This is a genomic window from Corallococcus sp. bb12-1, from assembly GCF_026626765.1.
Lineage (GTDB): Bacteria > Myxococcota > Myxococcia > Myxococcales > Myxococcaceae > Corallococcus > Corallococcus terminator.
Map to the genome: position 1 here is coordinate 1 of NZ_JAPNJZ010000017.1, position 56239 is coordinate 56239.

At 70.7% G+C, this 56239-nt stretch carries 48 protein-coding genes (1 of these 48 cut by a window edge); 27 read left to right on the forward strand and 21 right to left on the reverse strand.

Going from position 1 to position 56239, the window contains the following annotated elements:
* The 3 genes from OV208_RS20355 to OV208_RS20365 form a co-directional block, all read left to right on the forward strand.
* Window positions 1-190 (forward strand): hypothetical protein (locus tag OV208_RS20355; protein ID WP_267575514.1); only part of this gene is annotated, 190 nt, incomplete at its 5' end.
* The gene (locus OV208_RS20360) at window positions 190-1731 is read left to right on the forward strand and encodes an efflux RND transporter periplasmic adaptor subunit (protein WP_267575515.1); all 1542 of its coding nucleotides are present in this window, start codon (window positions 190-192) and stop codon (window positions 1729-1731) included. The genes OV208_RS20355 and OV208_RS20360, both read left to right, overlap by 1 nt.
* A gap of 7 nt (window positions 1732-1738) precedes the next feature.
* A complete protein-coding gene (locus OV208_RS20365; RefSeq protein WP_267575516.1) occupies window positions 1739-4894 on the forward strand; it encodes an efflux RND transporter permease subunit in 3156 nt (1051 codons plus the stop codon).
* Window positions 4895-4930: 36 nt separating this feature from the next.
* On the opposite strand, the gene OV208_RS20370 is transcribed toward OV208_RS20365, so the two are convergent.
* Window positions 4931-5308: a DUF1304 domain-containing protein gene (locus OV208_RS20370; RefSeq protein ID WP_267575517.1), complete on the reverse strand. Its 378-nt coding sequence runs from the start codon at window positions 5306-5308 to the stop codon at window positions 4931-4933.
* A gap of 91 nt (window positions 5309-5399) precedes the next feature.
* On the opposite strand from OV208_RS20370, the gene OV208_RS20375 reads away from it, so the two are divergent.
* Complete coding sequence (locus OV208_RS20375; protein ID WP_267575518.1) at window positions 5400-5993, forward strand: TetR/AcrR family transcriptional regulator; 594 nt, start codon at window positions 5400-5402, stop codon at window positions 5991-5993.
* A gap of 92 nt (window positions 5994-6085) precedes the next feature.
* On the forward strand, window positions 6086-7471 hold the full coding sequence (dbpA, locus tag OV208_RS20380; RefSeq protein WP_120543534.1) for an ATP-dependent RNA helicase DbpA: 1386 nt from the start codon (window positions 6086-6088) through the stop codon (window positions 7469-7471).
* A gap of 82 nt (window positions 7472-7553) precedes the next feature.
* Here dbpA and OV208_RS20385 read toward each other — a convergent pair whose 3' ends face one another.
* From OV208_RS20385 to OV208_RS20395, 3 genes are all read right to left on the reverse strand, one after another.
* The gene (locus OV208_RS20385) at window positions 7554-8279 is read right to left on the reverse strand and encodes an abortive infection system antitoxin AbiGi family protein (protein WP_267575519.1); all 726 of its coding nucleotides are present in this window, start codon (window positions 8277-8279) and stop codon (window positions 7554-7556) included.
* A 104-nt stretch (window positions 8280-8383) separates the two neighbouring features.
* Window positions 8384-9679, reverse strand: coding sequence for an APC family permease (locus OV208_RS20390; RefSeq protein WP_267575520.1), 1296 nt, complete (start codon window positions 9677-9679; stop codon window positions 8384-8386).
* A 57-nt stretch (window positions 9680-9736) separates the two neighbouring features.
* Window positions 9737-10270 (reverse strand): hypothetical protein, encoded by a 534-nt coding sequence (locus OV208_RS20395; protein ID WP_267575521.1) that lies wholly within the window; start codon window positions 10268-10270, stop codon window positions 9737-9739.
* 127 nt (window positions 10271-10397) lie between these two features.
* Between OV208_RS20395 and OV208_RS20400 the strand changes: the two genes are divergently transcribed.
* Window positions 10398-11531: a hypothetical protein gene (locus OV208_RS20400; RefSeq protein WP_267575522.1), complete on the forward strand. Its 1134-nt coding sequence runs from the start codon at window positions 10398-10400 to the stop codon at window positions 11529-11531.
* Here OV208_RS20400 and OV208_RS20405 read toward each other — a convergent pair.
* Both OV208_RS20405 and OV208_RS20410 read right to left on the reverse strand, forming a co-directional pair.
* Entirely contained in the window at window positions 11515-12570 is a 1056-nt protein-coding gene (locus tag OV208_RS20405) for a GNAT family N-acetyltransferase (RefSeq protein ID WP_267575523.1), read from the reverse strand. The two genes, OV208_RS20400 and OV208_RS20405, sit on opposite strands and share 17 nt — an antisense overlap.
* Before the next feature lie 232 nt (window positions 12571-12802).
* Window positions 12803-13822 carry an endonuclease/exonuclease/phosphatase family protein gene (locus OV208_RS20410; protein ID WP_267575524.1) on the reverse strand — a complete coding sequence of 340 codons (1020 nt, stop codon included), beginning with the start codon at window positions 13820-13822 and terminating at the stop codon, window positions 12803-12805.
* Between the two features lie 406 nt (window positions 13823-14228).
* On the opposite strand from OV208_RS20410, the gene OV208_RS20415 reads away from it, so the two are divergent.
* Both OV208_RS20415 and OV208_RS20420 read left to right on the forward strand, forming a co-directional pair.
* Complete coding sequence (locus tag OV208_RS20415; protein ID WP_267575525.1) at window positions 14229-15770, forward strand: DUF4173 domain-containing protein; 1542 nt, start codon at window positions 14229-14231, stop codon at window positions 15768-15770.
* 25 nt (window positions 15771-15795) lie between these two features.
* On the forward strand, window positions 15796-16680 hold the full coding sequence (locus OV208_RS20420) for an EamA family transporter (RefSeq protein ID WP_267575526.1): 885 nt from the start codon (window positions 15796-15798) through the stop codon (window positions 16678-16680).
* Window positions 16681-16804: 124 nt separating this feature from the next.
* Here the strand turns inward: OV208_RS20420 and OV208_RS20425 are convergent, their stop codons facing one another.
* Window positions 16805-17401, reverse strand: coding sequence for a TetR/AcrR family transcriptional regulator (locus OV208_RS20425; protein ID WP_267575527.1), 597 nt, complete (start codon window positions 17399-17401; stop codon window positions 16805-16807).
* Between the two features lie 67 nt (window positions 17402-17468).
* On the opposite strand from OV208_RS20425, the gene OV208_RS20430 reads away from it, so the two are divergent.
* The gene (locus tag OV208_RS20430; protein ID WP_267575528.1) at window positions 17469-17897 is read left to right on the forward strand and encodes a VOC family protein; all 429 of its coding nucleotides are present in this window, start codon (window positions 17469-17471) and stop codon (window positions 17895-17897) included.
* A 9-nt stretch (window positions 17898-17906) separates the two neighbouring features.
* Here OV208_RS20430 and OV208_RS20435 read toward each other — a convergent pair whose 3' ends face one another.
* Window positions 17907-18368 (reverse strand): hypothetical protein, encoded by a 462-nt coding sequence (locus OV208_RS20435; RefSeq protein WP_267575529.1) that lies wholly within the window; start codon window positions 18366-18368, stop codon window positions 17907-17909.
* A gap of 114 nt (window positions 18369-18482) precedes the next feature.
* Window positions 18483-18923 (reverse strand): hypothetical protein, encoded by a 441-nt coding sequence (locus OV208_RS20440; protein ID WP_267575530.1) that lies wholly within the window; start codon window positions 18921-18923, stop codon window positions 18483-18485.
* A gap of 81 nt (window positions 18924-19004) precedes the next feature.
* Between OV208_RS20440 and OV208_RS20445 the strand changes: the two genes are divergently transcribed.
* Together OV208_RS20445 and OV208_RS20450 are read left to right on the forward strand one after the other, a co-directional pair.
* Window positions 19005-19835, forward strand: a complete 831-nt coding sequence (locus tag OV208_RS20445; RefSeq protein WP_267575531.1) for a hypothetical protein — start codon at window positions 19005-19007, stop codon at window positions 19833-19835.
* Between the two features lie 30 nt (window positions 19836-19865).
* Window positions 19866-20366 (forward strand): MauE/DoxX family redox-associated membrane protein, encoded by a 501-nt coding sequence (locus OV208_RS20450; RefSeq protein ID WP_267575532.1) that lies wholly within the window; start codon window positions 19866-19868, stop codon window positions 20364-20366.
* Between the two features lie 29 nt (window positions 20367-20395).
* Here the strand turns inward: OV208_RS20450 and OV208_RS20455 are convergent, their stop codons facing one another.
* Window positions 20396-21010: a CAP domain-containing protein gene (locus OV208_RS20455; protein ID WP_267575533.1), complete on the reverse strand. Its 615-nt coding sequence runs from the start codon at window positions 21008-21010 to the stop codon at window positions 20396-20398.
* A 184-nt stretch (window positions 21011-21194) separates the two neighbouring features.
* Here OV208_RS20455 and OV208_RS20460 point away from each other — a divergent pair, with 184 nt between their 5' ends.
* The 4 genes from OV208_RS20460 to OV208_RS20475 all read left to right on the forward strand — a co-directional run bounded on the left by OV208_RS20460 (window position 21195) and on the right by OV208_RS20475 (window position 24809).
* On the forward strand, window positions 21195-21659 hold the full coding sequence (locus tag OV208_RS20460; protein WP_267575534.1) for a putative toxin-antitoxin system toxin component, PIN family: 465 nt from the start codon (window positions 21195-21197) through the stop codon (window positions 21657-21659).
* Between the two features lie 290 nt (window positions 21660-21949).
* The gene (locus tag OV208_RS20465; protein WP_267575535.1) at window positions 21950-23182 is read left to right on the forward strand and encodes a LysM peptidoglycan-binding domain-containing protein; all 1233 of its coding nucleotides are present in this window, start codon (window positions 21950-21952) and stop codon (window positions 23180-23182) included.
* A 15-nt stretch (window positions 23183-23197) separates the two neighbouring features.
* Window positions 23198-23911, forward strand: a complete 714-nt coding sequence (gene deoD, locus OV208_RS20470) for a purine-nucleoside phosphorylase (protein ID WP_120540327.1) — start codon at window positions 23198-23200, stop codon at window positions 23909-23911.
* Between the two features lie 10 nt (window positions 23912-23921).
* Window positions 23922-24809: an alpha-ketoglutarate-dependent dioxygenase AlkB gene (locus OV208_RS20475; RefSeq protein WP_267575536.1), complete on the forward strand. Its 888-nt coding sequence runs from the start codon at window positions 23922-23924 to the stop codon at window positions 24807-24809.
* Window positions 24810-24894: 85 nt separating this feature from the next.
* On the opposite strand, the gene OV208_RS20480 is transcribed toward OV208_RS20475, so the two are convergent.
* Complete coding sequence (locus tag OV208_RS20480) at window positions 24895-27471, reverse strand: RIO1 family regulatory kinase/ATPase (protein WP_267575537.1); 2577 nt, start codon at window positions 27469-27471, stop codon at window positions 24895-24897.
* Window positions 27472-27766: 295 nt separating this feature from the next.
* On the opposite strand from OV208_RS20480, the gene OV208_RS20485 reads away from it, so the two are divergent.
* Entirely contained in the window at window positions 27767-28498 is a 732-nt protein-coding gene (locus tag OV208_RS20485) for a L,D-transpeptidase family protein (protein WP_267575538.1), read from the forward strand.
* 71 nt (window positions 28499-28569) lie between these two features.
* Window positions 28570-30069 (forward strand): amidase, encoded by a 1500-nt coding sequence (locus tag OV208_RS20490; protein ID WP_267575539.1) that lies wholly within the window; start codon window positions 28570-28572, stop codon window positions 30067-30069.
* A 13-nt stretch (window positions 30070-30082) separates the two neighbouring features.
* Here the strand turns inward: OV208_RS20490 and OV208_RS20495 are convergent, their stop codons facing one another.
* Window positions 30083-31402, reverse strand: coding sequence for a TonB C-terminal domain-containing protein (locus OV208_RS20495; protein WP_267575540.1), 1320 nt, complete (start codon window positions 31400-31402; stop codon window positions 30083-30085).
* Window positions 31403-31606: 204 nt separating this feature from the next.
* On the opposite strand from OV208_RS20495, the gene OV208_RS20500 reads away from it, so the two are divergent.
* The 4 genes from OV208_RS20500 (at window position 31607) to OV208_RS20515 (ending at window position 39428) form a co-directional block, all read left to right on the forward strand.
* On the forward strand, window positions 31607-34699 hold the full coding sequence (locus OV208_RS20500) for a tetratricopeptide repeat protein (protein WP_267575541.1): 3093 nt from the start codon (window positions 31607-31609) through the stop codon (window positions 34697-34699).
* 102 nt (window positions 34700-34801) lie between these two features.
* Window positions 34802-35668 carry an NAD-dependent protein deacetylase gene (locus OV208_RS20505; RefSeq protein ID WP_267575542.1) on the forward strand — a complete coding sequence of 289 codons (867 nt, stop codon included), beginning with the start codon at window positions 34802-34804 and terminating at the stop codon, window positions 35666-35668.
* Between the two features lie 147 nt (window positions 35669-35815).
* A complete protein-coding gene (locus OV208_RS20510) occupies window positions 35816-37855 on the forward strand; it encodes a protein kinase domain-containing protein (protein ID WP_267575543.1) in 2040 nt (679 codons plus the stop codon).
* 10 nt (window positions 37856-37865) lie between these two features.
* Window positions 37866-39428: an adenylate/guanylate cyclase domain-containing protein gene (locus OV208_RS20515; RefSeq protein ID WP_267575544.1), complete on the forward strand. Its 1563-nt coding sequence runs from the start codon at window positions 37866-37868 to the stop codon at window positions 39426-39428.
* 3 nt (window positions 39429-39431) lie between these two features.
* Here the strand turns inward: OV208_RS20515 and OV208_RS20520 are convergent, their stop codons facing one another.
* The 4 genes from OV208_RS20520 to OV208_RS20535 form a co-directional block, all read right to left on the reverse strand.
* A complete protein-coding gene (locus OV208_RS20520) occupies window positions 39432-40112 on the reverse strand; it encodes a Crp/Fnr family transcriptional regulator (protein WP_120540318.1) in 681 nt (226 codons plus the stop codon).
* A gap of 501 nt (window positions 40113-40613) precedes the next feature.
* Window positions 40614-42026 (reverse strand): MFS transporter, encoded by a 1413-nt coding sequence (locus OV208_RS20525; RefSeq protein ID WP_267575545.1) that lies wholly within the window; start codon window positions 42024-42026, stop codon window positions 40614-40616.
* Window positions 42023-42463 (reverse strand): acyl carrier protein, encoded by a 441-nt coding sequence (locus tag OV208_RS20530; protein ID WP_267575546.1) that lies wholly within the window; start codon window positions 42461-42463, stop codon window positions 42023-42025. The genes OV208_RS20525 and OV208_RS20530 overlap by 4 nt, the downstream gene beginning before the upstream one ends.
* Window positions 42464-42504: 41 nt before the next feature.
* Window positions 42505-47937 (reverse strand): non-ribosomal peptide synthetase, encoded by a 5433-nt coding sequence (locus OV208_RS20535; protein WP_267575547.1) that lies wholly within the window; start codon window positions 47935-47937, stop codon window positions 42505-42507.
* Between the two features lie 353 nt (window positions 47938-48290).
* Between OV208_RS20535 and OV208_RS20540 the strand changes: the two genes are divergently transcribed.
* The 3 genes from OV208_RS20540 (at window position 48291) to OV208_RS20550 (ending at window position 50188) form a co-directional block, all read left to right on the forward strand.
* The gene (locus OV208_RS20540) at window positions 48291-49157 is read left to right on the forward strand and encodes a hypothetical protein (protein WP_267575548.1); all 867 of its coding nucleotides are present in this window, start codon (window positions 48291-48293) and stop codon (window positions 49155-49157) included.
* A gap of 105 nt (window positions 49158-49262) precedes the next feature.
* Complete coding sequence (locus tag OV208_RS20545; protein ID WP_267575549.1) at window positions 49263-49982, forward strand: DUF1775 domain-containing protein; 720 nt, start codon at window positions 49263-49265, stop codon at window positions 49980-49982.
* A 2-nt stretch (window positions 49983-49984) separates the two neighbouring features.
* On the forward strand, window positions 49985-50188 hold the full coding sequence (locus OV208_RS20550) for a hypothetical protein (RefSeq protein ID WP_267575550.1): 204 nt from the start codon (window positions 49985-49987) through the stop codon (window positions 50186-50188).
* Between the two features lie 50 nt (window positions 50189-50238).
* On the opposite strand, the gene OV208_RS20555 is transcribed toward OV208_RS20550, so the two are convergent.
* Window positions 50239-50898, reverse strand: a complete 660-nt coding sequence (locus OV208_RS20555) for an SCO family protein (RefSeq protein ID WP_267575551.1) — start codon at window positions 50896-50898, stop codon at window positions 50239-50241.
* A complete protein-coding gene (locus OV208_RS20560) occupies window positions 50895-51608 on the reverse strand; it encodes a hypothetical protein (RefSeq protein ID WP_267575552.1) in 714 nt (237 codons plus the stop codon). The genes OV208_RS20555 and OV208_RS20560 overlap by 4 nt, the downstream gene beginning before the upstream one ends.
* Window positions 51609-51771: 163 nt before the next feature.
* On the opposite strand from OV208_RS20560, the gene OV208_RS20565 reads away from it, so the two are divergent.
* From OV208_RS20565 to OV208_RS20575, 3 genes are all read left to right on the forward strand, one after another.
* The gene (locus OV208_RS20565; RefSeq protein WP_267575553.1) at window positions 51772-52197 is read left to right on the forward strand and encodes a FixH family protein; all 426 of its coding nucleotides are present in this window, start codon (window positions 51772-51774) and stop codon (window positions 52195-52197) included.
* A gap of 153 nt (window positions 52198-52350) precedes the next feature.
* Window positions 52351-52989, forward strand: coding sequence for a hypothetical protein (locus OV208_RS20570; protein WP_267575554.1), 639 nt, complete (start codon window positions 52351-52353; stop codon window positions 52987-52989).
* Between the two features lie 4 nt (window positions 52990-52993).
* A complete protein-coding gene (locus tag OV208_RS20575; protein ID WP_267575555.1) occupies window positions 52994-53488 on the forward strand; it encodes an SMI1/KNR4 family protein in 495 nt (164 codons plus the stop codon).
* 27 nt (window positions 53489-53515) lie between these two features.
* Here the strand turns inward: OV208_RS20575 and OV208_RS20580 are convergent, their stop codons facing one another.
* The 3 genes from OV208_RS20580 to xdhB form a co-directional block, all read right to left on the reverse strand.
* Complete coding sequence (locus OV208_RS20580; RefSeq protein WP_420715036.1) at window positions 53516-54664, reverse strand: MbnH family di-heme enzyme; 1149 nt, start codon at window positions 54662-54664, stop codon at window positions 53516-53518.
* Window positions 54665-54675: 11 nt separating this feature from the next.
* Window positions 54676-55536 carry an MbnP family copper-binding protein gene (locus OV208_RS20585; RefSeq protein ID WP_267575556.1) on the reverse strand — a complete coding sequence of 287 codons (861 nt, stop codon included), beginning with the start codon at window positions 55534-55536 and terminating at the stop codon, window positions 54676-54678.
* A gap of 84 nt (window positions 55537-55620) precedes the next feature.
* A protein-coding gene (xdhB, locus tag OV208_RS20590; protein WP_267575557.1) for a xanthine dehydrogenase molybdopterin binding subunit crosses the window boundary here: on the reverse strand, window positions 55621-56239 show its end. 3215 nt of this gene lie beyond the right edge of the window; 619 of the gene's 3834 nt are visible here — the last part of the coding sequence; its start codon lies off the right edge, out of view — the gene reads right to left on this strand; the stop codon is at window positions 55621-55623.

Genomic DNA, 56239 nt, shown 5'->3' on the forward strand with positions numbered 1-56239 from the left:
GGCAAAGCCCACCGGCGAAGCCTCGAAGCCCACGTGTGAGCACGGGGTGCAGAAGGCGCTCTGCTCCCGCTGCAACCCGAAGCTGTCCGCCGTCTACAAGTCCAAGGGGGATTGGTGCGCGGAGCACGAGCGGGCCGAATCCCAGTGCGTCATCTGCAATCCGAAGCTCGCCGAAAAAGGGGTGAAGTGATGGCTGCCCGCACCGCTCGGGTCGCGCCAGCCCTCTTGCTCGTCATCTTCGGGGCGGGCTGCGCGAAGGAGCCCCGTTCCGCGCCCGCGGAGGTGGCGTCCACGACCGGTGCGGGCGCCCCTTCGGCCTCGGCACAGCCTGCCCAGGTGAAGCTGTGTCAGCACGGGGTTCCGGCGGAGCTTTGCACCCGATGCAATCCGGAGTTCGAGGAGGTCTTCAAGGCGCAGGGCGACTGGTGCGCGGAGCACGGCGTGCCGGAGTCCCAGTGCCTTCAGTGCAACCCGAAGCGCACCTTCACGGCGCAGGCGCCGCAGGACTGGTGCGCGGAGCACTCGGTCCCCGAATCCAGGTGCACCCGGTGCAATCCCGCGCTGGTGACGAAGTTCATCGAGGCGGGGGACTACTGCCGCGAGCACGGCTTCCCCCTGTCCGTCTGTCCCATCCACCACCCGGAGCTCGCGAAGGCGGCGGGGGCGAGCACCGCCGCGCTGCCTCGCGTGCGCCTGGCCTCCGCGCAGACGGAGTCCGACACGGGGCTTCGCACCCAACGGGTCGAACGAAAGAAGCTGGCGCGGACGCTGGAGGTGGTGGGGCAGTTGGACTTCAACCAGAACCGTCGCGCCCAGCTTTCAGCGCGGGGCGAAGCGCTCATCCTGGAGACGCGGGGCGATGTTGGCGACGAGGTGAAGGCCGGGCAGCCGCTGCTGATGCTCGCCTCCGCGTCGGTGGGGGAAGGCCAGGCCCAGTTGGTGGCGGCGGCGGCTCGCGTGGTCGCCGCCCGGTCGGTCGTCGAGCGTGAGCGGCACCTGGTCTCCAGGGGCATCTCCGCCCAGCAGGCGCTGGAGGCCGCCGAGGCGGAGCTGGCCGCCGCGCAGGGGGCCTCCGAGAGCGCCCGCGCGACGCTGGGTGCGGCGGGGGCGGCGCCTTCAGGCACGGGAGGACGCTATGCCCTGACGTCCCCCTTCGCGGGCACCATCGTGGCGCGCAACGCCACCATCGGGCGCAGCGCGGTCCCCGGTGAAGTCCTGTTCGAGGTGGCGGACCTCTCCACCCTGTGGGCCTGGCTGGAGGTGCCGGAGGCGGAAGCGGGCTCCGTGCGTCCCGGACAGAAGGTCATCCTCTTCTTCGAGGGGCAGCGGGGGCCACCGCGTGAGGCCACGCTCAGCCGTGTCGCCAGCTCGGTGGATCCGCGCACGCGCACGGTGCGCGTGCGCGTGGAGCTGCCCAACCCGGATGGAAGCCTCAAGGCGGGGGCCTTCCTGCGGGCGCGGATCCAGGTGTCCGACGAGAAGGAGATGCTCCTGGTGCCCCAGGTCGCCGTGCAGCGCGCGGACGGCAAGAGCCTCGTCTTCGTCAAGACGGGCGCCGGCATCTTCGAGCCCACCCAGGTGGAGCTGGGCGACGTCTTCTCCGACTCCGTGGAGGTGGTGAAGGGCCTCGCTTCCGGAGCGGAAGTCGTCACCACGGGGGCCTTCCTCCTCAAAACGGAAGTGCTGAAGGACTCCATCGGGGCGGGCTGCTGCGAAGAAGGAGGCGGGTGAGCCGGCCATGCTGACCCAGACCATCGACTGGTCCCTCAAGCACCGCGGCGTGGTGCTCGCGGCCACGCTCGCGCTCATTGTCTCGGGCCTCCTCGCCTTCCGCGACCTGCCCATCGACGCGCTCCCCGACACCACGCCCACCCAGGTCCAGGTGAACGTGGTCGCGCCTGCCCTGACCCCTGTCGAGGTGGAGCGACAACTGACCCTTCCCATCGAGCAGGTCCTCGCGGGCCTGCCGGGACTGGAGGAGCTGCGTTCGGTCTCCAAGTTCGGCCTGGGACAGGTGACGCTCCAATTCAAGGAGGGCACCCAGGTCTGGTTCGCCCGGCAGGTCATCAGCGAGCGGTTGGGAGCGCTGCAACTGCCCGCCGGGGTGGCGAGGCCGACGCTGGGCCCGGTCGCCACGGGCCTGGGGGAAGTCTTCCACTACCTGGTGAAGAGCAGGACGCAGAGCCTGGAGGAACTCGGAGCGCTTCATGACTGGGTCATCGCTCCCCAACTGCGCAGCGTGTCCGGCGTGGCGGAGATCAACACCTGGGGCGGTGCCGAGCGGCAGTGGCACGTCATCGTCGACCCGAGGCGCCTGCAGAAGTTCGACCTGACGCTCGGGGATGTCTACCGCGCCCTGGAGACGAACAACGCCAACGTGGGGGGCGGGGTGATGGAGCAGGGCGGCGCCGCGAGCCTCGTCCTGGGCGTGGGCGTCCTGGAGGACGGCACGCAGGTGGGCGACGTCGTCATCGCCGCCCGGCAGGGCGTTCCGGTGCTCGTGCGGGACGTGGCGCGGGTGGAGGTGGGCCGCGAAATCCGGCGCGGCGCCACCACCGCGGACGGGCAGGGGGAGGTGCTGCTGGGCCTGGGCTTCATGCTGATGGGAGAGAACTCCCACACCGTGACCGCGGCCCTGGCGAGTCGCCTGGAGGAGGTGAAGAAGAGCCTCCCCCGAGACGTGACGGTGGAGCCCGTCTATGAGCGGACCGAACTCGTGGACCTGGTGATCCGCACCGTGGAGAAGAACCTCTTCGAGGGCGCGCTCCTGGTCATCGCGATCCTCTTCCTCTTCCTGGGCAACGTGCGCGCCGGGCTCATCGTCGCCGCGGCCATTCCGCTGTCCATGCTCTTCGCGTTCAACGGCATGCTGCGCTTCGGCATCGCGGGCACACTGATGAGTCTGGGCGCCATCGACTTCGGCCTCGTCGTCGACTCCTCCGTCATCCTGGTGGAGAACGCGGAGAGGCGACTGGCGGAGGCGAAGGGCGGACGCAGCATCCTGGAGGTGGTGCGGGATGCGGCCGTGGAGGTGAGAAAGCCCACGCTCTTCGGCGAACTCATCATCATGGTGGTGTACCTGCCCATCCTCACGCTGGAGGGGGTGGAGGGGAGGCTGTTCCGGCCCATGGCGCTGACCGTCATCCTGGCCCTGCTGGGCAGCGCCCTCATCTCCATGACGCTGATGCCGGTGCTGGCGTCCTTCGCGTTGCGCAAGGGGGCTGCGCACCACAAGGAGCCCTGGCTGGTCCGCGTGCTCAAGCGGGGCTACCGGCCGCTCCTCGAACGGGCCCTCGGGCATCCCCGGACCGTGCTCGGTGTCGCGGTGCTCCTGGTGGTGGGGGCGGGGCTTGGGGCCACGCGGTTGGGACGCGAGTTCGTCCCCCGGTTGTCGGAGGGCACCGTCGTCATCAACACCGTGCGCCTGGCGGAGGTGTCGCTGTCGGAGTCGGTCCGCTACGGAACGCAGTTGGAGAAGGTGCTGCTCGCGAAGTTCCCCCACGAGGTGAAGCGCGTGTGGACGCGCACGGGTTCACCCGAGGTGGCCACGGAGACGATGGGCATTGAGCTGGCCGACGTCTTCATCACCTTGAAGCCCCGCGAGGAATGGAAGCGGGCGGCGACACAGGACGGGCTCGTCGCGGAGATGAAGGCGGAGCTTTCGGACATGCCCGGCATGCGCATGGCGTTCCTCCAGCCCATCGAGATGCGCGTCAACGAGATGGTGGCCGGCGTGCGCAGCGACGTGGGCATCAAGCTGTTCGGCGACGACCTGGACATCCTCAAGGCCAAGGCGAAGGAGATGGAAGCGCTGGTGCGTGCCATTCCAGGGGCGACCGACGTCACCGTGGAGCAGGTCACGGGACAGCCCGTTCTGGAGGTGGTGGTGGACCGCGCGGCCATTGCCCGCCATGGCATCCCCGCGCGCGATGTCCTGGATGTCGTGGAGGCGGTGGGCACCCGGAAGGCGGGCGAGGTGCGTGAAGGGGAGCGGCGGTTCGACCTCGCCGTGCGCCTCGCGGAGGACTACCGCGAGCGGCCCGCGAAGCTCGCGACGGTGCTGGTCGCTGCGCCCGATGGGTCGCGGATTCCGCTGGGGCGCCTGACGATGATTCGCGAGGTGTCCGGCCCCACCACCCTCCAACGTGAGTGGGGCAAGCGACGCATCGTGGTGCAGGCGAACGTGCGCGGGCGGGACCTGGGAGGCTTCGTCGCCGAGGTGCGCCGGACACTGGAGGCGAAGGTGGCGTTTCCCCCCGGCTACTTCCTCCGGTATGGCGGGCAGTTCGAGAACCTGGAGCGCGCCCAGGCCCGGCTCCTCGTCGTGGTGCCGGTGGCGCTCGCGCTCATCTTCGGGCTGCTCTATCTCACCTATCGCCGCGTGCTGGACTCGGTGCGCATCTTCATGGGCGTCCCCTTCGCGCTGGTGGGCGGGGTGCTGGCCCTGCTGGTGCGAGGCCTCCCGTTCTCCATCTCCGCCGCGGTGGGCTTCATCGCGCTGTCGGGTGTGTCCGTGCTGGGCGACATGGTGCTGGTGTCCCGGGTGCGTCAGTTGCTCAACCGGGGGCGTCCATTGCAGGAGGCCCTCCGCGAGGCGGCGCTCTCGCGGCTGCGGCCCGTGCTGATGACGTCCTCGGTGGCCGCCATCGGCTTCCTGCCCATGGCGCTCAACACGGGCGTGGGGGCCGAGGTGCAACGGCCTCTGGCTACGGTGGTGATTGGAGGAATCCTGTCGTCCACCTTGCTGACGCTCGTGGTGCTGCCTGTCCTCTACTCCGTCTTCGGTGCTGGCGCGGATGCCACCCGTGAAGGCGGGCCGAAGGTGGACGACGAAGAGGACGGTGGGTTCGAGGACGGCGCCCGGAGCGGGACGAAGGGGGACGCTCGGTCCTGATGCAGCCCGCGAGGCTCGGGCTGCCCGACGCGCGGCTCAGACGGCGACGAGCGCGATGGCCAGCAGCGGCAGCAGGCCCTGGACGAGGCTGGCCGTGAAGAAGCGGCGGTTGCTCGTCACCAGCACCAGCGCGGCCAGCAACATGCACGCGCAGCCGAACATCACGGCCGCCACGCCCGACGCCACCGACGCGGTGTGCACCAGCGCCACACCGACGAAGACGCCCAGCGCGAGGAACAGGTTGTAGAAACCCTGGTTGAGCATGATGGGCTTCGCCACGTCCGCGTCCGACTGCGACTTCAGTCCGAAGCGCTTCCACACCTTCGGCCGCGAGAAGAGGACGCTCTCCATCACGAAGAACAACACGTGGATGAGCGCTGCGATGACCGCGAAGACCTGTGCCAGTGGCGACATGATGACTCCCCCTCCGGGGTGGGCTATTCTGTACCAGTCAGTTCCGAACCCATATTGAATCGGTCGGTTCAGAATTGTCAAGGAGGGTGACGTGGCGCGGACGCGGGCGTTCGATGAGACGGTGGCGGTGCGGGCGGCGCTGGGGGTGTTCTGGTCGCGGGGCTACGAGGCGACGTCGCTTTCGGACCTGGAGTCCGCGACGGGGCTGAACCGCTCCAGCCTGTACCAGGCGTTCGACAGCAAGCGCGCGCTGTTCACTCGCGCCGTCGCGCTGTACCTCCAGGAGGTCATCGCGCCCCGGCTGGTGGTCTTCGCCACGGGCACGCCGGGCCTGGAGCAGGTGACGACCTATTTCGAATCGCTCGCGACGACGATGGGCACCGCCCCGCCGACGCTGACGCGGCGGGGGTGCCTGCTGGTGAATACGGCGACGGAGCTGGCCCCGCACGACGCGGAGGCCCACCAGGCGGTGGAGGACTACCGGGCCCTGCTGATCGGGCACCTGACGCGGGCCCTGGAGGGCGCGGCGCGGGCGGGTCTGATGCCCCGGAAGACGGTGGCCCGCCGCGTGGAGCTGCTCGTGGGGGCTGTGATTGGCGTGCTCGTCACGGCGCGCGTGGACCCGGCCGCCGCGGCGAGGCTGGCCCGGGCGGCGGCGAGCGAGGTGGCGGGCTGGGCGGGGTAGGGCGGGGCCGGGCTTGTCCGGCCCCTGAAGACTGCTACAAGGGCGCGCGTTACCCCCCGAGGCGCCCCGTGCCTCCGTCCCCCGAGGCCCTGATGGATTTCTCCGCGCTCGCGCTGTCGCCCCCGCTGCTCCAGGTGTTGGAGGAGCTGGAGTTCCGCACCGCCACCCCCATCCAGGCCCAGACCATCCCGGTGTTGTTGCAGGGCAAGGACCTCGTCGGGCAGGCCCGCACGGGCAGTGGGAAGACGGCGGCGTTCGCGCTGCCCATCCTGCAGAAGGTGAAGCTCACCCAGGACCGGAGGCTCCAGGCGTTGGTGCTCTGCCCGACGCGCGAGCTGTGCGCGCAGGTGGCCGGAGAGATCCGACGGCTGGCGCGGCGGATGCCCGGCGTGCAGGTGCTGCCGCTGGCGGGTGGGTCGCCCATCAAGCCCCAGGTGGAGGCGCTGGAGAAGGGCGTGCACATCGCGGTGGGGACGCCGGGGCGCATCCTGGACCTGTTGGACCGCGAGGTGCTGGACCTGCGGCACCTGGCGACGGTGGTGCTGGATGAGGCGGACCGGATGCTGGACATGGGCTTCCGCGAGGACATGGAGCGCGTGCTCGGCGCGACGCCGTCGAAGCGGCAGACGGTGCTCTTCTCCGCGACGTTCCCGGACGACATCGAGAAGCTGAGCCGCGCGTTCCAGAAGGACCCCGTGCGGGTGTCGCTGGCGCAGGAGGAGGCGGCGCCGGACATCCAGCAGGTGGCGTACGCGTGCCAGCCGGAGGAGAAGCTGGGGATGCTGCTGCGCATCCTCAAGCAGCACCAGCCGACGTCCGCCATCGTGTTCTGCAACTTCAAGGCGGTGGTGGTGGAGGTGACGCGCGAGCTGGTGAAGGCGGGCGTGAGCGCGGACGGGTTGCAGGGGGACCTGGAGCAGTTCGACCGGGACCGGGTGATGGCGAAGTTCCGCAATCACAGCACGCGCGTGCTGGTGGCCACGGACGTGGCGGGCCGGGGCATCGACGTGGAGGCGCTGGACGCGGTGGTGAACTACGAGATGCCCCAGCAGCCGGAGGCGTACGTGCACCGCATCGGGCGCACGGGCCGCGCGGGCCTGCGCGGTCTGGCCATCTCGCTGGTGACGCGCTCGGACAGCCGGAAGGTGGAGGACATCGAGGGCACCACGGGCGTGAAGTTGGAGAAGGGCGATGTGGAGGCCCTGGTGCCGGAGAACATGCCGGGGGTGTCGCTCATCTCCGGCTGGGAGACGCTGTCCATCTCCGCCGGGCGCAAGGACAAGATGCGCCCGGGTGACATCCTGGGCGCGCTCACGGGCGAGGCGGGCGGGCTGGCCGCGACGGACGTGGGCAAGATAGAAATCCACGACCACCACGCCTTCGTCGCTGTCTCCAAGCGCGTGGTGAAGGTCGCCTTCCAGCGCCTGAGCGAAGGCCGCATCAAGGGGCGCAAGCAGCGCATCGAGCGGGTGAAGTAGGGAACTACTAACGAACTACTAATTTTAGTAGTTCATTAGTAGTTCGGGCCTGATGTGATTCCTGTGCTCCGGGCACTCCTGCCTACCCGGGCACGCTCTTGCGCTCGGTCCGTGATGGAGGTGGCGCTTCCGCGTGCTTCGCCAGCGCTTCGGCGATCTGCGCCTCCTTCCATCCAGGGTCCAGCACCGGGCAGAAGTAGCCCGGTCCCGCGCGCTCCCGCACCGCCCAGGCGAAGAAGTCCTGCGCCAGCGTGTGCAACTCTTCCGGCAGGAAGAGCGCCGCGACGTCGTACTCCGTGAAGCGCAGCAGCCCCGGCACGCGCCACTCCCGCTCCCAGTCGAAGCGGTAGTTGTAGGGCGCGTTGTGCGCGTCCCCCTGGATGTCCACGAAGGGCGTCACCGCCCACACGGGTTCCTTGTGCGGCTCCTTCGCCGTCAGCGCTTGAGCCAACTGGTGCTTCATCGCCAGGTGCGCCGGGGAGCCGTACTGCACGTACCAGACGGGGCCTCCTCCCTGCGACAGGATGAAGCTCTTGCGGAACGCGATGCCGTACAGGCTCCTGCGCTGCACCAGTCGCCCCAACTGGTCGATGGGAATCTCGCTGAAGCACACCGAGCGGCTCCGGTCCGCCACCTTCGCTTCCCTCCGCGCGATGCCAAACCCCTCCGCGCCCGGGATGAGCGTGCGCGCTCCCAGGATGCTCATCATGTTCTGGTAGGCGTCATGGTACGGGGGCCCGGGCTTCGTGAAATGCACCACGAAGTCGGACATGTCCCGCCACTGCGCGTTCGCCTGATACCCGAGCATCGACCTGGAAACCCCCGGGGGAGTCTCCCGGCCCGGTCACCTCTTCGCAACATGACTTGGCAGGTAGTCCCGGCGCCTGCCCGCCCCTCGTGCGGACAGCCTGCTCAAGGCTGGGGGCCGGGCGCTGGAACCCTCGGCCGCGACAACTGCATGAGCGCGAACCCCACGAGCACCGCCAGCGAAGCGACCGCTGCCTCGCGGGCGCTCGCGCCGAAGGCCACCAGCGTCAACCCCAGCACCAACGTGGGCACCGCGAGCAGCGCGTGCGCCGGCTTCAGGTTCCGCTCCCGCCGCAGCGACAACACCGCGAGCGCGGCGGCGGTGACGCCGAATTGCATCAGCACCGCGATGGCGGACAGGGCGAAGAGCTCCGACAGGTCCCCCAGGTTCACGAACCCGATCACCAGCACCCACGTCACGAAGAGCGCCCGCATCGGCACGCCGGAGGTCGTCATCCGCTCCAGCCCGAACAGCGACCGCTCGCCGGAGGCCAGCGTGGACAGGTAGCGCGGCGTCGTCACCAGCGTTCCCAGGCAGATGCCCAGCGCGGACACGCTGGTGCCCGCGTTCACGAAGCGCTCCAGCCCCTGGCCCCCCCAGACGCCCGCCGCCTGCACCAGCGGCGCGGTCGCCTGCGCGAGGCCCGGCAGCGCCGCCACGCACGCCCACGTGAGCCCCACGTACAGCAGCATCGCCACCAGCAGCGAACCCACCGTGGCCAGCGGCACCGTGCGCTCCGGTGAGCGCACCTGCCCGGCGATGACCGGGACGATTTCGAAGCCCTGGAAGGCGAACATCACCGCGAGCCCCGCCTTCAGCCACGACCCTCCCGTGGCGGGCAGCGGCGCCGGCAGCTCTCCGGCGGAGGGCAGGAAGAAGAAGGCCCCCAAGAGCGCCACCAGGGGCACCAGCTTGAGCACCGTGAGCGCCGTCCACGTCCTCGCGGACACGCGCATCCCGGTCGCCACCAGCGCCACCAGGGCCGTCACCAGCACGGTGGCCAGGAAGCGCTCGCCCACCGGCCCCGCCAGTCCCAGCGACGGCGCCAGCGCCCGCGCCAGGCCCGCGTTCACCGCGGAGGCACTCAGGAAGGCGCTGACGTAGGCCACCCAGCCAACCAGGAACGAGGCCCGCTCGCCGAAGGCCGCGCGCGCGAAGACGACGGGCCCTCCGTCCGAGTCGAACCGTCGCCCGAGCACCGCGAACGCGAGCGCCACCGGCACCAGCGCCAGGCCCGTCACCGCGAAGGCCCACACGGCGCCCATCCCCGGCGCCTGGGCTGCCACCTCCGCGGGCGCGAAGAAGATGCCGACGCCCACGATGCCGTTGACGCCGAGGGCCAGCAGTTGGAAGGGACCGACGGTGCGCCGGGGTGCTTCGCCAGCAGGAAGGGTGGACACGGCCCGCAGTTCACTACACCCGCCGTCCCGGCACCATGGGCACCCCTCCTTCAGGCCTCACGGATGGGAGAGCACCAGGCTGAGCGCGGCCATGCGCGCGGACGCGGAGTCCTGTCCCAGGGCCTTCGGGATGGAGACTCGCACGTCGTCCTCGCGTCGGTCCCCACAGGCGCGCGTGCCGGCGTAGTGCTTGCGGTCGCGTTCGATGATGAGGTTGTAGCCACACGGCCCCACCGACCCCGTCAGCTCGTCCGGACTGAGCGTCAGCGACGAGGGCTGGCCCGCGAAGTTCCCGGACATCTCCACCACGTCCGGCCGTTCGCGCACGGAGAGGTCCACCGGCTCCTTGCCCACCGTGCCCTGGATGCGCTGATCCGACAGCTTCAGGTCCACGGGACGCTGGAAGGCCTCTCCGCTCAAGGCATCGTTCGTCATCCGCAAGCGCAGGTCTGGACCTTGGATTCCTTGCGCATCCACGCTCGCGCGCACGGTCGTCCGGGGTGTCTTGAGCTCCACGATGTCGTCCGTCTTCGCGACGGCGGATCCGCCCGCGAGCAGGGCGGCGACGCTGAGGATGCAGGCGGTCTTCATGCTCCAAAGCTGGGGCGTCGGGCCGCGCGCCACCAGGGGCGTGCCCCGGTTGCTCGGGGGGCCGCGTCCGGGCGGTCCCTCTGCTCCGCTTCCGGTGGTGAGGGAGCGCCGTGATATCGGTTGCCTCGTGTCCCGCTCCCGCCTGCTGGCCCTCGTCCTCACCCTCGTCGCCCTCCTGGTCGCCGCCTGGCAACGCTTCCAGGCGGTGGAACGGCTGTCGCAAGACTTCGACGAGGCGACCTACCTGCCCATCGCCTACACCTACGCGGGGATGCTCGACGAGGGGCGCTGGAGCGACATCGGCGGGGTGCGCGAGAACTTCGAACACCCGCCGCTGGTGAAGCTGCTCTTCGCGCAGGCGGTGCGGACCGCGCACGCACCCGAGCCCGACTGGGAGAACGTGCCCATGGGCCAGCGCCTGCCCGACGCCGCTCGGCCCGCCTTCCGCGTGACGCGGGGCCTGTCCGCGGTGGCCGGGGTCGTCCAGGTGGGGGTGCTCGCGACCGTGGATCCGGTGGGTGCGCTCCTGCTCGCGTGGGATCCGTACCACACGAAGTACACGTCCCAGGCCTACCTGGAGGCGGTGCCCGGGCTGCTGGCGACGCTCGCGCTGCTGGCCTTTGAACGCGCGCGGCGGGGCGCGGCGGGTTTCGCATCCCCGTGGCTCGCGGTGTCTGGCGCGCTGCTCGGTCTGGCGGCGGCGGGGAAGTATCCGTACGGGCTGGTGGGCGGGCTCACGTTCCTGCCGTTCCTGGTGCTGGGCGCGCGGACCCGGTGGCGCGCGTGGGCCGCGTTCGTCGTGCCCACGGTGGCGGTGTTCCTGCTCGCGAACCCCGCGCTGTGGTCGTCGCCGTTCGCGTCGCTGTGGGAGTCCGTCACGTTCCACTGGGACTACTCGCACAGCGAACACGTGCGGAGGAGCGCGCTGCCCTGGTACCAGCCGCTCGCGTTCCTGGTGGATCCGTGGCTGTCCCGGTCGCAGGAGGGCATCTACCTCACGTCCTTCAACACGTGGGCGCTGATGCCGCTGGCGGTGGTGGGCGGACCCCGGACGTGGCGCGAGCGGCCCGTGTGGGCGGTGGGCGCGGTCGTGGGGCTGGTGTTCCTGCTGCTGTGGAGCACGAAGTGGCCGCAGTACCTGCTGCTCGTCCTGCCCGCGCTGTGCGTCTGCGCGGGCTCGGGCGTGCGGACCGTGGTGGGGTGGGGCTCAAGGCTCGTGCACCGGGCCCTCGCCCGGCGCCGCATCAGCGCAGGTGCGTGAAGACGTTCAGTGACTCGGGCAGGGGCATGTTCGAGTTCGGCAGGAGGCACGTCAGCTTCGCGCCCCCGGGCAGGGGCATCCAACCCGCCCGCAGCATCACCGAGGCCGGGAGGCTGGGGCTTCGCAGCATGCCGGCGCAGGCCACGCCCCGGCGCTCCATGTCCTGCATGACGCCCTGGAGCAGGCGCTGCCGGTCCGCGCAGGACACGGACTCATCGAAGGCCACCAGGTCCACGACCTCCGACATGACGGAGTGGGAGCCCTGGCCCGTCAGCTCGAGGCTGTATGTGTTCACGAATCCCTGCACCTCACCGTCATGTTCCAGCACGAAGGTGCGCGGCACGTCCTGGTACTGGAGCTGGTGCGCCAGTCGCTCGGCCGTATAGGTGAAGCCCAGGGTCACCGGCTGCATCATCCGCCGCACCAGGCTCAGGCAGCGGAGCAGGTCGTTGGGGTGATAGGGCCGGATGCCCCGGGTGTCTGATTCCCGGAAGCCCTGGCAGAGGAAGGGACGCGCCAGCATGAGCAGGTGGCGCTGCGTGTCCGTGAAGGCCCCGCGCGCCAGTGCCCGGGCATCAAAGACATGCGCCCAGAGCCCCAGCCCCTGGATGTGGCGTTTGTTCCAGGCCTGCTTCCAGAAGCTCGACTCCCGCGCGCCCGTCGTCACACAGCTCAGGGAGAGTCGGGCCCCGCGATCGCGGTGGCGATGCAACAGCTCCCGCGCCAGCTTCCCGGCGACGCCTTCGCCCCGGTGCGAATCCGCGACGCTCGCCCGGCTCCCGTGGGTGCCGTCCACCTCCTGGGCGCCCAGGCGGATCCGCGCGGGCTCCGCGAACAGCGTGCCCACCAGTGTTCCCTTGTCGTACGCCGCCAGCAGGTAGTCGCGAGGAGCTTGTCCGCCCCGGAACAACAGCCAGTCCATGAAGCGCGAATTCCAGACAGGAAGGGGGACCGTCTTGCCGTAGCTGGATTGCCAGACGCGGTTGATGAACCAGGCTGCCTCCGCGGCGTCGCCTTCGAAGGTGCGCACCTCAACCATGGCGCCCTCCCGAGGAAGGGACGATGCGGCCCTGGGTGGGTGTGGCGCGCCGAGCCCTGACGCGCGGCGGTTGCTGCGACCTTGGCCCCGGCATGGATTCCATGTCTGGGAAGTTAGGGAGGGCTGGAGGGTGGGTAAGCAGCCCCCGAGGGCATGGGGGACGGGGCTTCAGTGTTCAGTGTTCAGTCCACCGCAGCCATGGCCATGCGCGACGGGGCCCGGCCGCGACTTCTCAGGGATTGCTCAAGGACGCGGGTCCGAGGAAGAAGTCCGCCATCACCGCGCCGTGGTCGGAGCCGCCGTAGCCGTTGCCTTCGCGCGCCACGCGGAAGGAGCCGGGGACATAGGCGCCGCCGCCGGCCGCGAGGTAGAGGTGGTCGATGGCCTGCCGCTGGTTGGAATAGACATACGTCCAGACCTCGGTGGAGGGCCGGTCGCTGGAGACGCGCAGCAGGGCGCCGTCCCGCTCCATCGCGTTGAGGGCCTCGGAGCCGGGGACGTCATTGAGGTCTCCGCCGAGCACCACCAGCGCGTCCGGGAACGCCGCCGCCACGCCCACGACGATCTCCCGGGACACGGTGGCTTCGGCGATGCGGCGGCCTGGATCGTCATCCACCTTGGAGCGGAAGTGCGCCGCGAAGACGATGACCTCCGCGCCGTACACGTTCAGGTGCACCTCCAGCAACTCGCGTGAGAAGCGCGTGGCGGAGCCGTCCGGGCGGTAGATGTAGCGGTCGCGGTGGCGGCGCACGTCGATGATGGGGTGCTTGGAGAGGACCGCCACGTCCACCGACGCCACGGTGCCAATCTCTCCCAACTGCGCGTGGCCGAAGCCCGGCGTACGACGCTGGAGTTCGTCCAGGGACGCCTGGGTTTCAACCTCCTCCAGCAGCACCACCTCCGCGTCGAGCGCGGTGATGGCGCGGGCCAGCCGCTCCGCCTGCTGTTCGAACTCCGCCTGCGTGGGGATCTCCTCGTAGTTGGAGCCGCCGCAGGAGCCGGAGTCGCACACGGTGTCGAAGAGGCGGTGCACGTTGTACGCGGCGATGCGCACGCGGCCGGCGGATCCTTCCGGAGGCGCTCCACCGTCGGGCACCGAGCAGGCGCTGGAGAGACAGGCGCCCGCGTCCGGCGTGGGCAGGGTCTGCGCGGGCCGGCCATCACATCCCGCGAAGGCGAGGAAGAGGCCGCACAGGGAGAGGTGGGAACGGAGCGAACGGGAGCCGAAGGGAAGCCGCGACGAAGGTGACATCGGGGCGGCAACCTAGCACCGCCTTCCAGCGCGCTTCCGGGCGGACCGGGCCCGAATCGTCCGACGCAGCGCGGCTCGCCCGTCCCTGGGACCGGGAGTCCGTGCACGACCGGACGTGCCGCATCCGGGCGTCCTGTGATGACCGCTCACGCGGGCACCGGCGCCGTTCAGCAGAATGGGGTACCGCACCAGGCCCGACGTCGCCGACCGTTCACCTGCGAGCCGGCGCCGTTCACCGCTGGGATGCCGCCCGGAGCCCTGACCGCGCCGACCGGCCACGGGGGGACTGGCGCCGTTCGCCGTGCCTCCGCGACCGCTCGTTCCCGAGGTCACCCTCCGTGCGGGCGGGCGTGTGCATCCTGTCCGCATTCCGAGCCGCTTGAGCGCGCTTCGAGGTCCCACCGCCATGACCCCGTCCCTGCCCATGTCCCCCCTTCCTCCTCCGGCCGTCGCCGCTCCGGGCCCGGCCCCGTCGTGGATGCCCTGGGTTCGCGACCCGCGCCGGATGCTCCTCGCGTCCCTGTCGCTGGGACTGCTCGCGGAAGTCCTGCTGGACCGGGCGCGCTGGGGCCTGGGCTTCCCGGTGCTGGTGGCGGCCCTGGTGGGAACGCTCGCGTGGCTGGGGGGGCGTGAAGGCTGGCAGCGCGCGCGGCCCAATGCGTGGCTGCTGGTTCCGCTGGGCCTCGTCACCGGCTTCGTGGCGGTGCGTGACAGCGCGTGGCTCCTGTCGCTCAATGTCCTCACCGCGGGCGTGCTCCTGATGTTGCTCGCGCACTTCTGGGCCGCGGGCCGGGTGGAGCGGCTGGGGCTCACCGCCTATCCCGCCGTCGTGCTGGGCGCCGTGTTCCAGGCCCTGCGCTATCCGCCGGCGCTGGTGAAGCAGGGCGTGGATGCGCGCGGCCTGCGCGCCCATGCGCCCCGCCTGTTGTCCCTGGGGCGTGGCCTGCTGCTGACGCTGCCGGTGCTGCTGGTGTTTGGCGTGCTGCTGGACTCGGCGGATGGGGTCTATGCGTCCAAGATGGACCGGTGGCTGTCATTCGACCTGGGGCTGGACGCCCTGGTGGGGCGGAGCATCGGCGTGGCCTTCAGCGCGTGCGTGGCGGCCGGAGTGCTGGGCCATGCGCTGCGCCGCCGTGCCTCCAAGGAGCGGGGCGACACGGAGGCGGAGCCCGCCACGCCGCGTCTGGGTCTCATCGAAGCGATGATGCTCATCCTCGCGGTGGATGCGCTGTTCTTCGTCTTCGCGTCCTTCCAGGTGGCGTACCTGTTCGTCGGGGATGCGTCGTCGCCCGCGCCCGGCTACTCCTTCGCGGAGTATGCGCGGCACGGCTTCTTCGAACTGGTGGTCGTGTCGCTCCTGACGCTCGCGCTGGTGATGGCCCTGACGCGCTGGACGCGGCGCGAGTCACCCGTGGCGCAGACCGTGTTCCGTACGGGCGCGTCGCTGATGGTGGTGCTCACGCTGGTCATCCTCGCCTCCGCGATGAAGCGCCTGTCGCTCTACGAGGACGCCTTCGGCTACACGCTGCTGCGCGTGTACACGCACGTCTTCATGATGGCGCTGGGGGCGGCGCTGGCCTGGCGCGCGGTGACGCTGTGGTGGCGCACGGAGCGCTTCGCGGTGGGGGCGCTCGTCACGGCGCTGGGCGCGGTGGTGGCCCTCAATGCCCTCAACCCGGAGGCCTTCATCGCGCGCCACAACCTGGAGCGCCATGCGCTCACCGGTTCGCTGGACGTGGAGATGCTTTCCCAGCTGTCCGCGGACGCGGTGCCCGCGCTGATGCCGGCGCTCTCTGTCTTATCGGAGGGCGAAGGGGCCCAGCTGTTGAACCGGCACCTGGACCACCTGTCCCAGCGGGACACGGTTCCCGAGTGGAACTTCTCCCGCTTCATGGCCCGCCGGGCGCTCCTCCAGGCCGGTCCGTGGCGGGAGCCCGTGAATCCCTGAGGCGCGGTGGCTAGAGTCCGCCGCCATGACCGAAGCCGCCGGACGCCGTGCCTCGCCGCTGTCCCCGATTCCCGCGGTCCTCATCGCCGTGGTGAGCGTGCAGGGCGGCGCGGCGCTGGCCAAGGGCCTGTTCCCGGCGGTGGGCGCGACGGGCGCGGCGGGACTGCGGCTGGTGCTGGCGTCGGTGATGTTGCTGGCGTTCTTCCGGCCGCCCCTGACGCGCTACACCCGGGCGCAGTGGGCGGCCATCATCCCCTACGGTCTGGCGTTGGGCGTGATGAACCTGACGTACTACCTGGCCATCGCGCGCATCCCGCTGGGGCTCGCGGTGACGCTGGAGTTCGTGGGGCCGTTCGCGCTCGCGGTGGTGGGGTCGCGCAAGGCACAGGACTTCCTGTGGGTGCTCTTCGCGGCGACGGGCATCGTGCTGATCACGCCCTGGACCGCGCGGCCCGGTGGGTTGGATCCGCTGGGCGTGGTGTTGGCATTGGCGGCGGGCGCGTGCTGGGCCGTGTACATCCTGGTGGGCGGTCGGCTGTCGAAGCTCGTGCCGGAAGGGCAGGGGGTGGCGGCGGGCATGGTGGTCGCGACGCTGGTGGTGCTGCCGTTTTCGCTGGTGGGCGGCCATCTGGAGCGGCTGACGCCGGCCCTGTTCGCGGCGAGCGTGGGCGTGGCGCTGTTGTCCAGCGCCCTGCCGTACACCCTGGAGATGATGGCCCTGGGCCAGCTGTCCAGCCGCGCCTTCGGCATCCTGATGAGCCTGGAGCCCGGCGTGGCCACGGTGCTGGGTTGGGTGGTCCTGCACGAACAGCTCACGCCCCTGCAATGGATGGCGGTCGCGCTGGTGAGCGTGGCTTCGGCGGGGGCGACGCTGACCGCGAAGCGTCCGCCCCCGCCTGTTGAAGTGTGAGGGACGCTAGGGCGAGCAGGCTCCGTCGTAGGTCAGGATGACCAGGCCGGCGTTACCACCCCCGCCCCCGGAGTCTGGCGGGGCTCCGGTTGTTCCATGTGTCAGTGATACATTCCTGTCGCGCTCAGGCCGGCGCTGCCGCGAGCCCGTCGATGAGGGCCTTGAGCACGACGCGCCACTCCGCCGGATCCGCGCCGCCTTCAATGGCAAGCGCCGCCCGGTCGTAGGCCGCGCCCAGGAGCTGGGCCGTGGCATCGAGCGGCAGCGCGCGCAGGGCGTTCACGCGCATGGCGGCGGACAGGCCCTCGCGCAGCGTCCGTCCGCCGTGCAAGGCGTCGATGGCATGCAGCTCCCGACGCCCGAGCACGGCCGGCGCGTCGATGAGGAGCAGGCGCGTCCGGCCGGGAATCGCCATCGCGGCCAGGAAGGCCTCGCCGCCCTTCAGCAACGCGTCGAGGGGAGAGAGGTCCTCCGGCGCGGCGCGTTCAATCTCCTCCGCGACGGCACGGGATTCCGCTTCGACCACCGCCCGGAAGAGCGCCTGCTTGTCCGCGAAGTGGTGGTACAGCGCGCCCCGCGTGACCTCGGCCGCGGCCACCAGTTCGGGCGTCCCCGTCCCCGCGTAGGAGTGCTCGATGAAGAGCTTCCGCGCGGCTTCGAGCAGCGCCGCGCGCGTCGTCTCCGACCGTTCCTTGTTGGTGCGGCGTTTGCCGTCTTGCATGCACGCAGCCTGGAGATTAGTTTCTACGTACAGACTGTATGTTTCTTGGGCGCGAAAGGAAAGCTGAATGAAAACGACCAGTTACTACCCGGTTTTGATGACGAACGAGGTCGCGAAGACGGCCGCCTTCTACGTCACGCACTTTGGCTTCCGCGCGCTCTTCGAGGCGGATTGGTACGTCCACCTCCAGTCGGCGGAGGACGCGCGGGTGAACCTGGCGATCCTCGACGGGCGCCACGCCACGGTGCCGGAAGTGGCCCGGGGGCGGCAGGCGTCGGGCCTCCTGCTGAACTTCGAGGTGGAGGATCCGGATGCCGAGTACGCCCGGGTGAAGGCGGCGGGTCTGCCCATCCTGCTGGAGCTGCGCGACGAGGACTTCGGGCAGCGTCACTTCATCACGGCGGATCCGAACGGCGTCCTCATCGACATCATCAAGCCCATCCCGCCGTCGGCCGACTTCCAGGCGCAGTATGCGGAAGGCGCGCAGCCGAAGTAGGCCCAGGCTTCAGAAGTGGACGACCAGGTCGAACCGGCAGTGGCGGGCCATCAGGTCCAGCAGGGTGTCCAGCGGTGCGTCCAACCGGTGCTTGTAGAAGTCCAGCCCGAGCAGGGACTGGTCCGGCTGTCGTTGATCCGAAGCATCCAGCATGGGGTGCAGCCGGGTCGTGAGCCACGCTCGGGTCCAGCGTCCGTCGGTCCGGGCCAGGAGGGGGCGCCGATCCCGCACGACCAGTTCGACCCAGAGGTGGCCCGCCGTGGCGAAGGTGGAGCGGAAGCCCTTCGGCAGGTAGCTGACCGGGTATGTCTTTTCGCGCCAGCCGTCGGGGTGCCGCTCCATCGCGGGCGTCAGGCAGATGAACTCCAATTCCTTCCACGCGATGGGGATGGGTTGGAGGAACCAGGGGCGCAGCACGACGCCCTCCTCATCGAAGTCCACGTCCAGCGGCAGGCTGCGATGGGTGCACATCGTCGGTATCACTCCGGGCGCTGGGGGACTGGCAACGCAGCGAGTTCGGCGCTCTTCGGGCCTGCATGAACTTCGTGAAAATCTGGGCGTCCTGCGCGCACGTCCCCTGCACGCTCAGGTCGCGGCAAGAAAGACATCCGCATTGCCGGCCTCGCATTTCCAGTCGGCGAAGACACCCACGAGCTGGCAGGCCACGCACAGGCACCCGATGTAGTACCAGCGAACGTCATTCGTTCCATCGTAGAGGGCCACTCCCGACAGGAGTTGGAAGACCTGCTCCGAGCAGGCACAGTCGTGGCGTTCGAACTCCGCTTCGTCCGCATACTGGGCACTGTCTCCCATCAGGTGGACCGAGCCGCAGGCCGCGCAACTGCGTCTCGCCGCGCCCGCATCCTCATCGCTTTCGAGCTTGAACGTCGCGTTCCCGCACGAGCAGACGGACGCGGAGAACCGCGTGGAGGGATACCCGTTGAGCTGGCTGAACCTGACCATCTCGGCCTGGACATCTTGGGGGCCGGTTCCGTACCAGTACCTGCCCTTCTTCTTCAGCGCCATGGAGCTGCTCCTGTGACGGAAGTGGGAGTGGAGCACTCCTGGGCCCAGAAAGCCCTCCCGCCGTTGGCGTAGATTGCTCCGATGCCAGGACACGCCACGATCCAGGTTTCGTTCATCGATGTGGAGACCCACCGCCCCCTCGGCGAGGTGAAGCTCCCGCTCGGGAGCCTCCCCGCGAGCTTCGAGGCCGCGACCACGCTCCAACTGGGAGACACATCCTACGAGGTCGTCTCCGCCACGCCCATGACGGCCCGGGAGTTCGAGGTGACTGGCTCCCTGCGACTTGAGATGCGGGAGGTGAAGGTGGACACGGTGGACCCCCGCGACCTCCTCTATTCGCTGCCCACCCTCTCCAACGAACTGCCCGCCATCGCGGAGGGCTCCACGAAGCTCGGCAAGCGCGTGCTCGAACTCCACGAGGACGACTGGCGGCAGGTCGAATTCGTGGCGCTCGCGCTCCAGGCCCCCGTGGATGCGGAGTTGGAGGCCATCGAGCAGATCTACACCGGGCATCGCAAGGGAGCCGGCTTCGACGCGCTCCATGTCCGCAAGGGGGGGTCGTCTCCCCTGGAGGACATCCGGCTCGCGCTCGCGGACGTCCGGGGCGCGCTGGGTGGGGCGGCTGCGTGGCAGGACGGTCTTTCGTTCCGAGGTGTCGCGGGGCTCATCGCGGGCGGCTTCGCTGTCCAGGTGACCTCCGCCCTCACGTTGTACGGCGTCGAACACGAGGGGTACGTCACCGCGTTGGGTCTCCAGCGCACGGGCGCCAGCGCCGACTTCGAGGAGGTTGCACGCATGCTGGCGGCCCTCGCCACCCGGCATCAGCTCTGCCTCGTGGATTGGTGCCGGGTCGCCCGCGTTCCGCCCTCTCCTCAACTGTTCCATGACTGGCTGGTCGGGCAGGAAGGCTGAGTCGCTCCTTGCAGACCTGAAGCGTCCCTCTTGGCGTTTCAGGAACGGCTGGCGGACCTGGAGGTGGTGCGCATGAAGGAAGATCCTTCACGAAACCCGGAGGCTCGGCCGGGCCTTTTCGGCCTGTCGGACGCCTCGCTCGGTCATCTGGTGCTGCGGCTGGTGCTGGGCGTGAACATCGCCGTGCACGGCCTCACCCGCGTGGGCAACCCGGCCGCCTTCGCGGAAGGTCTGGTGACGGGCTTCTCCCAGACGTGGCTGCCCGCTTGGAGCGTGCGCGGCTTTGGATTCGTGCTGCCGTTCGTGGAGCTGCTCACCGGGCTTGCGGTGTTGCTGGGCCTGCGCCTTCGCGCCGCGCTCGTGGTGGGCGGCCTGACGATGGCGGCCCTCACCTTCGGCACGGGCGTGCAACAGAAGTGGGAGATTGCCGGCCTCCAACTCGTCTATGCCTTCGTGTACGCGTGGCTCCTGCACCACGCGAGCGCCGCGCGCTTCACGCTCGACGGCGCCCTGCGGCACCGCCGCCCCTGAGCGAGGGACGGCGGTCCGGAGGCTTGCGGCTACGGCGTGCCGAAGTCCTGCGTCCAGTAGGCGCGGTAGGTGCTGGACGGCGCGTTGAAGTAGCCGATGCCCACCTGCTTGAGCGCGCCGTTCATGATGTTGTTGCAGTGGCCGGTGCTGGTCATCCAGCCGTTCACCACCGCCGCCGCGGTGCCGTGGCCCGCGGCGATGTTCTCCGCGGCCGTCCGGTAGGTGTAGCCGGCGGAGGCCATGCGCTGCCACGGCGTGGTGCCAGTGGAGCCCGTGTGGCTGAAGAAGTTGTTGGTGCCCATGTCCTTGGAGTGCTTGCGCGACGCACAGCGCAGCTTCGTGTCGAGCGTGAGCGCGGCCACCGCCGGCTTCGCGACGCCGCCACAGGTGGCCCCCGCCGCGCGGCGCTGGTTGATGAGCGTGAGCACTTCGTTCTCCAGCGTCACCCACGCCGGATCCCACGTCGTCACGTCATCGCAGTACGCGGCGCTCGCGGTCACCCCGTCGGTGGCGACCTCCGTCTGCACGGGGGGCACGACGACGCCCTCTCCCGCGGGCTCGGGCAGCTCCTGGCCACCACAGCCTCCCAGCAGGGCGGCGGCGCTCAACAACGTCAGACACAGCGAACGGGGGAAGACGGTCATGGACAGACCTTTCACCGGCGCGAACCGGCGGAGGGGAGGGGGGGCACCACAGGAAACATCTTTGTCCACTATTCCAGGTTTCGACCATGGACGCCCCGTGTATTGTGATTGACTGGTCGGCGAGCGTGTTGAATTGGCGGCGCTGCTGGCGGAAAGTTCTTCATCCGTGAGCGCTCCTTCCGCTGTGCCTGACGTTCGTTCGGTGGTGCTGGACACCAACGTGGTGCTGGATCTGTTCGTCTATGACGACGCGTTCGCGCGGCCGTTGAAGGAGGCCCTGCTCGCGGGCGCGCTGACGGCGTGGGTGGACCGGCACACGTCGCGGGAGCTGGAGCTGGTGCTCGCGTACCGCTCGTTCGCGCTGACGGCGCAGACGCAGCAGGCGGTGCGGGAACGGTACGGCGCGCTCACACGGGTGTCGGACGGGGAGGGCGCGGCGGTGGAGTTGCCCCCATGCCGCGACAGGGATGATCAGAAGTTCCTCGTGCTGGCCGCGCGCGTCGGGGCCTCGTGGTTGGTGAGCAAGGACAAGCGGGTGCTGTCGATGGGCGGCGGACGTCGGCTGCCGTTCGACGTGCTGACGCCCCGGCGTGCGTCGCTGCTGCTGGGGGCGGAGGTTTCGCCGGCTTCGCGCGACGGAAGGGATTGAAGCAGGCAGGCAGGGGGGCGCACGCGGAGTCAAAATCGCGGTCGGCGTTTGGTGGTGTGGGCTTTCTCGGGCCATCCTTCGGCCCGGTGCGTTCCTCACTCCTGATCCTCCTGTTCTGCGCCGGCTGCGCCGCGCGTGTCGTCACCCCCGTTCCGGTGTCCGCTCCGGCTCCGGCCCCGAGCCAGGCCGCGCCGCCCGGAGAATCGGCGCCGCCCGCCGCTGGGACGCCGGCGGCATCGACGCCCGCTCCGGCCGGTGCCCAGGCTCCGGCCACGGGGGAAGCCCAGATCGTGGCTCCCGCGAGTGTGTCCGCCGCGCCCGTCGCGATGCCGTCCCCGTCGGAGGTCGCCGCCGTCGTCACCGATGCCGCGATGCGCGACAACCCCTGCCCCACGGGGACGGAAGCCGACGAGGAGGACGACGACGTGTCCTCGGCCACCGAGGATGAAGGCGTGAGTGAGGAGGGCGAGCTGCAGGCGCCGCTCGCGCCCGCCGCGCCTGCGGGGCCCCTGTACACCGCCGACCTGTCGGACGAGGCGCTGACCGAGGCGTGGAAGAAGGACCCGGCGACGCTGGGCTCCATGTCCATTGGCTTCGTGGAGAGCGGCCGGCAGCTCAACAGCCACCGCGTCCCGGACGACAAGGACTGGATGGTGGTGTCGCCGGAGATCGCCTGGGGCACCGAGGAGACCGTCAACTACGTGGTCGCCGCCATCCGCGCCGTGCGCGAGCAGTACCCGAACGTGCCCCCGCTGCGCGTCAACCGGCTGTCCACCAAGGACGGCGGCTACCTGCGCCCGCACAAGAGCCACCAGAACGGCCGCGACGTGGACCTGGGCTTCTACTACCCGACGGCGGAGCCGGTGCGGGAGCGCGAGCGGGAGCGCTACATCGACGTGGCCATGAACTGGGCGCTGGTGCGCTCGCTGGTGACGAACACCGACGTGCAGATGATCCTCGTGGACAAGCGCGTCCAGAAGGTCCTGTACGACTACGCGGTGGGGATTGGCGAGGACAAGGTGTGGCTCGATTCGCTCTTCAACGCGGGCTTCAACTCCGTCATCAAGCACGCGCGCCGGCACCGCGACCATTTCCACGTGCGCTTCTTCAACGCGCGCGCGCAGGAGCTGGGACGCCGGGTGGCGCCGCTGCTGGCGCTCCAGCCGGACCAGAACCTCATGATGTACAAGGTGCGCAACGGGGACACGCTGGGCGGCATCGCGATGCGGCACAACTCCAGCGTGGTGGCCATCAAGAAGGCCAACCGGATGCGCAACACGTTCCTGAGCATTGGCCGGCGGCTGGTGATTCCGCTCAAGGGGCCCTGCACGCACTGCCCGATTCCACCGCCCGTGCAGCTTCCGCCGCGCCGGTTGCCCCCCCAGACGCAGGCCCCCGCTTTGGTGACCACGACGCCCGAAGCTTCAGGCAAGCTGCCCAACCCCTGTACTCCCGCCGCGCCGGCACCCACCCCCGTGGCGGGGCCGACGGGCGCTCCGTCCGGTCTGTCGACCGCGCGCTGAAAGGCTTCACGTTCCATGGCAACTCCGCACATCTCCGCCTCCCCGGGTGACTTCGCCGAAGTGGTCCTCATGCCGGGGGACCCGCTGCGCGCCCGCTACATCTCCGAGCGTTTCCTGGAGGGCGCCCGCGCCGTCACGTCGGTGCGCAACATGCTGGGCTTCACCGGCACCTTCCGGGGCAAGCGGCTGTCGGTGATGGGGCACGGCATGGGCGTGCCCTCCATCTCCATCTACGCGACGGAGCTGGTGCAGACGTACGGCGCGCGCGTGCTCATCCGCGTGGGCAGCTGCGGGGCGCTGCGCACGGACGTGAAGCTGCGCGACGTCATCGTGGCGCTGGCCGCGGGCACCGACTCCAACGTGAACCGCATGCGTGCGATGGGCCACGACTTCCCGGCGGTGGCGGACTTCACGCTGACCCGGCGCGCGGTGGAGGCGGCGGAGAAGCGCAACAAGCCCGTGCGCGTGGGTTCGGTGTTCACCTCCGATTTGTTCTACCACCCGCAGGAACAGCTCAACGCCACGCTGGCGCGCATGGGCATCCTGGCGGTGGAGATGGAGATCGCCGGCCTCTATGGCGTGGCGGCGCAGTTCGGCGCTCGGGCGCTGGGCCTGCTCACGGTGTCGGACCACATCCTCACGGGCGAGCACCTGTCCCCGGAGGACCGGCAGACGACGTTCGATGAGATGATCGAGGTGGCGCTCGACGTCGCCGTCTCCGAGGCGTAGGGACGCGTCCATGACCTTCACTCCCCGCAGGGGGCCCGGCTCGCCGCTGGCGCGCAAGGCGGCCCAGCGCACCCCGGGCCACCACTACAACGCGAGCTTCCTGGCCGCGGCGGACCGCGCGGAGATCCTCGCGTGGCTGGGCACGCTGCACCCCCTGTGGGAGGAGCGCTATTCGAAGCACTTCCCCCCGCCGGAGGGGCAGGCGCAGCGGCGGCTGTTGCGGCCGGTGTACTGGTTGGGCAACTGGCAGTTCGCGTGCCTGGACTACTACCGGCCCCCGAAGGGCGTGAAGGACCGCTGCGTGAAGGCGGAGCCGTTCCCGGCGGTGCTGGAGCGCCAGATTACGAAGGTGGAGGCGCTGGCGCGGCGGATGTTCCGGGGCCCGGACATGCCGCAGGGCTGGCACCTCAACACCTGCCTGGTGAACTTCTACGGCAACCGGTTGGAGGACGGGCGCTGGGTGGACGTGGCGCGCGTGGGCGAGCACAAGGACTTCGAACCGGGCCCGGTGGCGTCGCTGTCGCTGGGCGAGCGCGCGCTCATCCAGTTCGTCACGTCGTCGCGGCCCGGCGAGCGCGATGCGGTGGTGCTGGAGCAGTGGTTGGATGACGGGTCGCTGCAGCTCTTCGGGGGCGCGCAGTGGAAGGAGCAGACGTTCCACCGGGTGCAGCGGGTGGACACGCGCGCCGGACACGTGATGCCGCCGGAGCTGCCGGACTTCCGCACGCGGCGCATCAACCTGACGTTCCGCTACGTGCCGGACGCGCACGTGACGCCGTTCGCGGCGCTGAGCGCGGAAGCCCGTGAGGACGTGCGGCCGTACATGGCGACGCTCGCGAAGGGCAGCCGCTTCTTCCGCGAGGAGCTGGCGCGGGAGCCCGTGACGCGGGCGGAGTAGGGGAGGGCGCGGACGCTGGCGGTCCGCGCGGGCCTTCATTCGGCGCAGGCTGCGTGGCTCGGGCGTGGGTCGCCCGAGCCGGCCTTCAGGATGAGGACGACGAGCCTGTCTCGGGACCCCGGTTGGACGAAGCGGACGCGGGCGAACGGCCCACGTAGCTGACCTGGGGGGAGGCTCCTCGCGCGGGACGTCCCGCGCCGCGCTCCTGGGGCTGACGCGGCACCCGGGGGTTGCCACGCGCGTCCCGAGCGTTGGCTTCGGGGCCCCGGTCGTTCGGGGGCTGCGCTGCTTCCTGGCGGGGCTCCCCGTTCATCGCGGAGGGTTCGCCTTTGCGGGAGCGCTGTCGACGGTTGTCCGGGTTCTGGGCCCGGTTCTCCGCGCCAGCGACAGCGTTCGACGGCGGCGCGAAGGACGCGTTGTCGGCCCCGGTGTTCGGAGGGCGCTGGCCTCGGGAAGGACGCCCGTTCGCGCGGGGCTCACCATTCTGCTGCGGAGGCCGGCCGTTCGTGCGCGGCTCGCCGTGCTGGGAGGGCTGGCCCTCACTCCGCGCGTCGCCATTCCGCTGGGCCCGGCCGTTCCTGCGCGCTTCGCCCTGCTGCGAAGGCGGTCCCTCCGTCTGGAGGCCACCGTCGCCCTGGGCCCGGCTGTTCATTCGCGCTTCGTCCCGCGCCCGAGCCGGCGTTCCATTCATGCGCGGCTCGCCGCTCTGCTGAGAGTCGTTCGCGCGCGATTCACCGTGCTGCTGTCGGCCGTTCCTGCGCGGCTCGCTGTTCTGCTGAGCGCCATTCGCGCGTGCTTCGCCGTTCTGCTGGGAGCCGTTCGCACGCGCTTCGCCAGGCTGCTGGCGGCCGTTCGCGCGCGGCTCGCCGTTTTGCTGGAAGCCGTTCGAGCGCGGCTCGCCGTTCTGCTGGGATCCGTTCGCGCGTGCTTCGCCGTGCTGTTGGCGGCCATTCATGCGCGGTTCGCTGTTCTGCTGGCCGCCATTCGAGCGCGACTCACCGTTTTGCTGGGAGCCATTCGCGCGTGCTTCGCCGTGCTGCTGACGGCCATTCATGCGCGGTTCGTCGTTCTGCTGCGGAGGCCGGCCGTTCATGCGCGGCTCGCCATTTTGCTGCTGGCGGCCATTCATACGTGCTTCGCCGTTCTGCTGGCGTCCGTTCGAGCGCGGCTCACCGTTCTGCTGGGGGCCGTTCGAGCGCGACTCGCCACCCTGCTGGGAGCTGTTCGCACGTGCTTCGCCATGCTGCTGGCGTCCGTTCGAGCGCGGCTCGCCGTGCTGCGACGGGCCGGTCGTTCGCGCATCCGCATGCTGCGGCTGCGACGGGGCGCCATTCATGCGCGTCTCACTGTTCGGCTGCCGGGGCGGACGTCCATCACGGCGCGGCTCGTTCGGCCCGCCTCGCGGGTTGCCATTGCGCGGCCCGCCGCCCTGCTGCTGCGGCCTGCCATTCGTCCGCGCATCGCCCGACGCGGCCGGTGCACCCTGGACCTGAACCACCGGAGCCCCACCGCGCGGGCCACCCTGCTGCTGCGGCCTTCCGGTGTTCCCACCGGGCCGGTTGTTGCCACCGCCCTGCTGAGGCCGAGCCGCGGCGCCCTGCTGCGACCCCGCGTTCCCACCGGGCCGGGGCGCATTGCCCGTGCGCGGAGGCGGCTTGCCACCGAATCCTCCGCGCCGACGCCCATCGCGCGGGCTCGACGTGACGACGGGCCGTCCGCGCTCGCCGCCTCCCTGCCGCAACACCAGGGCTTCCAGCGCGCGCAGCTCCGCCTCCTCCGCGCTCACGCCCTCCTCGAGTTCCACCGGCGCGGCCACGGATGCCGGAGCCGCGCGGAAGTCACCGCGCTCCTCTTGCCCGAAGCGCTCCGCCCGGGGACCCGGCCGGCCCTGCGCCCCGTTGCGGCGCGGAGCCTCCTTGAAGCTGCCCGACGGCACGTACTCCGGCGTCAGGTCGCGGCGCACGTACGCGTTCCAGATTTCGCCCGTGTCGCCCGCACGGCTCCCCAGCCGGGGCGAGATGCCCGTGAGGAACTCCCGCACGTTGTCCAGGTCGCGGCGGAAGTAGAACTCCGCCTGGCTGTTGCGCGCCGCCGCCACCGTCTGCGGAAAGTCGATGAGCGTCGGCCCCATCCCACTCATCAGGATGTTGTAGGGCGACAGGTCCCCATGGATGAGATCCGCGCACAAGGTGCGAATCACCTGACCCCGCAGGTCCAGGTAGCAGGCCTCGGCGTCCTCGGGGGTGAGGGGCGGCGCTTCCACCAGACGGGGGGCCGGCTGGCCCTGCTCGTCCAGCACCAGCTCCATCAGGAGGATGCCTTCGTAGAACAGCACGGGTGTGGGGACGCGGACGCCCTGCGCGTGCAGCTTGTAGAGCGAGTCCGCCTCGGCGTTCTTCCACGCCTCTTCCGCGGCGGCCTGCCCGAAGCGGCTGCCCTTCTCCATGGCGCGGCGGGTGCGTGAGTTGCGCACCTCGCGGCCTTCCTTGTAGCCGGAGTTGTTGCGGAAGTTGCGCTCGTGGCGCTCCTTGTACAGCTTCGCGGCGACCACCTGGCCAGCGTGCTGGACAAGCCACACCTCTGCCTCCTTGCCCGTCTTCAGCTGGCCGATGACGGCGTCAATGATGCCGTCGGCGAGGAGGGTCTCGAGGGAGTCATTCATTCTTAGGCAAAAGGCCGGAACGGCACGGGGCGGGGAGTTTCAGTCGTAGCGCACACCGGCGGCCCCTGCTCGCCATGATGCACGATGGAGATGAGAACACCGGGCAGGCCCTGATTTCCATCGCCGTTACGCTGAACGCCGTCCAGGAAACCCACGTACCGCTTGCTAGCAGCTTGGGAAGCAGGGGGCCAGGGGTGGGCTCCTGCCTGTATCCTGTTCGCCTTCCGCCCCTGCCCCGGGACCGGCTTGACGCCGGCCGGGGTCCAAGAAGCCCTCGGGAAGGAGACGTCCGCCCATGAAGGTCCTGCTGTTGTGGGGTGTCCTGTTGGCCTCGCTGTGCGCGCACGCGGAGGACCGCGTCGCGGGGGCCCGGAAGCATCAGACGGCCGCGCTGGTCCAGTCGTTCCGGGACGCGGGGCTGTCCTGGCCGCCGGAGGAGCTCTACCTGCGGGCCTTCAAGGTCGAGCGCGAGCTGGAGGTCTGGGCGGGCCCCCGGGGCAAGCCGCTGGTGAAGGTGCGCACGTTTCCCATCTGCGCGGCGTCCGGCGACGTGGGCCCCAAGCGCGCCCAGGGCGACGAACAGGTCCCGGAGGGCTTCTACACGGTGGACCTCTTCAACCCCTGGAGCGCCTTCCACCTGTCGATGCGCGTGAGCTATCCGAACGCGCTCGACCGGAAGCTGGGCGCCGCGGAGCCCGGGGGCGACATCTACATCCACGGCAACTGCGTGAGCATCGGCTGCCTGGCCATCGAGGATGGGCCCATCGAGGCCTTGTATGTGCTGGTGACGGAGGCCCGGGCCCGCATGGGACGCGATGTCCCGGTGCACATCTTCCCGCGCCGGCTGGACGCGGCGGGGCTCGCGGCGCTGGACGCGCTGCCGGGCGTCACCGACGCGCGACGGGCCTTCTGGCGGGGCCTGGAGCCCGGCTTCCGGCTCTTCGAGGAGCAGCGACGGCCCCCTCGCGTGAAGGTGGATGCGAAAGCGACCGCCTACGTCGTGACCCCGGCCCTGCCTGCCAGGTAGTCCGGGACCCTGATACAAGTATTGATTCATCGGTGCCGACGCCGTCACCGATTCCGGGGGTGGGTCCGAGCATGAAGTCATCCGTCACGCTGGAAGAGCCCGTGGTTGCTGATGGCGCGCGAGCGCTCGTGTCCCTCACGACCACGGAGCTGGCCGCCGCCCTTCGCGAGCGCCGCGTCAGCGCGGTGGAGGTCCTGGACGCCTTCCTGTCCCGGGCCCGCGAGCACAACCCCGCGCTCAACGCGGTGGTGACGTGGGACGAGGCGCGGGCCCGGCAGCGCGCCCGGGAGGCGGACGCCGCGCTCGCGAGAGGAGAGCTGTGGGGGCCGCTGCACGGCGTGCCCTTCACGGTGAAGGACACCTTCAGCACCGAGGGCCTGCGCACGACGTCGGGCCATCCGCTGCTGGCGGAGTACGTGCCCACCGAGGACGCCACCGTGGTGGCCCGGCTCAAGGCCGCGGGCGGCATCCTCTTTGGCAAGACGAACCTGCCGCCGTTCGCGGCGGACTTCCAGACGCAGGGGCCGTTGCTGGGCCGGGCCAACAACCCGCACGCGCTGGAGCGCACGCCGGGCGGCTCCAGCGGCGGGGCCTCGGTGTCGGTCGCGGCGGGCTTCACCCCGTTCGACGTGGGCAGCGACATTGGCGGCTCCGTGCGGCTGCCGGCGCACTTCTGCGGCATCGTCAGCATCAAGCCCACGGAGAACCGCGTCTCCAACGCGGGCCACATCCCGGACATGCCCAAGGGTCCGCGCCACGTGCGCCACATGGCGTGCTCCGGTCCGCTGGCGCGCTCGGTGGCGGACCTGCGGCTCGTGCTGTCCCTCATCGAAGGCGCGGACCTTCGCAACCCGGAGGTGCCGCCCGTCGCGCCGCTGGGGGCCGCGAAGCCCCGTTCCTTGAAGGGCCTGCGGCTGGCATGGGCGGACACGCTGGGGCCGTTTCGCGCCGACCGCGAGACGCGCGAACTCTTCCAGCGCTTCACCGCCGCCGCCCGCGCGGAAGGCGTCATCGTGGAAGAGACCGCGCCCCCGTCGCAGGACTTCGCGGACCTGTTGGAGGTGTGGGGGTTGATGGAGGGGGGACTGGTGGGCGCGCCGATGCCCACGGAGCTGCGTGAGGCCTTCCGGGGCCAGTTCCTGCCCTTCCCGGACGACCTGTTGGCGAAGGCCATCGTGAAGGGCACGCACCTGGACCTGACCGGGATGGGGGAGACGCTGAGCCGGCGCGACGGGCACATCGCCACGTTGGAGCGGTTCCTGTCCGGCTGGGATGCGTGGATGGTGCCGGTGTCGATGACCGCCGCCATCGAGCACACGCCCTTCGGACAGGCCGTGGACGTGGACGGCGTCCCGGGCCGCTACCTGGAGGTGCTGGGCGGGTTCACCAGCCTGTTCAACGCCACGGGGAGTCCCGTGGTGGTGATTCCCCTGGGGCGTACCGCGTCGGGGCTTCCGGTGGGCGCGCAGCTGGTGGGGCGGCGCTGGGCGGACGGGGCGCTGCTCGATGTGGCGGAGGCGCTGCTGCCCCTGGGTGGCGGCGTGCGGTGGCCTTCGGCGTTCACACCCTGAGGCCTGGCTTGTTTCAGTAGACGCGCAGCAGACGGGAGCGGCATTCGAAGTGCGGGTTGCGCACGTCGATGACGTAGACCTCGCCGGTGGTCTCCTCGAAGCCTCCGGCGAGCACTCCGACTGCGGCCGCGGCCGCGAGGTACGCGGAGTCCGAGCCCTTCATCTCGCTGGCCTTGCGCACGTAGACGACGCGGCCTTCCACGGCCCACAGGGTGCGGATGCCGTCGGCGTTCACGCCCAGGGCATCGGGGGGCGGAGGTGGCGTCTTCGCCAGCGCGGAGGGCACGGACTGAAGCACGTAGTCGTCGTAGGCGCGGTTGCCGCTGCGGCTCACGAGCTTCACCTCGCGCAGCGTGCCGTCCGGTCCCTGGATGAGCTCCAGCGTGACGACCAGCTTCAGGGTGCTGACGCCGTTGGCGAAGGACTGGAGCTCATCGCCGGCCTGGGTCAGTCCCCGCAGGCGGTCGAACTCGGGGTTGTTCCGGGCGCGCTGCGCGAGCAGTTCGCCCGGCTTGGGGGGCGCTCGCGTCGGGGGGCCGGCACCGGGCGAGCCCGTTGCGCCGAACCGATGGGCCTTGTCGGCCCACGATTGCAGCATCTGCTTGGGCAGGCTGGGCATGTCGAAGAGCGGCGCTGTGTCCATCTGCCGCTCCAGCTTCGCGCGCAGCTTGCTGAAGTACGGGTGGATGCGGCCGGTGTCCACGCGGTCGCGGGCCCGGCGGTCGTCGATGATGCCCTGCACCCGCTCCGTCACGCGCGCCTTCTCCTCGGCGGCGAGGGCTTCGGGGGCGAGGCTCGGGTCGCCGGGCCGCAGCGTGCGGCCTCCACCCCGGGAGTTCTCCGGCGTCGTGATGATCACCCCGCCGCTGGAGCCCGGAGGCGGCAGCAGGTTCAGGGGCAGGGTGCCCGGAGCGCGAGGCACGTCCGCCGCAGGACGGTCGGATTCGAGGGACGGCTCCCGCACCGCGACGTCGGGTGGAGGGGGCTCCCTCGATGGCGCGTCGGATGGGGGCGGCTCGCGGTTCGCCACCTCGGGTGGAGGTGGTCCGGGCTTACGGGCCGGAGGCTCCCGGGTCGCCGTGCCAGCAGGAGGCCGAGGGTGTGGTGTCGGCGGTGGCAACGGCTCCTGGGCTTGCGGGCTGGGGGCCGGTGGGAGGGGCTTCGCGACGGAGACGGGCGGCGGGGTGAGAACCTCCACCTCGATGGCCCGTTCGCGCCCCCGCGAGGCGCGCGATGACGGCGCGGGGCTCGCCTTCCACAACAGCAGCAGCAGGACCGCGTGCAGCGCGAGGGAAATCAGCCCGGCCCATCCGAGACGTCGAAGGCGCCGCATGCCCGGACGCTCCCAGAAAGAGCCCAGGGGCTCAACCTGCGTTGACGAGTGCGTTCGCGAACCGACGTCCCCCCTGGCGAGCAGGCAACCCGTGAACGTGGGAAACAGTCCTGGGGGTGACTCGACGCAGCCTGTGACTCCTGGTGTGCTGTCGCCACCCCCGTGCCACCCATGCCCCTCGCCTGTCTCGACGAACCCACGTTCATGGACCTCCTGCTCGGGACGTTGTCGTCCGAACGGGCCGCCGGCGTGGACGAGCACCTGGACACGTGTCCCTCCTGCCGTCGCATGGTGTCCGAGGCGCTGAAGGTGCAGCCCCCCGCCACGCCGCTCCCCGCGCCGGAGGAGGACGCACCCGGCAGCGAGCTGGTGACACTGGCCGTGGAGCCGTGGCGGGGAAAGAAGCCGCGCATGCGCCTGCCCACGCCGCCGCTCGCGCGGGGCACGGCGGTGGGGCGCTACCTCATCCTGGAGATGCTGGGCGTGGGCGGGATGAGCGTCGTGTACGCGGCCTATGACCCGGAGTTGGACCGGCGCGTCGCGCTCAAGCTCCTGCAGGTGGAGGCGCTGGGGCTGGGCGCGGAGGCCGGCCGCAACCAGGTGCTGCGCGAGGCGCAGGCCATGGCGCGCGTGTCCCATCCGCACGTCGTCTCCGTCTTCGACGTGGGCACCTTCGGCCGGCAGGTCTTCCTGGCCATGGAGCTGGTGGACGCGCACACGCTGCGAAAGTGGGAGCAGGACGGCCCGCACCCGTGGCGCCAGGTGGTGGACATCTTCGTCGCCGCGGGCCGGGGACTCGCCGCGGCGCACGCGGTGGGCGTCGTGCACGGGGACGTGAAGCCGGAGAACATCCTCGTCGGGCAGGACAAGCGCGTGCGCGTCACGGACTTCGGTCTGTCGCGGATCATGTCCGGCGTGGTGGCCCCGACGGTGACGCCCGGGGGCTTCGCGCGTCCCCGCGCCATGGAGGGCGGGACGCCCGCGTACATGGCCCCGGAGCAGTTCCCACCGGAGGAGCGCACCGACGCGCGCAGCGATCAGTTCGGCTTCTGCGCCGCGCTCTATGAGGGCCTCTATGGCGAGCGCCCCTTCGCGGGCTCGACGGTGGAGGAGCTGTCCCAGGCGGTGCACGCGGGACGCGTGAAGAACGTGCCCCGGCATTCAGGCGTGCCGCAGTGGCTGCGTCGGGTGCTGCTCAAGGGCCTGTCGGTGCGGCCCGAGGACCGGCACGCGTCGATGGAGGTGCTCATCGCGGAGCTGGAGTCCAACCCCACCGCGCGTCGGACGCGGCGGTTGCGCCTGGGCGGCGGGGTGTTGCTGCTGCTGTCGGCGGTGGCCGTCACGGGCGTGCTGCACCGGCACGGCACCACGGGCTGCGAGGGGGCGTCGCGGGCGCTGGATGGCGTCTGGGACGCGCCGCGCCAGCAGGCGGTGGAGGCGGCCTTCATCGGCACCGAGCGCCGCTTCGCGCAGGATGCCTTGCGCCACGTGCGTCGCGGGCTGGATTCCTACACCGCCGCGTGGGTGACGACGCGCACGGCGGCGTGTGAAGCCACCCGCGTGCGAGGGGAGCAGAGCGAAGCGGTGATGGCGCTGCGCATGCGCTGTCTGGACGCGCGGCTGGCGGACGTGGCCGCGCTCACGCAGTTGTTCACCCAGGCGGATCCGGACCTCGTGGAGCGTGCGCCTCGCGCGGTGGAGGGCCTGTCACCGCTGGCGGGCTGTTCGGATGTGGAGGCGCTGACGTCCCGGGGCCACTCCACGCCGGACGACGCCGCCGCGCGCGAGCGCACCGTCGCGCTGCTCCAGGCGCTCGTGGACGCGAGGGCCCTTCGCGCCGCCGGCCGCTATTCGCAGGGCGTGGCGCGGGTGGCGCCGGTGGCCCAGGCCGCTCGCACCGCCGGGGATTGGTCTGGCGCCGCGGACGCGTTGCTGCTGCTCGCGGAGCTGAAGGACGGGGCAGGGGACTACCGGGGCGCGGAGCAGACGGTGCTCCAGGCCGCGTGGGCCGCGGAGGCCGGCCGCAACGACGAGGCCGCCGCGAGGGCGTGGACCCTGGCGGTGCGCGTGACGGGCGAACGGTTGGATCGCTACGCACAGGGGCAGCAGGCCGCGGAGCGCGCCAGCGCCGCGGTGGAGCGGCTGGGCGGCAGCGGTGAGTTGAGCGGGGCGCTCTCAGCGAACCTGGGCCGGCTGTTGTCGCGCCAGGGGCGCTATCCGGAAGCCCACGAGCAGCTCACGCGCGCGCTGTCCTTCCTGGAGAAGCGCTTCGGACCGGAGGCGCTGGAGGTCGCGGACGTGCGCGTGGAGCTGGGCACGGTGCGCCGCTCGCAGGGACGCGCGGAGGAGGCCCTGGCCCTGTACGAGCGCGCGATTGGCACCGTGCGTGGCGCGCTGGGGCCCGAGCATCCGGACGTGGCGCGCATCCGCCTGGAGCAGGCCAGCGTGCGCTGGCAGCAGGGCGACTTCGTGCAGTCGGAGCGGCTGGCCCGGGGCGCGCTGGCGCTGCTGGAGCGTTCGCTGGGACAGGACCATCCGCAGGTGGCGGACGCGCTCAACAGCCTGGCGCTGGCGCTGCAGTACCAGGGCAAGCGCGAGGAGGCGCTGCCCCTGTACGAGCGTGCGCTGCTCATCGCCGAGAAGGCCGAGGGACGCGACAGCTCCACGGTGGCCATCATCGTCAACAACATCGGCACGCTGCTGGTGCACATGGGCCGGCTGGAGGAAGCCACGCAGCGCTTCGCCACGGCGCTCACGCAACTGGAGCGCAGCCTGGGCGCGGATCATCCCACGCTGGCGCTGGTGCTCCGGGGCATGGGCCAGACGCTGAGCTACCGCAGCCAGCCGGATGCGGCGCTGCCGTACTTCCTGCGCGCGGCCACGCTCCAGACCTCGCTCCCGGACGACGTGAACGGAGGCTGGACGGGGGCGCTGGTGGACCTGGGGCGGACGTACATGGTGCTCGGTCGGCCGCGCGAGGCGCTGGCCCCGCTGGAGAAGGCCGTCACGGGCTGGGAGCGCGCCCGTCCCCGTCCCGCGGAGCGCCCCGCCGCGCGGTACATGCTGGCTCGCGCGCTGTGGGAGGCGAACCAGGAGCATCCCCGGGCGTTGAGGCTCGCGGCGGAGGCCCGTCAGGAGGTCGCCGCGTTGCCCGACGAGGAGTCCTCCGTCCCGGAGCTGCGTCAGGCGATGGACCGGTGGATCGCCCGACTGCCACCGCACGCGCGGCAGGCCCTCAAGAAGGCGATGGCCCCGCCCCAGGAGGCGGACCCCTCCGCGAAGACGGTGGAGCGCTGACCGCCAGGTGCCCGGCGGCATCCCCAGGCCGCCCCCTCCCTTGTCGGACGGCGGAGGGGACGACGGGCAGTCGTGAGGGGCCCGCGTTATAGGCTGGGGCGCATGACGCTCCTCGCCGACCCGCCCGTCGCCGCCCTTCCGCCCGAAGCCGGCCTGGAAGCCCTGGCCTCGCTCCTGCGGGGCCGGCGCGTCGTGGTCCTCACCGGCGCCGGTTGCAGCACCGAGTCCGGCATCCCCGACTACCGGGGCCCGGAGACGCGCCACAAGGTGCGCAACCCCATCCAGCACCGCGAGTTCCTGCAACACCCCGAGGTCCGCGCGCGCTACTGGGCCCGCAGCCTGCTGGGCTGGCCGCGCTTCACCTCCGCCAGGCCCAACGACGCCCACTTCGCGCTGGCGGCGCTGGAGAAGGCGGGCGTGACGCCGGGCCTCATCACCCAGAACGTGGACGGCCTGCACCACGCGGCGGGCAGTGAGCGCGTGCTCGAACTGCACGGCGCGCTGTCGCGGGTGCGCTGTCTGGCCTGCCAGGCGCAGGAGCCCCGCGCGTCGGTGCAGGCGCGGATGCTGGGCCTCAACCCGGACTTCGCGCACACCGTCGTGGAGCTGCGGCCGGACGGTGACGCGGAGCTTCCGCCGGAGGCCGTGGCGGACTTCCGCGTCCCCGCGTGCACCCGCTGCGGCGGGACGCTGAAGCCGGACGTGGTGTTCTTCGGCGACAACGTCGCGGCGCCGCTGGTGCACGACGCGTTCGCGCTCCTGGAAGAGGGGGACGCGCTGCTGGTGGTGGGCTCGTCCCTCACCGTCTACTCCGGCTTCCGCTTCGTCACCCGCGCCGCCGAACGCCACATGCCCATCGGCATCCTCAACATCGGCGAGAGCCGCGGCGACAGCCTCGCGGATGTGCGCGTGGAGGCGAGGGCAGGCGACGTGCTGCCCCGACTCGTGGAGTCGCTGACCCGCGCCTGACGCCGGGCGTCCCTTCCTCCCACACCCGGCGTGCAGCCAAGAGGCGCCCGTGGCGCAATGGGCACGCCCGCCACATCCAGGTGTGCCATCATTCCCGGCCTCGCGAGGGGCGGCGGTGGGCGCTCCCGGGACGGAGACACAGGGCTGATGGACACCGGACGCCCGCTGGGCGGCAGGTACGCGCTGGAGCGCAGGATTGGCGGCGGTGGCATGGGGGCCATCTGGCTGGCCGTCGACCTGCAACTTCAGCGGCACGTGGCCCTCAAGCTCATCGCCTCGGAGGTCGTGGCCCGCACGCCGGAAGCCCACCGCCTCTTCGAACAGGAAGCGCAGGCCGTGGCCCGGCTGCGCCACCCGCACGTGGTGCAGGTCCATGACTCCGGCGTGGACGGCGGCGTGCCGTACATCGTCATGGAGCTGCTGGAGGGCGAGGACCTGGAGACGCGCCTCACCCAGCGCGGACGGCTGTCCCTGGCCGCCGTGTCCGCGCTCGTCACCCCGGTGGCCCGCGCGCTGGCGGCGGCGCACGCGGCGGGACTCGTGCACCGCGACCTCAAGCCCGCCAACCTCTTCCTCGCCCACGTGGACGGGGAGGAGGTGGTGAAGGTGCTCGACTTCGGGCTCGCGCGCTCACTCCTCCGCTCCGACGAAGCCGCGTCCGCGCAGGCCGAAGGGCTCACCGGTACGCTGCGCTACATGAGCCCGGAGCAACTGCGCGCGGATCCGGACCTGGATGCGCGGGCGGACCTCTGGTCCTTCGCGGTGGTGCTCTACCGCGCCCTCACCGGCCAGTTCCCCTATGGCCCGGAGTCCGTGGGGGGCCTCTTGCGCGGCGTCTTCCACCCGCCTGGCGTGGCCGTCTCCCAGCTCGTGCCGGAGCTGGGCGCGGCCGGGGACGCCTTCTTCCAGCGCGCGCTGCACCCGAAGCCGGAGCAGCGCTTCACGTCCGCGCGCGAGCTGGCCGCGGGCTTCGCCTCGTTGGTGGAGGCAGGCCGGGCCGCGCAGCCCGCGAAGGTGCTGGTGGTGGACGACGAGCCGGACGTGGAGGTGCTGATGCGCCAGCGCTTCCGCAAGCACGTGCGCGACGGCGTCTACACCTTCGTCTTCGCGCGCGATGGCGCAGAGGCGCTGGAGGTGCTGCGAGCGCACCCGGACACGCACGCGGTGCTGTGCGACATCAACATGCCGCGCATGGACGGGCTCACCTTCCTGTCGCGCGTGGGCGAAGTGGATCCGCTGGTGAAGGTGGTCATCGTCTCCGCGTACGGCGACATGCCCAACCTGCGCACGGCGATGAACCGGGGCGCGTTCGACTTCCTCGTGAAGCCGGTGGACCTGGACGACCTGGAGTCCACGCTGGCGAAGACGGTGCGCCACGTGGCGGAGCTGCGCCGCGCGGTGCGCTCCACGGAGGAGAACGCGCTTTTGCGCATGTTCGTCCACGGCGGCATCGTGGAGCGCGTGCTGCCGCTGGTGCGCGGCCCCGGCGCGCTCGCGGGCGAACAGGTGGACGCCACGGTGGCCTTCCTCGACGTGGCGGGCTTCACCGCCGTCACCCGCCAGCACCCGCCGGAGGCCGCGCTGCGCCGGCTCAACGCCAACTTCGAGGTCATCCTCCCGGAGCTGGAGACGCGCGGGGGCGTGGTGGACAAGTTCCTGGGCGACGCCGTGATGGCCGTCTTCCAGGGCGAAGGGCACGTGGCGCGCGCGCTGGACGCCTGCCTCGCGGTGAAGCAGCGGCTCCAGGCGCTCGCGTGGAGCGGGGGCGACGCGTCTCCGTACGCGCACGGCGTCTGCATGGGCGTGGACACCGGCCCGGTGGTGTCCGGCAACGTGGGCGCCACGGGACGCGGCCGGTTGGACCACACGGTGCTAGGCGACGTGGTGAACACCGCCGCGCGGCTGGCCACCGTGGCCGCGCGCGACCAGGTGCTGGTGAGTGAGTCACTGGCCGCCCGGCTCGCGGCCACCTTCGACTGCCGTCCCGCGGGCGAGCGGCGCCTGCCGGGCCCGGACTCGGCGATGCTCGTCGTGCGCGAGGTGGTGGCGCGGCATGGCAGCGCGTCCATGTCCTCTTCCGCTGGCACCGCCCAGCAGGTGGCCCCTGCCGTCCTGGATGCGCAGGCGCCCGCGCCCAGGGCCGAGGCGTTCACGGCCAAGGGACCCTCCTGGTCCACGTCCACCTGAGCGGCAGCGCATGCGCCTCATCCTCAACCCAGGGCAGGTGGACGAACGGGTGGTGATGCTGCCCGAAGGCACCACCACCCTCGGCCGCACCGAGGAGAACGGCATCCGCGTGCCGCACCCCAGCCTGTCGCGGCGCCACGCGCGCCTGGAGCGGCGGGGCGAGCGCGTGGTGCTGGTGGACCTGGAGAGCAAGAACGGCAGCTTCGTGGGCCCGCACCGCGTGACGCGCCAGGAGCTGGGCCACGGCCAGTCCTTCCGCTGCGGCGAGGTGTGGTTCCGGCTCGTCTCTTCGGACACGTCGCTGCCGGACGGCTGGGGCCCCCTGCGCACCCAGCCGCTGGAGACGCGCTTCTCCTCGGGCGGCGCCATGGAGTCACTGCTCGACACGCGCTCGCCGGACCGCACCGGCGACAAGCTCCAGGTGCTCCTCAAGGTGGGGCAGATTTTGTCGTCGCCGGGCCCGGTGGAGGGCCTGCTGGAGCGCGTCGTCCAGCTCGTCTTTCAAATCTGGGCGGTGGACCGGGCGGCGGTGCTGCTGGTGGACCGGGACACCGGGGACCTGGTGCCGCGCGTGGCCCGGGGCGCCCGGGGCGGGGCGCTGCCGGAGCGCTTCTACAGCCAGCACATCGTGGACTACGTGCACTCGCGCGGCGTGGCGGCGCTCTTCACCGACGCCCGCGACGACGCGCGCCTCCAGGCGTCGGAGTCCGTCTTCCGCCAGTCCATCCGCGCGTCGCTGTGCGTGCCCCTGCGCACGCGCGACACGGTGCTGGGCGTGCTGTACCTGGACAGCCTCAAGCAGGGCGGCCTCTTCACCGACGAGGACCTGGAGTTCCTCACCGCCTTCGTCAACCAGGCCGCCATCGCCCTGGACCACGCGCACCTGGCGCGGCGGCTGGAGGAGGAGGCGGTGCTGCGAAACGCCTACCAGCGCTTCTTCCCGCCGGACGTCGTGCGCCAGCTCAAGGCCCTGAAGGGCGTCCCGCTGGACGTGCGCGAGGCGAACGTCACCATCCTCTTCTCCGACATCACCGGCTTCACCGCCATGTCCTCCCGCCTCCAGCCCCGGCAGGTGGTGGACATGCTCAACGCGTACTTCCCGGTGATGGCGGACATCGTCTTCCGCCACGAGGGCACGCTGGAGAAGTACATCGGCGATGCGCTGATGGCGGTGTGGGGCGCCCCCTTCGCCCGGCCGGATGACGCGGACCGCGCCGTGCGCGCGGCGGTGGAGATGCAGCGCGCGCTGGCGGACCTCAACGCACGCTGGCGCTCCGAGGGCGTGCCTGAAATCCACGTCCACATCGGCCTCAACTCGGGGCCGGTGGCCGCGGGCAACATCGGCTCGGAGCGCTACCTCCAGTACGCCACCGTGGGGGACGCCACCAACGTCGCCAGCCGCGTGTGCGGCGTCGCGCGCCCGGACGAGGTGCTCCTCACCGAAGCCACGCGCGCCCTGCTGGACGCGGACGCCTTCGTGCTGGAGCCCCTGGCCCCGGTGACGGTGAAGGGCCGCGAGGAGCCCCTGTCCCTCTTCCGCGTGCGGTGGGACCAGGGCCCGGGAAGAGGGTGACGGCTACTCCGCGTCCTGACCCAAGCGCTCCGGCTGGAGCAGGACGATCTGCCCGCCCTCGAAGGACAGCATCCCCTCGCGCACGTAGTAGCGCAGCCACTTGTTGACGCTCTCGCGCGTGACGCCGCAGAGGTTCGCGAGCTCCGACTGGGTGAGCTTCGGGGTGATGACCAGCCCCTCCGGGCCCTGGCGCCCCTGCGTCTTCGCCAGCTCCAGCAGCACCCGCACCAGCCGCGAGCGCGCATCCAGGAAGGCCGAGTCGTACACGAGCTGCGTCGTGCGCCGCACCAGCCGGCTCATGTTCGCGAGCAGCGCCAGGCTCACCTGAGGCCGCGTCTCCAGGTAGCGGCGGAAGTCGTCGCGCTGGAGCGTGAGCAGGTGCGCCTCCTCGCGCGCCATCGCGTCGGTGGAGCGCGACTCACCGTCCAACAGCGACAGCTCGCCGAAGGCATCCCCCCGGTCCAACAGCGCCAGGGTGATTTCCCGCCCCTCGCTGGAGGAGAGCCGGATGGCCACCTGCCCGCGCCGGATGATGAACAGCGCCGTCCCCACATCTCCCCGGTGGAAGATGACCTCCCCCCGGGCGAAGCGCCGGGGCTGGAGCAGCGACGACATGGTCTCCAGGTCCTCCCGGCCGAGGCTTTCGAACATCGGGATTTCAGCCAGCAGCTGCGCGTAGGACATGAGGGGGCCGCCATTCTGCCTGGAATCCCTGGATACAGGTAGGGAAGCCTCCCATCCAGACCGAGCGGACAAGTCCGGCGGGTGTGAACGCCTTCACACCCAGCCTGTGGGCCGCTTCACAGCCTGGGAAGGGGGGGAGGCGTACTGTCTCTTCATCGCAGCACGGGAAGCAGGGGGGCCCGCTAGCGACACGGTGAGTCAAAGAGGTCGGGGGACTTCTTAGCCCACTGGCGTACGAGCGGGAAACAAACGGGGGAGGAGCCGCAGGGGTCGGCACGTAGAAGGGGGAAGCGTCGAGTTTCTGAGGGGGAACTCGACGCGAACACGAGTGCCGGCTCTTGCTGGAGCCACGCAGCAACGAACCCGGGCCAGGAGGCCCGTCGCTCCGGGGGGAGTGACGGCCTTCTTGTCCGGGTTGTTTTATTTGGGGCCTGTTCGACCGCGGGCGTCATGCCCATGCCGGCGCGGGCCCCCAAGTCCAGGTCCACTGGGGACAGGCGCTCAGGACGCGGAGGCTCCGGCTGCCGGGGCGGACGGCGTGCCCGGATCCTGGGCGGCGTCCTGCTGGGTGACGGGGATGTCGGGCAGGGCATCCGGAATCTCACGATCCAGGTGGCGTACGCGCGGGTTCATCCAGGCCACCACCACGTTGACGATCGTCAGCAGGCCCAGGCCGATGAAGAGCAGGGCGATGCCGCGCCCCGGGCCCACGCCCAGCAGCCGCCCCATGCTGTTGGCGAGCGCGCCATCTTTCGCCATGGCCGGCTCGAAGAGGTCGTCCGCGATCGGCCCCGCCAGCAGGGCGGAGAGCGGCGGCACGCACAGCAGCACCATGCGCTTCACCGCGGAGGCGCGGCCCTGGAGGTCCGCCGGAACCTTGCGCTGCCAGAGCGCCTGGCTGCCCGCCATCATCGGCGGCATGGTGAACATGTAGAGCGCGGCGGCGGTGGCCACCAGGGGCACGCTGAGCACGGGCGCGGCCATGAAGAGCACCAGGCCCGACAGCAGGCTGAAGCCCAGGATGCCGTGCAGCACGTTCTTGGGGCCGCCCCACACGCCCATGCCAATGGCGCCCACCAGCGCGCCCGCGCCCGCCACCGACCCGATGACGCCCAGCGTGGCGACGTCCGTGAAGCCCAGCACCAGCGGGGTGATGAGCAGCATCACCAGGGACATGCACAGCGAGGCCACGGCGGTGAAGGCCAGCAGGGCCATCAGGCCCGGGCGCGTGCGGATGAAGCTCCAGCCCTGCTTCATCTCCTGGAACAGCGACCCCTTGCCCTTCTGCCCCGCCTCGGACACGGGCGGGCGCGGGAAGCGGACGATGAGCAGCGTGAGGACGGCGAAGGAGAAGCTGACGACGTCCACCGTCAACACGCCGATGAGGCCCACCGCGTTGATGAGCGCTCCCGCGATGATGGGGGAGAGGATCTGACTGGCGCCGCTGGCCACCTCCGCCATCGCGTTGGCGCGGCCCAGGTGCTGCTTGGGCACGAGCAGCGTCACCGTGGCGAAGAAGGCCGGCCAGCGGAAGGCGCCGAAGCACGCGCCCAGGGCGATGGGCAGGTAGAAGTGCCAGGCCTCGAGCTTGAGCAGGCCCCGGTTGCTGGCGATCACCATGCCGAAGATGATCAACGTGCTGGCGCCATTGCCCAGGTCCGCCAGCAGCATCGCGCGGCGGCGGTCCCAGCGATCCACCAGCGCGCCCGCGAACGGTGACAGCAGCACCATGGGCGCGACCGCGAAGAAGGTCAGCATCGCGTATTGCGTGGTGGAGCGCGTTTCCAGGAACACCTTCGCGCCCACGCCGAACGCGGTGAGGCCGGAGCCGATGAGCGAGATGAGCTGACCGAACCAGGTGATCCAGAAGACCCGCATGGGCTGGGTGATGGTCAGGTGTCGGGACAGGCTCATTCCACGTCTCTTCGGTCGGGAGGGTTCAGGGACCCGTGCAGGGTACTACGGCAGGCTGCGGACCCGGGGCATTCCGGGAGGGACGGGTGTGCTCGCAGTTCGTGCGGGTGGAATTCAAACCCGAAGTCCCGCCGCAGGTCGTGTGCCAGCGTGTGCGGGTCCTGGCCCTTGAAGCTTGCGTCCACGGGCAGTTGCTTCAGTGGGATGCGCAGCCGCTGGGCGAGGTGGTGGCGCAGGTACTCCGTCATCAGGGTGGGGCGTTCGGTGGGGAACGCCGTGCGCAGGCGCTGCGCGATGGGCTCCTGCGTGGAGGCTCCTTGCTTGCCCCGTTCCTGCTCCAGGCGTCCGGCGACACCGGCCACGGTGGGGCTTTCGTAGAGGGTGACCGCGGGCAGCGCGACGCCGAACTGTTCGCGCACGCGGGCCACCAGCTTCACGCCCACCAGCCGATGACCGGGATGCCTTCCACTGTCGTCGGCTACTTGCCACGGCCGCGCGTCTGTTGACGCCGTGCCAGGGCGGCCCTGCGGCGCTCCGCCTCCTCCTTGAGCTTCTGGGACGCGGCGCCGGAGTCCTCACCGCTGTTCGCCAGGTGCTGGGCGAGCGTGCTCACCGTGGTGAACTTGAACATGTCCACCAGCGCGAGGTCCGCGCCCAGCTCCTCGCGCATCCGCCGGTGTGCCTGCGCGATGAGCAGCGAGTTGCCGCCCAATTCGAAGAAGTTGTCGTGCAGTCCCACGCGCTCCACCTTCAGCACCGCCTGCCAGATGGCGGCCACGCTGCGCTCCACCGCGCTCTGGGGTTGGGCATAGGCCACGGCGGACGCGAGCCGGGCCCCTTCCGGCGCGGACAGAGCCCCGGGGTCCACCTTGCCGTTCGTCGACAGGGGCAGCGCGGACAGCGGCACGTACGCGGATGGCAGCATGTACGGCGGCAGCGCCTCCGCGAGGAAGGCGTTCAGGTCCGTGTGCGTGGGCGCGGGCTCCGACAGCACCACGTAGGCGACGAGTCGCTTGTCGCCCGGCGAGTCCTCGCGCGCCATCAGGAACGCGTCGCGCACGGCGGGGTGGCGGCGCACCGCGGCCTCCACTTCGCCCGGCTCGATGCGGAAGCCGCGGAGCTTCACCTGCGCATCCGCGCGGGACTGGAACGACAGCACGCCATCCGGCAGCCAGCGCGCGCGGTCGCCGGTGCGGTAGAGGCGTTCGCCCGGGTGGAACGGGTGGTCGACGAACCGCTCGGCGGTGAGCTCCGGTCGGTTCCAGTAGCCGCGCGCGAGCCCCCGTCCGCCCACGTACAGCTCGCCGGACGCGCCCACGGGCAGCAGGTGGCGCTCCGCGTCCAGCACGTACACGTCCGTGTTGAGGATGGGCCGGCCAATGGGCACCCACGCAGGGCCCTGGAGGTCCTCCACCGTCATCGGGTGGTAGGTCGTGCACACGGTCGTCTCGGTGAGGCCGTAGCCGTTCACCACCGTCGTCGTGGCGAGCAGCTTCTCCACGTCGCTGGCCACCAGCGCCTCACCGCCGGAGAGCACGAGCCGCAGGGGCGGCAGTTGCTCCAGGCGCGCGTTGAGTCCCGCGATGACCGCGGGCACCGTGCTCACGAGCGTGACGGTGTGGCGGGTGATGCGCTGGAAGAGCTTCTCCTGGTCGAGGAGCTCCTCCTCGGTGGGCAGCACCAGCGCGCCGCCCGAGCACAGGAGCGGGAGGATTTCGCCCACGAAGCTGGCGGACGCCACCGACGTGAGCGGCAGCATCCGGTCCTTCGCCGTGGGCGCGTACGACTCCAGGAACGAGCGCACCAGGTTCGCCAGGCCCCCGTGCTCCAGCATCACGCCCTTGGGCTGCCCGGTGGAGCCGGAGGTGTAGACGACGCACGCCAGGTCGCTTGAGCGCACCGGCGCGGAGGGCTCCGGGGACAGCGCACCGTCCAGCGGTTGATCCACGAACACCGTGCGCGCGGACGTGCCCGTGGGCAGCGGGCGCTGGAGCCAGGACTGGGTGAGGAGCACCGGCGCCCGCGTGTCGCCGAGGATGAAGGCCACGCGCTCGGAGGGGTAGGCGGGGTCGATGGGGACGTAGGCCGCGCCGGTGGCCATCACGGCCAGCACCGACACCAGCGTCTCCACGGAGCGCTCCAGACAGAGGCCGACGAGGTCGCCCGGCTTCACGCCGGATGCCCGCAGCCACCCGGCCAGCCGCCCCGAGCGCTCCGCCAGCTCGCGGTAGGTGAGCTGTGAGTCCTGGAAGAGGACCGCGACGTGGTCCGGCGTGCGCGCCACCTGCGCCGCGAAGAGCGCGGGCAGCATGTCCGCGTCGGTGAGCGCCACGCGCGGGCCCCGCGCGGCTTCGAGCAACTGGTGCTGCTCTTCGGGGGTGAGCAGGGGCAGCCGGGAGAGGGCGCGGCGAGGCTGCGCGGCGATGCCGGCCAGCAGCGTGCGCAGGTGTCCGCCCATGCGCTCGATGGTGCCGGTGTCGAACAGGTCGGTGTTGTATTCGAAGGAGGCGACCAGCTCGCCGTCCGCCTCGCCCAGGGTGAGCGTGAGGTCGAACTGCGCGCCGCCGTGGGACAGCCCCAGTGATTCGATGGGCAGGCCCGCGACGGTGGCGTGCGCGCCTGGGATGTCCAGGGCGAAGGGCGTGAGGCCGCGCTCATCCAGCTTGGATGCGCGCTGGTAGACGAACATCACCTGGAACAGTGGCGAGCGGCTCTGGTCGCGCAAAGGCTGCAGCCGGTTCACCAGAGCGCTGAACGGGTAGTCCTGGTGCTCCAGCGCGCCCAGCATCGTCTGGCGCGTCTGGGCCAGGTAGTCCGTGAAGGACAGGGAAGGGGAGGGCCGCGTGCGCACCACCAGCGGGTTGACGAAGTACCCGGCGATGCCTGCCAGCTCCGCGCGTCCCCGGCCCGCGCTCACCACGCCGAGCGTGAAGTCCTGCTGGCCGGTGTAGCGGTGCAACAGGGCCTGGAAGGCCGTCTGGAGCACCATGTTGGGCGTGGCGTTGTGGTCGCGCGCCAGCGACTTCACCGCGGCGGTGATGCCCGCGTCCAACCGCGTGGTGTGCACACGGCCGTTGAAGGTCTGCACCGGCGGACGCGGGTGGTCCGTGGGCAGGTCCAGCACCGGCAGCGTGCCGGAGAGCTGCTCGCGCCAGTACTTCTCCAGTGCCTGTCCGCGCGCTCCTGCGAGCATCTCCGCCTGCCAGCGCGCATGGTCCGCGTACGTGCGCGCGGGCGCCGCGAGCGTGGGACGCTGTCCCATCCGCAGCGCCGGGTAGAGCGCGTCCAACTCCTCGGCCATCACCGCCAGCGACCAGAAGTCGGTGATGACGTGGTGCATGGCGATGAGCAGCGCGTGGTCGTCCGCCGCGCGCGACACCAGCCGCACGCGCAGCAGCGGCCCCTGCTCCAGGTCGAACGGGCGGCGGGCCTCGGCGGACAGGTGCTCCAGCACCTGCTCCTCGCTCCAGCCCTGCGCGTCGGTGACGACGAAGTCCAGCGCCAGGTCGGCATGTACGCGCTGCACGGGGCCCGTGGCCGCCATCACGAACGTGGTGCGCAGGGAGGGGTGCCGGGCCACCAGCGCCTCGAAGGCGCCCTTCAGGGCCTGCGTGTCCAGCACCGCGCGCACGCGCACCGCGACGGGCACGTGGTAGGCCGCGCTGTGCGGCGCGAGCTGGTGCAGGAACCACAGCGCCTGCTGACCGCCGGACAGGGGCGCATCCCCTGTGTCGGAGTCCACCGCCACCGGGCTCACGGACGGCTCCGAGGGGTGTGAAGGCAGCCGCTTCATCACCGTCTCCGCGAGCTCGGCGAGCGACACGCCCATGAGCACGTCCGACAACGGCAGCTCCACGCCCAGCGCCGCGTCCACGGAGCTCTTGAAGTCCACCGCCATCAGCGAATCCACGCCGTAGGCATGCAGTGGCTTCTCCACGTCCACCAGCGCGGTGGGCAGTCGCAGCACCTGCGCGGCCTGCTCCTGGAGGAACATCGCCACCATCGCGCGGCGCGCGATGGGGTCCCGCACCACCGCCAGCAGCTTGTTCACCAGGCTGGCGTCGAGGCCTCCGTGTTCGGTAGGGACGGCGGCCTTCGCGACGTACCGCTCCGGCGTCACGGGCGCGGGAGCGGCGAGGATGCTCCTGTGCAGCGCCTCCAGCGTGTCCGCGACGTACTCCGCGCGGGCGGCGAAGCGCTGGATCTTCCCGCTGGATGTCTTCGGGAGGGTGCCCGGTCCCAGCAGCACCACGCCCTGGGCCTGGAGGTCGTGTCCGGCCGCGACGGCCTGCCGGATGCCCTGCGCCAGGGACTCCAGGTCCACGCTGGCCCCTTCCAACGCGCGCCGGTCCACCTCCGTCACGACGATGAGGCGCTCCTGGTCCTCCAACTCGATGGAGAACGCGGCGGTGCAGCCCGGCCGGATGGCGGGGTGGCTGGACTCCACCGTGCGCTCGATGTCCTGCGGGTAGTGGTTGCGCCCGCGGATGATGATCAGGTCCTTCAGGCGCCCGGTGACGAACAGCTCGTCGCCGTCCAGGAAGCCCAGGTCTCCCGTGCGCAGGAACGTCGTCGCGTCGTCGGTGTCGGTGAGCGGCTGCTGGAAGGTGGAGCACGTCTGCTCGGGGCGGTTCCAGTAGCCCTGGGCGATGCTGGGCCCGGCGACGCGGATCTCCCCCACCTGGCCCGGCGCCAGCGGTCGGCCCGTCTCCGGATGCGTGATGAGGAGCTGTTGGTCGGTGAGGTTCCGGCCGGAGCCCACCAGCGTCCGAGCGCCCGGGTGCGTAGGCCCGGCAGCCACCACGCGGTGGTCCTTCAGCGCGCCCGCGTCCACGGTGCGCTGCACGGGCAGCTCGCGCTTGTCACCGCCAGCGGCGATGAGCGTGCCCTCCGCGAGGCCGTAGCACGGGTAGATGGCCTCCGAGCGGAAGCCCTGGGGACCGAAGGCCTTCGAGAAGCGCCGGAGCGTCTCCGGCATGATGGGCTCCGCGCCGTTGAACGCGAGGTCCCAGCAGCCCAGGTCCAGCTTCGCGCGCTCCTCGGGCGTGGACTTGCGCACGCACAAATCGAACGCGAAGTTGGGCCCGCCGCTCGTCGTGGCCTGGTAGCGGGAGATGGCCTCCAGCCAGCGCAGAGGCCGCTTGAGGAAGTCCACCGGCGAGAACAGCGTCACCGGGAAGCCGCCGTACAGCGGCTGGAGGATGCCGCCGATGAGGCCCATGTCGTGGTACGGCGGCAGCCAGATGACGCCCTGGCTCTGGGGCGAGTGCCCGAAGCACGAATGGATCAGCTTCGAGTTGTGCAACAGGTTGCCGTGCGTGAGCACCACGCCCTTGGGCGATGACGTGGAGCCGGAGGTGTACTGGAGGAACACCCGCGTGTCGGTGGCCACGCCCGGGTCGCGCCAGCCTTCGGCGACCTGCGTGTCCAGCGTGTCGGTGGCGATCCAATGCAGCTCGCGCAGCTCCGGTGCCTGTTCGAAGAGCAGCTCCCCCATGCCGAGGATGACGTCGGTGGTGAGGGTGAGCGTGGCCTGCGCATCCCGGCTGATGGCGAGCAGGCGCGGCAGCGTGCGCGCGAGCCGCATGGGGTCCGGCGGATAGATGGGGACCGCGATGACGCCCGCGTACAGACAGCCGAAGAACCCGGCGATGTAGTCCAGCCCGGGCGGATACAGCAGCAACGCCCGTTGGCCCTGGGCCCCGCGTGCCTGGAGCGCCGCCGCGATGGCCCGCGCCTTCTGATCCAGCGCCGCGTACGTCAGGTGCGCCTCATCCGTCTCCCCGTCCCGCAGGAACGTGAAGCCGCGACGGTCCCCCTGGTCCCGGGCGCGGACGCGCAGCAGTTCCACCAGCGTGGGATACGAAGGGTCGGGGGCCGGAGAAGAACCGGACGGCGCTCCGCTGCGCATGGACGCGACTCCTGGGAGGCGATGGTGGAGGCCGGGCGGGGGACCCGGCGACCTCCCCTGTAGATGGTACAGCGGAGGTCCTCAGCCGAAACGTGGCACATCCGCTCGTGCCACGGGAACACGCGGAACGTACGGGTTGCCGTGCGGAGGGCCCGGTCCTGACGCTCCTGTCTTCATCCAGGAAATATCGGCTGGGTATGGACGCTCCTGCGCTCTTTCGCCATGGAGGGAGGCGACAGGAAGGGTGGTAGAGCGCACTCGCCGCGCGGTGGAGCGCAGGCTCACTGCGTCCGGGCCGTCCGCGCGCGGTGACGGGGTGTCAGGTCGCGGCGGGCCGCGAGAAGGACGGGAACATGTTGGAAATGCAGCGCGGTGGAGCAGGGCGGTGGTGGCTCGCGGCCCTGTTGATGGGTGGGCTGTGGGGCTGTTCGGGGACGGAGGGCCCGGGAAACGGGGGCGATGCGGGTGTCGTGGATCCGGGGCCGGACGAGCTGCCGTGTGACGTGAAGGCCGTGGTGGCGGAGCGCTGCGCGTCCTGCCACACCACGCCGCTGAAGGGGTACGCGCCCCTGGCGCTGCTCGCGCGCTCCGACTTCCAGAAGCCCTCCCCGGTTCATGCCCAGCAGAGCCTGGGGCAGCGCAGCCTGGAACGGATGGGGAACGCCGCGTCGCCGATGCCTCCGAGCTCGGAACCACCGCTTCCGGACGAAGCGCGCGCGGTGCTGACGCAGTGGATGGAGGCGGGGATGCCCGCGGGGACATGCGGCAGCGTTCCGTCAGGGCCCGCGCCGACGACGTGCGCGAGCGACAGCTTCTGGAGCGAGGCGAGTGGCACGGGGGCCACGATGGCGCCTGGCTACGCGTGCCGGAGTTGCCACCTGCAGCAGTCGCCCAACAACGCGTACTTCTTCATGGGCACGGTGTTCCCGTCGCTGCACGTGGCGGATGGATGTGATCCCCGGCTGGGCTCGCCGTCCAACGTGAAGGTGGAGATCCTGGACGCGCAGGGCGCGGTGCGGCTCACGTTGGTGCCCAACGAAGCGGGCAACTTCATGTCGAACACGCTCCAGTCCCCCTTCCCGATGCCCTACCGCGTCCGGCTGGTGGGCCCGACGGGTCGCTCCCGGGAGATGGCCACGCCCCAGACGAACGGCGACTGCAACAGCTGCCACACTGAACAGGGCACGGGCCAGACACCGGGGCGCATCGCCCTGCCGTGAGCCCGTGTCGGAGCGTCCGGCGCGGACGCTGCGACAATTGACCGCATCCAGGGCTTCGGAGGAGGGCTGCTATTCGGGAGCCTCCCTTCCTTCTGGAGTCGCCCGATGAAGCTTCCCCTGGGTCCGCTGTGCGCTGTCGCGGGTTCGCTCTTCTCCACCGCCGCCTTCGCGCACGCGGCGGTCGCGGGCCCCACGCCTCCGTACGCGGGCGTTTCCTTCGACGCCGACTTCACCGTGAGCCACGGGTGCGACGGCGCGGACACGTCCCGGGTGAAGGTGACGATTCCGGCGGGCGTCACGGGCGTGCGTCCGGTGGACTCCACGTTCGGCAAGGCGGAGGTGGAGAAGGACGGCGCGGGCAACGTGACGTCCGTGACGTGGACCCGGGCTCCGGGGGATGTGAGGGCGGCGGACACGCACTACTTCCATCTGGGCCTGCGCGCGAAGCTGCCCGCGAAGCCCTTCACCACGGTGTTCTTCCCCACCGAGCAGACGTGCCGTTCGGCGGTTGGCGTCGAGACGACGGTGGGCTGGACGGGAACAGGCGGTGGCGGGCACAACCACGACACGGACGCGGGCACGGAGCCGGCGGAGAACCCGGCCCCGTCTCTCTTCCTGCTGCCCACGCGGCTGCCGGGTTGGAACCAGTACACGGTGGAGGAGCACGTGCACGACCTCACCGTGTTCAAGGACGCGCTCATCGTCTGGTCCGGCACGCAGGCCTACAGCTTCAACCCCGTCACGCAGGCGCTCATCGAGAAGGAGCCTGGCACCCAGCCGCTCACGGAGATCCATCCGGGCACGGTCATCTGGGTGAAGTACTAACCATGCGCCACTGGCTCTTCGTGATGGTTGTCGGGGTTCTCGCCGCCTGTTCGGACAAGCCCCCGGTTTCGCCTCCGCCCGCCGACGCGGGCTCCACCCTGGAAGACGACGCGGGCGTGACGCCCTCCGGCGTGGAGCGGCCCGGGACGTTGGAGCGTCCTCCAGGGGACCGATTGCCGGAGGACCTGAAGCCTCCTGCTCGGTAGCGGTGACGGGCGGGGCCCCGCGGAAGGTTCGCGGGGCCCTGGCATGTGGCTCAGTCCCGGGCGTCTGACAGGACCTCCGCGTCGTGGAGCAGGGCCTCCAGCCCGGCCTCGTCGCCCGTGACCTTGTAGTAGCCGCGAAGCTGTCCCCGGGCGTCCACGAGGACGAAGTGCTCGCCGTGGAAGACGCTGAAGAAGTCGTCGTCGCCCGTGTCGGCGTCGCGGCCCATCATCACGCGGAAGCCTTCGAGCACCGTCGTCTCCACCTGCTCCAGCGGGCCCGTGAGCAACGACCACGTGGCCGTGTCGATGTGGTGGGCGCGAGCGTAGGCGGTCAGCCTTTCGGGTGTGTCGTGGCGGGGATCCACGCTGAAGGACACGAGGCGCAGGTCCAGCCCCCGGGTCTGTGCCTGCCGCTGCACCCGCAGCATCCGTTCGGTGAGCAGCGGACAGACGGTGGGGCAGCGGGTGAAGAAGAAGTCCGCGACGACGAGGTGGCCCTTGAGGTCGGCGTCGGAGAAGGGGCGCCCGGTCTGGTCGGTGAGCTCGAAGCGCGGGAGCGACCCATGTACGGGGAGGTTCGCGGCGGCGGCCTGGGCGCGCGTGCGTTGAATCCACGGCGCCGCGCCCGTCAGGAGCGCCATGCAGGGCAGTGCGACCAGCGTGGCCCGGAGCCAGGCGCAACGTGAGGAGGGGGCAGGAGGGTGTCTCATCGGGAGGGGCCTCGTTCAGGGCGCTGGGGGGCTTGCGTGTCGGGAGGCGCGAGGACCGCGATGGGGCCGCAGGTGAGCAGGCAGCCCGCGTCCTCCACGAGCCGTTCGGCGGCGCCCGTGTCGTGGAGGAGGTCGTAGAAGCCGCGTACGCCTCCGGCCTGATCCACCAGCACCCAGGCGGTCCAGGGCGAATCCTTCGCGAAGACGTCATCGGGGAGGACGGCCTGGCCCAGGCGTCGCGCGGAGGACTCCAGGGCCGCGCCGTCCCACAACCGTCGCCAGCCGTGGGAGGGGGGCGGAAGGTCGGAGGGTGGGACGGGACGTGATTCCACGAGGACGACCTGGAGCGGCACGCCCAGGGACTTCAGTCGGGCCTGGAGGCCCGGGAGGGATTCGAAGTGACGCGCTCCCGTGTCGGCAGGACCGGACGCGAACTGGAGCAGCGCGAGGTGTCCGCGAAGTCGCCGCGTGTCGAAGGGGGCGCCCTGGTCATTCCGGAACGTGAAGGGCGGAAGCGGGCCGTACAGCGGCGGTGGCGGCGTGGACGTCAGGGGATGCGCTGTCGTGGCACGCGAATCCGGCCGGGCGAAGTCCAGCACCAGCACGATGGCTCCACATGACAGCGCGCACACGGTGAGGCCCAGGGCTCCCAGCGCGGCGAGCATCCACGTGGGCGCGGAAGCCTTCGGCCGTGGATGGAGATGAGTCATGGCGAAGCGCACCCTGCGGCAGGAGGCGCATGCGTGCGCTGCGGCACGTTGTCGCGGGCCCCGTGCGTGCCGCGTGCCGCGACAACATGTCGCGGTGTCCGCGTGCTCGCTTCCGTTACTGGAAGAGGCGACTGGCGCGGATCCGCGCCGACACGAAGGGCGGATGACGATGTGGTGGGTGTGGATGATGTTGCTGGGCGCGGTGCCTCCGACGCCGACGGCCGGGAGCGACGCGGGGACGGTGAACACGGAGCTGCTGGTGGGGACCGCGACCAGTGCGTCCGGACGGCTGCGCGTAGAGGTCCGCTCGTCCGCCCCGTCGCTCAAACGCGGCGTTCAGGTCTTCCACGTGCGGGTCACCGAGGTGGCCACCGGAAAGCCGATACCGGGAGGAACGCTGAGCGTCCAACCCTGGATGCCCGCGATGGGGCATGGCATCTCCGACACACCGCGCATCACCGAGCGCGGGCCCGGAGACTTCGAGGTGGCGGAGCTGGACCTGTTCATGCCCGGGGCCTGGGAGCTGCGCTTCACCCTGAAGGACACGGTGGAGGACACGGCGGTCGTCGCCTTCAAGCTGGGACGGTGATTCCGCGCATCGAACTTCAGTGGACCGGCTGCGACCATCGAAATAATGCAGCGCACACTGGCCCATCGACTCAGCCGTCACCTGCATTCTTGGCTGGTGAACCCGGACTGGACGCGGACGACCCGTCAGATCCGCACGGTACGGTGCGTGCCCATGACAACCACGAACAGCACGCCCGCTTGGCGTTATGTTGCACTCCTATCGCTCGCACTCCTCACCGCGTGCGCCGAGGGTGCAATGACCGCTGCAGGTGGCATCCGGAAGTGGGTGGGTCCAGAGGTGCGGGTTCCGGGCGGCGGCAACTTCCGCACGGTCATCTTTTACGGCCCCTGGCAGTGCAGCATCAACATCATGAATTATTGCCGCGACAAGTGCGCAGGAGAGGGGTACGCCCTCCAAGGCTGCATTTGGCTCGCGGATGTGAAGATGGATTTCACGGGAGACATTGTACGGGCTGGGAGCAGGTTCGGCATGGCCAACTGCTGCTGCAACTACCCGACGCTTTCGGCCCGGGCGAACGAGAGCGCGCGCGACCGTTGGAATAACAGCCGCACTGGGTTCCGTGAGCGATGGGCGGAGCGGTTTGGCGAATGGCCGAAAGAGGCCAATGGGGACCCCTACCAGGGGCATCACATTCGAGATCTCAAGCATGGAGGCAACCCTACAGACTGGGACAACATCATCCCGTTCCCGAAGGACCTCCACGGCGACCTGCTGACGCCCTATAACCAATGCTACGCGAACCAGCCCCCTTGGACGAGCACTGGGGGCAGCTACCCCTACGGAGAGTAGCCTCATGTCGATGACCGCCTTGCTCGAAGATGTTTCGCGCCTCCACCACGCACGTCCTCCTGCGACGCCTGCGCAAATCGAAGCGTTCGAGCAACGCGTGGGATGGCGCCTGGACCCGGACCTTCGCGCCTTCTACCTGCACTGCGACGGTGCCGAACTCTTCGGCGAGTGGAGCCCCGAGCACGGTCGCGTCATCGACCCGGCATTCCGTTTCCTCCCGCTAGCGATGATTCAGCGTGCGCGGGTGGTCATCCTCAAGGACGACTCCAACAGGGCCGGGCCTGCATCGTGGTTCGCGGCGTGCGAAGTCCGGGACAGCAATTACATCCTCCTGGACGTCAGCGAGCCCCATGGCGGCCGGTATCCCGTCATTGACGGCTACCGCGAAGGGTTCCCGGATCCGTATTACTGCCGTCGCATCGCGGGGTCGTTCGGGGAGTTCCTGGCAGGTGCGCTGGCCTCGAACGAACGGTGGTTCTGGCTCAGGACCGAGGAGTGACGGTCCAGGCGCGGCGCACGCGTGGACTCACGGCACCACGGCCGGATCCGCGAACCTCGGGTCGTGCAGGAAGTCCGTGTCCGTGAGCGACTCCAGGAACGCGATGACGTCCGCCTTCTCCGCGGACGTCAGCGTGAAGCCTCGCACGAAGGGACTCTGGAGCGGACTTGCCGCGCCTCCATTCATTGCCCGTGCGCGCCCTCCCGCCGCGTAGTGGTCCAGCACATCGGAGAGCGTCGCGACGCTGCCGTCGTGCATGTACGGCGCGGTGATGGCCACGTTGCGCAGGGACGGTGCCTTGAAGCGCCCCATGTCCTCCGCGCGACCCGTCAGTTCGATGAGGCCTGGATCCGTGGCCGGGAACGCGCCCTGGCCGTCCTCGTTGTAGAGGCCCGTGTTGTGGTACGGCAGGATGGGCTCCGGCGTCGCGTCGTGCGCCGTGGCGTCCTGGAAGTTGAAGCCGGAGTGACAGTGGTCGCACTCCATGCGCTCCGACAGGAACAGCTCCAGCCCCCGCTTGGCCGCCGGACTCAGCGCCTGCACGTCGCCCCCGAAGAGGTAGCGATCATACGGCGCTGTGCCGGAGATGATGGAGCGCTGGAACGAGGACAACGCTCGCGTCAGCGTGGCCAGCGACACGGGCGTCGCCTCGCCAGGGAACGCCTCCGCGAATCGCGCCGCCAGCGCCACATCCTCCCGCAGCCTCCCGAGCAATGCCTCCTGCTGATCCGCGTTGCCCAACTCCACGGGCTCCGTGCCGAACAGCGGCGTCAGCGCCTGCGACTCCAGCGTGGTGAGCGCCGGGTTCGCCCAGGTGAGGCTCGTCGCGTACGCCACGTTGGCCAGGCCCTGTCCGTTGCGGCGGTGCACCTGGCCGGTGCTGCCCACCGAATGCACGCGCCCGTCGGTGAAGGCTTTCGCCTGCTCGTGGCACGAGCCACAGGACTGCGTGCCGTTGAGCGACAGGCGCTTGTCGTAGAAGAGGCTCCGGCCCAGCTGCACCTTCGCCTCCGACATCGGGTTGTCCTCGGGCACGCGCGGCGTGGGAAAGCCCGCGGGCAGCTTCCAGTCGTAGGGCGCGGGCCCGTCTGGCGGAAGCTCCGGGTCCGTGCAACCGGTGGCCAACAGCGCCACCGTCGCCAGACACTTCCACGGCTGCCATCGTCGTCGTGCCACGGCGGGTGCTCCTATTCGGCCCGGATGAAGGACTGCGCGGCGGGGTTCGCTGCCTGCGCTCCGAAGCCCATCCCCAGCCGTTCGAAGAGCGGCGCGCAGTCGCTGTCCGCCTGTGACGACATGCAGCCCTCGGCGGTGCCTGTCGCGTTCACGTCCAGGTTGGAGCCTGAGAAGAACGTGCCCAGGTCCATCACCACCTTGCCCGTCGCGAGGTTGAAGTCATCCAGCTTCACCTCCGGACGGTTGTTGTTCGTGCAGCCCGCGGTGCCGCTCGTCTGGCCCTCGGGCGGAGGCGCGCAGTCGGTGCTGCCCAGGTGCATGACGTGGCCCTGGGTCAGGCCCGGGGTGCGGCCCTCGATGCGTGTGAAGAGGTAGCCGGAGCGCCAGCTCCAGAACAGGCCGGTGTCATTCAGCGGCGCGGGCGCGGTGGACACATCGCCGTGGTTCAGCGTCTCCGGCACACCCAACGTGAAGCGCACGCCGTGGTAGTCGCCCTCCGGCACCGTGCCCTTGATGGACATGTTCATGCCTTCCGTGCCCTGGGTGCACAGGCCGTCCTTGTTGGCGAAGTCCAGCAGCACCACGCCGCTGCTCTGCCAGGCGCTGTCTTCCAGCGTGACGGGCACTTCCTTGCCGTCCGCGGACAGCAGCCGCACGTCGTGCACGTAGACGCGGAAGTCCATCGGCTCGTAGGTCGTCTTCGACGTCCCGACGTTCGTGTAGACGCTGCCGCACGCGAAGGGCTCCGTGCCCACGCGCGCGATGACGGGGATGTTCACCGCCTGGGGCGAGGGCACGTCGTCCTCGCCACAGCCAACGACACCCAGGAGGGCCAGCGGAAGGAGGACGCGGGAGCGGAGCACGGAGGTCATGGGAGGCTTCCTTGAAAGGTGCCTCTCCTCTAACGCACCGGCCGTCTGGACATGCCGTGGCATGTTGCCGCACCCGGGCACCGGCTACGCCACCTCGCGCGCTTCGTCCGGAACCGGAACGCTGGCCTCCCTCGCGCGCCGCTTCTGGATGGAGAGGAAGAGCGCCTCGTGCGTCGCGGGCGAGGGCAGGTCCACGTCGCCGCCCGGCTGGCCGAACGCCGCCACCGCGTCGCGCAGCGCTTCCCGCACGGACAGGGCCAGCATCAGGGGCGGTTCGCCCACGGCCTTGCTGCCGTGGATGACGCCCTTCTGCTCCGCCCGCTCCACGAACTTCACGCGCAGGTCGATGGGCGCGTCGCTGAAGGCCGGCACCGCGTAGGTGCTGGCCGAGTGCGTCAGCAGCCGCCCCTTGCCATCCCAGCGCAGCTCCTCGCCGGTGAGCCAGCCCACGCCCTGCACGAAGCCGCCCTCCACCTGGCCTCGGTCCACGCCGGGGTTGAGCGAATCGCCCACGTCCTCCATCAGGTCGGAGCGCACCACGCGCTTCATGCCCGTGTCGCCGTCCACCTCCACCTCGCTCACGGCCGCGCCGTAGGCGAAGTAGAGGAACGGGCGGCCCCGGCCCTTCACCCGGTCGTAGCCAATGCCCGGCGTGCGGTAGTAGCCCGTGACGGACATGCCCACGCGTTCACGGTAGGCCTCT

What these genes read in the sequence shown, in the direction of transcription:
- dbpA (WP_120543534.1), top strand. Translation starts at nt 6,086, where the DNA reads ATGGATTTCTCCGCGCTCGCGCTGTCGCCCCCGCTGCTCCAGGTGTTG.
- OV208_RS20360 (WP_267575515.1), top strand. Translation starts at nt 190, where the DNA reads ATGGCTGCCCGCACCGCTCGGGTCGCGCCAGCCCTCTTGCTCGTCATC.
- OV208_RS20515 (WP_267575544.1), top strand. Translation starts at nt 37,866, where the DNA reads ATGCGCCTCATCCTCAACCCAGGGCAGGTGGACGAACGGGTGGTGATG.
- OV208_RS20365 (WP_267575516.1), top strand. Translation starts at nt 1,739, where the DNA reads ATGCTGACCCAGACCATCGACTGGTCCCTCAAGCACCGCGGCGTGGTG.
- OV208_RS20570 (WP_267575554.1), top strand. Translation starts at nt 52,351, where the DNA reads ATGACAACCACGAACAGCACGCCCGCTTGGCGTTATGTTGCACTCCTA.
- OV208_RS20485 (WP_267575538.1), top strand. Translation starts at nt 27,767, where the DNA reads ATGAAGGTCCTGCTGTTGTGGGGTGTCCTGTTGGCCTCGCTGTGCGCG.
- OV208_RS20585 (WP_267575556.1), bottom strand. Translation starts at nt 55,536, where the DNA reads ATGACCTCCGTGCTCCGCTCCCGCGTCCTCCTTCCGCTGGCCCTCCTG.
- OV208_RS20520 (WP_120540318.1), bottom strand. Translation starts at nt 40,112, where the DNA reads ATGTCCTACGCGCAGCTGCTGGCTGAAATCCCGATGTTCGAAAGCCTC.
- OV208_RS20490 (WP_267575539.1), top strand. Translation starts at nt 28,570, where the DNA reads ATGAAGTCATCCGTCACGCTGGAAGAGCCCGTGGTTGCTGATGGCGCG.
- OV208_RS20495 (WP_267575540.1), bottom strand. Translation starts at nt 31,402, where the DNA reads ATGCGGCGCCTTCGACGTCTCGGATGGGCCGGGCTGATTTCCCTCGCG.
- OV208_RS20410 (WP_267575524.1), bottom strand. Translation starts at nt 13,822, where the DNA reads ATGTCACCTTCGTCGCGGCTTCCCTTCGGCTCCCGTTCGCTCCGTTCC.
- OV208_RS20440 (WP_267575530.1), bottom strand. Translation starts at nt 18,923, where the DNA reads ATGGCGCTGAAGAAGAAGGGCAGGTACTGGTACGGAACCGGCCCCCAA.
- OV208_RS20525 (WP_267575545.1), bottom strand. Translation starts at nt 42,026, where the DNA reads ATGAGCCTGTCCCGACACCTGACCATCACCCAGCCCATGCGGGTCTTC.
- OV208_RS20370 (WP_267575517.1), bottom strand. Translation starts at nt 5,308, where the DNA reads ATGTCGCCACTGGCACAGGTCTTCGCGGTCATCGCAGCGCTCATCCAC.
- OV208_RS20415 (WP_267575525.1), top strand. Translation starts at nt 14,229, where the DNA reads ATGACCCCGTCCCTGCCCATGTCCCCCCTTCCTCCTCCGGCCGTCGCC.
- OV208_RS20510 (WP_267575543.1), top strand. Translation starts at nt 35,816, where the DNA reads ATGGACACCGGACGCCCGCTGGGCGGCAGGTACGCGCTGGAGCGCAGG.
- OV208_RS20575 (WP_267575555.1), top strand. Translation starts at nt 52,994, where the DNA reads ATGTCGATGACCGCCTTGCTCGAAGATGTTTCGCGCCTCCACCACGCA.
- OV208_RS20385 (WP_267575519.1), bottom strand. Translation starts at nt 8,279, where the DNA reads ATGCTCGGGTATCAGGCGAACGCGCAGTGGCGGGACATGTCCGACTTC.
- deoD (WP_120540327.1), top strand. Translation starts at nt 23,198, where the DNA reads ATGGCAACTCCGCACATCTCCGCCTCCCCGGGTGACTTCGCCGAAGTG.
- OV208_RS20455 (WP_267575533.1), bottom strand. Translation starts at nt 21,010, where the DNA reads ATGACCGTCTTCCCCCGTTCGCTGTGTCTGACGTTGTTGAGCGCCGCC.
- OV208_RS20555 (WP_267575551.1), bottom strand. Translation starts at nt 50,898, where the DNA reads ATGAGACACCCTCCTGCCCCCTCCTCACGTTGCGCCTGGCTCCGGGCC.
- OV208_RS20500 (WP_267575541.1), top strand. Translation starts at nt 31,607, where the DNA reads ATGGACCTCCTGCTCGGGACGTTGTCGTCCGAACGGGCCGCCGGCGTG.
- OV208_RS20550 (WP_267575550.1), top strand. Translation starts at nt 49,985, where the DNA reads ATGCGCCACTGGCTCTTCGTGATGGTTGTCGGGGTTCTCGCCGCCTGT.
- OV208_RS20505 (WP_267575542.1), top strand. Translation starts at nt 34,802, where the DNA reads ATGACGCTCCTCGCCGACCCGCCCGTCGCCGCCCTTCCGCCCGAAGCC.
- OV208_RS20565 (WP_267575553.1), top strand. Translation starts at nt 51,772, where the DNA reads ATGACGATGTGGTGGGTGTGGATGATGTTGCTGGGCGCGGTGCCTCCG.
- OV208_RS20480 (WP_267575537.1), bottom strand. Translation starts at nt 27,471, where the DNA reads ATGAATGACTCCCTCGAGACCCTCCTCGCCGACGGCATCATTGACGCC.
- OV208_RS20545 (WP_267575549.1), top strand. Translation starts at nt 49,263, where the DNA reads ATGAAGCTTCCCCTGGGTCCGCTGTGCGCTGTCGCGGGTTCGCTCTTC.
- OV208_RS20405 (WP_267575523.1), bottom strand. Translation starts at nt 12,570, where the DNA reads ATGGTTGAGGTGCGCACCTTCGAAGGCGACGCCGCGGAGGCAGCCTGG.
- OV208_RS20560 (WP_267575552.1), bottom strand. Translation starts at nt 51,608, where the DNA reads ATGACTCATCTCCATCCACGGCCGAAGGCTTCCGCGCCCACGTGGATG.
- OV208_RS20445 (WP_267575531.1), top strand. Translation starts at nt 19,005, where the DNA reads ATGCCAGGACACGCCACGATCCAGGTTTCGTTCATCGATGTGGAGACC.
- OV208_RS20430 (WP_267575528.1), top strand. Translation starts at nt 17,469, where the DNA reads ATGAAAACGACCAGTTACTACCCGGTTTTGATGACGAACGAGGTCGCG.
- OV208_RS20425 (WP_267575527.1), bottom strand. Translation starts at nt 17,401, where the DNA reads ATGCAAGACGGCAAACGCCGCACCAACAAGGAACGGTCGGAGACGACG.
- OV208_RS20435 (WP_267575529.1), bottom strand. Translation starts at nt 18,368, where the DNA reads ATGTGCACCCATCGCAGCCTGCCGCTGGACGTGGACTTCGATGAGGAG.
- OV208_RS20475 (WP_267575536.1), top strand. Translation starts at nt 23,922, where the DNA reads ATGACCTTCACTCCCCGCAGGGGGCCCGGCTCGCCGCTGGCGCGCAAG.
- OV208_RS20420 (WP_267575526.1), top strand. Translation starts at nt 15,796, where the DNA reads ATGACCGAAGCCGCCGGACGCCGTGCCTCGCCGCTGTCCCCGATTCCC.
- OV208_RS20395 (WP_267575521.1), bottom strand. Translation starts at nt 10,270, where the DNA reads ATGAAGACCGCCTGCATCCTCAGCGTCGCCGCCCTGCTCGCGGGCGGA.
- OV208_RS20540 (WP_267575548.1), top strand. Translation starts at nt 48,291, where the DNA reads ATGTTGGAAATGCAGCGCGGTGGAGCAGGGCGGTGGTGGCTCGCGGCC.
- OV208_RS20535 (WP_267575547.1), bottom strand. Translation starts at nt 47,937, where the DNA reads ATGCGCAGCGGAGCGCCGTCCGGTTCTTCTCCGGCCCCCGACCCTTCG.